Here is a 57,671-nt window from a genome sequence, read left to right as displayed (position 1 = left end):
GTGATGCCTATGACCCAGATGGCGATAGTGTGGTGTATTTATGGAGTTTAGTAAATGAACCGCAGAGTGTGGCCTATGCTCGAACAAAAAATATGTGTCTAAATGGTTATCTAGTAAATGCTCAAGGCGAATATAAAACCCCACAAGAGCTTTATGAGTATGTCATTAACTTGAAGGAATGGAGTTGTGCCAATGTTGCTATTTCACCTGCAACAGAGGGTAATTATGAGTTACAACTCATCACGACTGATGGTATGAGTGAAACTTCACCGGTTAATATCAGTTTTCCTGCGGTTTACCGAGCGAATTATCCAACGCTATTACTAGAGGATGATTATAGTAGTGAAATAAACTCTGCAGATACAACTTTATCTCAATCTGATTATTTAGATCGCCAACTCATATTTCCATATCATTTTATCCAGCTATCAAGCTTTCCAGTCTTTGATAATCAACTTGTGTTTGGTACAAGTCAAATGATTAAACGTTATCAGTTATCGGCTTTTGATCAGGATTATACGATTACTAATTTACAGGCGGTTTCTCAGGCAGAAGGCGGTTATCAAGTATCTTTTAGTGGTTTAACAGATGGCCAAGTTATTAAACAGGGTGAATCTATTTTCTTTGAGTTAATCATTACCTCACCAGATGAAAAGCCGGATGAACTTGTAATGAGTACGGATATGGGCGCTTTTACCTTAGTCACTAGAGATAATCAGGCTCAAGGCATCAGCTTTAGTTTTGAAATAGCTGAAAAAACTGGTTGGACATTTACATATGAGCCTTATATTTTTCTGGCTGATTGCCAAGGGTGTGGTGTTTTTTTTAACTGAGTTCATATAACTTTTTGAGTAAGCAACTAAAACTATTAGCCTTCAATACTTTATTTAAATAGAGTGTTGAAGGCTTTTTTATTGGCTGTCTACTCGTGCCCAAAGTTAAGATTTTTTTAATTTAACTGAAAAAAATAAGCCAGCTAATCGTTATTTAAGTTAAAGGCGTTATTAAATCACCAAAGGAATTATCCATGACATCGACTTATTCAAACGATACTATCAACTCTGAGCAAACAGCGCTGCTACGGACAAAAAAGTTGGATACATTAACCGATGCCCAACATCGAGCTTTGCATGTAATTGTGGCTAGAGCAAACCCGTTTGCCAGCCGTGAAAATTTTGCGATTTGGGTCAGTGTGCAATATCAATTTCAAAAAATGATATCCAACTTATATTCAAATCCGACACTTAAATCTTTATTACCGGATTTAGAAGATCGAAGCCGGTTAACTGCTGCCGAAGCGGATTTAAAAGATTTGGCTCACCCAATACCTGACGTGAGTTTGGTACATGTGGATGACTTTTCAACTTCAGAAGCTTTAGGCTGGTTATATGTTTCCGAAGGTTCGACTTTAGGCGCGGCAAAATTAAAGAAAAAGGCAGCGGATTTATTAGCATTATCAGATAAATTTGGTGCACGGCATTTAGCAGCGTCACCAGACGGTCGAGCTAAAAGCTGGAAACGCTTTACTGATGTGTTAAATCAATTACCTATGAGTGATACAGAAGAGCAAAAAATGGCGTTGGCAGCACAGGATGCTTTTAATTACTTTGCTCTGGCATTGCAGCAAGCATACGGTTTAGATGAATAGGCAGTATCAAACTATCATTTTATGATGCAACTACTTAGTTGCAATAGCTCCATAATATTAGAATGAGGCAGGTTTTGTTTTCATTCTAGTATTTAATTTCAGCTCGGTTTAAGCTGAAATTAAAATAAATTCGAACTGATTAAATCACCTACCTGAATGTTCTCGAGCCGCTGATTATTTTTGGTTTGGGCAAGAGCTGAATGGGCATACACCTGAGTAACTTCCACTTCGTAATGACTGACGATAAAATTAGGGCGTACTTTACCTTGTCTGTCGGTAAAACTCGCTTGATGCAGAACTTTAAATTTATCACCGGCTTTAACCCCGTTTTGGCTGCCTAAGTTAAACCGTAATTGATTGTCTGCTACATCAATTACTTTGGCATTAGCCGATTTACATCGCATAGAGGCTTCTATTTCGTTGAGTGATTTATCTAACTGGCTGTTAATTGCTGCGCCGTATTCGCTTTGCCAAAAGCGGCGGCTGTTAATATCAACAGTTTGTTTGGTGTCAAAACTCCAGCTTGCATCTGTTTGATAAGTAAACGTATTTACTTTTTCACCGCGGTAAGCATCATACAGTTCAATTTGCATATCAAAATATCTATGTGCCTGCTCACCGGTTAGCCAGTTGGTCATTTTATTATCATTATATTCTATTGATAAATCGGTTAACCTGCCGGTGAGTATATATTGAACATCACTATGCTGAGCTAAGTTATCCAGCATAGCCCGATTTAGCTGACCTGTTATATTTTGCTGTACATTGGCAAATTTCATCGGCGATTGATAATAATCCCTGACATCTAAACTGCTGGATTGATTAGTTAATGCCTGATACAGAGTTTCACTGACTTTATTGCCAAGTTGGTAGATTCCACCAATTTGAGCTTGCGCTTGATGGCTAATCACAAAAGGGATCACAGCTAACGATTTACGGTAAGCAGCGGTCATACATTGCCTCTCATCGGCAAAAATATCAGCACGGATAGTCACATTTACGCTGCTATTGCTCCAGTCTTCAGATAAAATTTCAATATCATTTACAACCCCGCTGCTGCGAACCATAAATAAATCCTGAGTTAATAAGCCGTTTCTAACTTGCTGAATACTGGAGATAGACGCACCGGAAAACAAAAGAGCTTCTTTAATGGCTTCATCCACTGCTTTTTTTCGGGCGGAGGTTTTATCTCCTTGGTGAATCTTAGCGACCCCTGTTGTTTGATACCAAGCTGCTAAACAAACACCTGGCATACTAAATAATATTAAGCTGCTTATTATCGAATTGACTAATATGGATTTTTTAATATTTAATATATTCATTGCTGGTGTCTTATCTCTATTTTAGCTAGCGTCAAAAATATAACTGTTGAGGTATATTTTTGGCTAAAGCCTGATTTATAAATGCTGATTACAGGATAAAGCGAAATTTATGCCAATCTTTTTTATCTTTAATCTAAGGAAATTTTTAGATAATAATCAATCACTAAACTAAAAAGTAAAGTGTCAAAAAATAGTTGGAATTGATTTTGCATCATTGATAACCAAAATTAGTCTAAACAGCTTACTAATAGACTTATATTCAGTATATACAGAGGTCGGTTAAATGAAAAATACGGCTAAATTTGGTGGTTTGATCACTTTAATGCTCGCTGTAATGGGTTGCACAACTCATTCTGTTAACAGTTATATGGTGCCTCAAACACCAGCAGGGCTTAATCAAAATACAAGCCAGCCAGCTCAGGTCAGTCAATTATCTATTAAAGCTTATAGCTATATGTTGGCCGATGAATTGTTGGCACCTCTTGCCGGAAAAACTTTAAATGGAAAAATTGTAGTTGCCCAGTTTGTTGAGCAAGCTTCCCGTCTAACAACTCAGGATTCATCTCAATCTTTAGCAGGAGTCGGTGGGCAATTAGCCGAAAGTTTTATTTATGAGCTGAATAAACGTGGTTATAAAGTGACTGATTTTAAATTGCGATCGTCTATTCAATTAAACCAGCAGGGTGAATCTGTATGGAGCCATCAATTAGCAGAGCTTAAACAGCAGGTGGATGCAAAGTATGTTGTGTCAGGCACATTAACCCCACATGAAAATGGCGCTGTAGTAAATGTTCGGATGATGGAAATGGCGAACGGCTCTGTATTAGCAACGGCTCAGGGCTTTTTACCCGACAATTTATTTTGGAGCAGTGAAAAAGTGACGACCCGTGACGGCATGTTAATGCACAGAGGCGAATCAAATAGAGTGGTAGGTGGAAACAATGAAACTTATTTTTAAAATATTGTGTTTAAGTGTATTGCTCACAGCATGCCAAAACTCAGCTAACTTAGTACAGCTCAATAAATATAATGAGTGGGAATACCAGTTACCGGAAGAAGATTACATAGTAACCGCAACCGGTTATGCCCCTATTGATAGCCAGTTAGGCGACGATAAGACTATAAAAATGCTCAAAGCGATTAAAGTATCTAAGCTGGATGCGTATCGCGATCTGTCAGAAAAAGTTCATGGTTATCGTTTAAATGCCGATGTAACAGTGAACGATTTAATAATGGGCGATGAAAAGTTAAGAGCTTCAGTTCAGGGTGTAATTAAAGGAGCTCGTCTGGTAAAAGCTTATCCGTTAGACGGCGTTTATATTACCGAGCTAGAACTTAATTTAAGAGATTTATATCGGGTGAGTGCATTTACAAATGGTCAGACCCGAATTATTAACTCTAAATATTTTTAGTACCAATAAGCAGAGGAAAACACAATGAAACAGCTAACGATTGCCGCGGGTGTCTTAGCCTTGACTGCATGTCAGTCAATTACTGATTGGCAAGCAAATGAAACAGAGCAACAAACTGATCAACAACTCAGTTTGCAAAATGAATTATTTAATGGCCATCAGGATGCTGCGCATCTTAACCAATGGGCGAGAAACCCTCATAGTTATATTAATCAGGTGACTGCTCATACCCGTTCAGACAGCAGTTTAAGTATTAGTGATTATGTTGAATCAATGTCGCTTAAACTGGTTAAAAATATGCGTTATGTGACAGATAAAACGCCGGTAGCGGTGACCAGCTTTGTTGCGGTTGATTCTAACTTAGAAGAGACTAATTTATTAGGTAAGCACTTAGCAGAAAGCTTTCAGCATAACATGCAAAACTTAGGTTTGTCGGTTATTGATTATAAAGCAACTGGCACTATTCGGGTAACCGAAAGCGGTGACTTTGCGTTGAGCCGAGATATTGATGAGTTACGACATAACCATCCTATAGAATATGTGTTAACCGGCACTTTTACTTATAAAGATAATGGGGTTGATATTTATGCCCGAGTGATTGGTGTAGAAAGCCGTGCGGTTGTTGCATCTGCGCAAGGTTTTATTCCAAGTGCGGTCGCCGAGCAATTAATTCCTGCTAAACAAAGAGCTGGGATAAATTTAGCCAGCCAATAAGTTATTCGTTTTCCTCTTTAAAATTGATGCGCTGTCGGTATTTTTATGGCGGCAGCTCATCAATTTCCAACACAACAAACCCAAGCATAACTGCCGGTTTTCAGTTTTAAATTAGATTGTTGCTCATTTTGAGTAGTGAAAGCATTTAAAATCGAGAAAGCAAATACCCACTTTTTTCATCTATAAATTGTGTCGTTTAGACAAGACAAGTATTTATACCGCTATTTTACAGGGTTAAAACACCAAACCATATATTTATGCGGGAAAGCTTAAGTGGAATAAAGCGAATAAAATTAGGCTTTAATACCTTTACCTAATGTTTGCGTTTTAGCCTGACCTTGCTTGTCATAAGTCATAGCATCTGCATTTTTGAGGGATAAAATTGATTGTTTTAAGCGTAAAACATTATTTAAACTTGTGCGAATAACCCGCTCATTGATTAAGCTTTGGGCTTTTACTTGCTCAAGATCTTGCTCTAGTTTAGCAACCTGCTCAACAAACTCTGGTGTTTGTTTAAGCTCAGATAAATTATCCAGTTGAGCAATTTGCTCGTCTGTTTGTTTAATTTTGTTTAACAGCTCATCTTTTTGAACCGCTATTTGATACACAAGATCCGATTTACGTTGTTTAAAAGCCTCTAATTCATCGGCTAATAATTGTAAAAACGTATTAAGTTGAGATTCTTGAGTTGCTAATAGCTGATTACCTTGATTCATGTTCAACAAACCTTAAATAAACAATTAAAGGCCGAATAACTTACCTTCGCTTGCAATAATATTATTCGCTAACTTTTCAGCGTTCACTTTATACTCACCAGAAGCCACTGCTTTTTTCAATCTATCGACTTTTTCTTGATCAAAACCAGTAGAGTTTGCAGCTTTTTTAGTTAAGTTATTTAAGTTCTGTGCTGTTTGAGTTAACGACACTGAGTCTTGTCTAGGAGCACTTGTGCTTGCTGCCTGTTGTGCAACCTGATTCGCTTGCTGATTATTAGCTTGTTGGTTTTGCTGCGTTTTTTGCGCATCAACAGCTGTTTTCCCAAGCTGATTGTTGTTTAGGTTATTTAGATTAATTGCCATATCTATACCTATTAAATGATTACCTTGTTTAATGTATCGGCTAGTCGGTCTAAAACTTTAGCCATAAAACAAAGAAGCATCATAAAAAAATCTGAACTTCGCCTACCGAGCTAACTCTGCCTTGTATTATACGGTTTGAGCTGGTGTTTCTAACACTCACGGTTTCGCCATAAGTAGCATCAGCCATAGCAACACCGGATGCTTTTACCGATAAACCGGAAGTAACTGCCTCTATTGTAACCATTTCGCCGCGACATACAAAGCAAATATTCCGGCTGATAATCGCCTGACCAGATTTTATCTGACGCTTAGCTTTGCTGCCAATAATCGTTTTTTTATCTGCGATAAACCCGCTGCGGGAACGATTTTTTTCTAACAGTTGAACTTGCACATCGGATTCACTAATGGTTTGGCCTGACTCTATATACTGGCTAGCAACTATAACGGGTGTCATTATTTTGACTTGTACCGGCACATATAAAATCCACTCACTATCCGCATTACATTTTACTTTTACTGTCATGTGACGTGAATAGGCGTTAAAATTAGGCACTTCTGCAACTAATTCGCCGTTGCAGGGGTTTATATTTAGACGCGAATCAATTTCCGATGCATAAGCTTTGAGTGTTTCATCTGCTTGTGCCGGATAAATCGATTCTACATGCTCTGCGGCAAGCTGTTCAATTTGCTTTTTAGTATACTGAGTTGCCAAACTATGGCCTGAAAATAGGGTTAAACTGGTGAATAACCAAGCAATTGTTGTTTTCATGTTTTAACCTTAATAAATATATGCGACTTTTTATATAATCGACTATGCTTACTCTAAAAAAAACGTTATAAATGAAATAAAAACAAATGTTTTCTGACGAATATCCGTGTTATTGCGCCATAAATCATGCTATTGATAAATATTAAAGCAATAATTACACCAATATTTTGCCGAAGTGACAGGTGGAGAAAAAACTATGGCTGGCGTATTAGATTCTGTTAATCAACGAACTCAGTTGGTTGGTCAAAACCGATTAGAACTTCTTTTGTTTAAATTACAGGGACGACAAAGATTCGGAATTAATGTATTTAAAGTAAGAGAAGTTTTACAGTGCCCCAAATTAACTTCTTTACCTAAACGAAACCCTTTTATTAGAGGGGTTGCGCATGTGCGTGGACAAACCATTTCTATTATTGATCTTAGTTTAGCAACTGGCGGCCCTGCCATTGCGGATATCAAAAACTGCTTTATTGTGATTACCGAATATAACCGTTCGGTGCAGGGCTTTTTAGTATCGTCGGTTGAACGTATTATTAATATCAATTGGGAGTCTATTTTACCACCACCAAAAGGGGCAGGGCGTTATAGTTATTTAACTGCGGTGACCGAGGTGGATAAAGAGTTGGTTGAGATATTAGATGTAGAAAAAATTCTTCACGAAATCACGCCAATTGATGCCACGGTGAGTGAAGAAGTTATGCAATCAGCCGTGTTTGAAAAAGACTTCTCTAATAAAATGATCCTGATTGCGGATGATTCATCAGTTGCTCGGAACCAAGTTAAACGAGCTTTGGAAGGCTTTGGTATTGATCTTCAGCTTGCTGTTAATGGTAAAGATGCTTTGAATAAATTAATTGAAGCATCTAAAGAAACTGGAGAAGTAACAGATAGAGTCGCATTGCTTATTTCAGATATAGAAATGCCAGAGATGGATGGCTACACCTTGACAGCTGAAATTAAAAATAATCCTAAACTAAAAAATTTAAAGGTAATATTACATACCTCTTTGAGTGGTGTTTTTAACCATGCAATGGTTGAGAAAGTTGGAGCAGACGACTTTATCGCTAAATTCAATCCAGATGAATTAGCCGGTGCTGTACAGAAATGGTTGAATGTTTAATCTAGGGAACATTTGTGCTTGATAAAGATATAAGCTCTGAAGATTACAAAAAGTTTTGTATTTTTTTAGAACATCAGTGCGGTATTGTTTTAGGCGATAATAAACAGTATTTAGTTAAAAGTCGTTTAACGCCGTTAATGAATAAGTTTGAGGCAGCCAGTTTATCTGAAGTGGTAAACCGGTCTATGAGCATTACTGAACGGCAACTTCGTGCCGCTGTGGTAGATGCAATGACGACCAACGAAACTCTTTGGTTTAGAGATTCTTATCCGTTTGAAGTATTAATTAAAGATATTTTTCCTCAATATGATAATAAATTTAAAACTGTAAAAATCTGGTCTGCTGCCGCTTCTTCTGGGCAAGAACCATATTCTATTGCGATGTGTTCGGCTGAACATCAACAACGAAAAATGAATGCTTGTAAAGTTCAAGTGCTGGGTACCGATATTTCTCCAAGCATGTTGGACCTATGTAAAAGCGCAACCTACGATTCATTAGCGCTTGCCAGAGGCTTATCGCCCCAGCGTAAACAACAATTTTTTGAACCTGCAGAACAAGCTGGCTATATGAAGCTCAAACCTAATGTGACTCAAATGGTTAGTTTTCGTCAAATGAATTTACTTGATAGTTATAGCTTATTAGGTAAATTTGATATTATATTTTGTCGTAATGTACTGATTTATTTTTCAGCACAAAATAAAGCTAAAATTTTAAAGCAGTTTGCACAGGCACTTAATCCAGATGGTTATCTGTTTTTAGGCGCATCAGAATCTATTTCAGGTTTAAGCGAAGATTTTGTTATGCAAAGATGTAATCCTGGCATTGTTTACCGCTTAAAAAACAAATAATTTGTTTGCCGCTTTTTAAATTAAAGCGGCAATGCTTGTCCTTTCGCTATTTTTCCTCTCATTTTTACCCTTTCTTTCTGTTTTTAACTTTCTGAAATTAAAGCCTATTTTAAATTTGTTTGTGGTGGTTTTTATTGTGGCATTCTATTTGCTTTATCCTAACTAAGTTAGTTTAGGAGACAAAATAATGGCGATTTCATTTGAAAAAGCCTTTGGTGTACATCCACAGGCACTCAAGTTAAGAACCGAGCGTTCAGAAGTATTAGCAAGCAATATTGCAAATGCAGATACGCCCGGCTACAAGGCAAGGGATTTTGATTTTAAACAAGCTTTGTCTGGTGCTAATCGGCAATACACCACGTCGCTTGAACGAACCAATGATAAACATATTGCTGTGAGTAGCCAGATGAATGACGGCTTGCAGTACAGAACACCCGATCAACCGGATACTGGCGATGGCAATACGGTTGACTTACAAGCTGAGCGAAATGAATTTTTGCAAAATCAACTGAGATTTAATGCAAGTGTTCAATTTATGTCAGACAAAATTAAAGGTCTTCAAAAAGCAATTAAAGGTGGGCAAGCATAATGAGCAGCTTATTTAATGTATTTGATATTTCAGGCTCTGCGATGAGTGCGCAGTCGGTGCGGTTAAACACAACCGCGAGTAATTTATCTAATGCGAATAGTGTCAGTTCTTCAGTTGATCAAACCTACCGCTCCCGCCAGCCGGTTTTTGCTGCTGAAATGTCTCGCGCGCAAAGCAATATGGAAAGTTCTGAAAAGGTTGGCGTAAAAGTATTAGGCATTGTTGAAAGCGACAAACCTCTACAGGTGGAATATAACCCAAATCACCCTATGGCAGATAAAAATGGTTATATCTATAAACCAAATGTAAACGTGATGGAAGAAATGGCCAATATGATTTCGGCATCACGAGCTTATCAAACCAATATTCAAATTGCCGATGCAGCCAAAAAAATGTTATCCCGCACTTTGCAAATTGGTCAGGGTCAATAAGGTAGCTTGAGATGAGTACAGTAGATACTTCTTATGTTGATTCGTTAAAGTGGAATAACAAAACTACGACAACATCGACCACCGAAACCTCGTCAGATAAAGCATTGGGACAGGAAGATTTTTTTGCATTGTTAACAACACAGTTAGCAGCTCAAGATCCAACTAATCCAACCAGTAATGACGAAATGATTTCGCAAATGACGAACTTCACCATGGCCGAAGGGATTACTGAGTTGGGAACAAAATTTGACAGTTTTACCAGTCAATTTGCTGAGTTTTTAGAAAATACCCAAGCCAGTCAAACCTCTAATAAAGCTTTACAGGCTTCCTCTATGGTGGGGCAAACTGTTTTAGTTGAAAGTAATGAAGTGCCTCTATTTCAATTTGATGAAGAATCATACGGAATGTCAGGACAGTTAATGATGGAAAATGGTATGAATGATATTCGTATCGAAGTCAAAGACAGCTCAGGTAAAGTAGTTAATACCATTGAAGTTGGCGCAGTTAGTGAAGGGCCGGCCGGTTTTTATTGGGATGGGATGGATAAAGACGGTAACCAAATGTCGGCTGGTGTTTACACTTTAAATGCAACGGGTATAGATGCAACAACAGGTAAAAGAGCTGATATATCTGTCGGTGCATATACCAGTGTTAATAGTGTTAGTTTTGGTAGTGGAAATAGCTTGTCGTTAAATTTAGCCGGACTCGGCAGTGTAACGATGGATGATATTCTTGAAGTCGCATCTTAAGCGGCAGTAACTTAAAGAGGTGAATAATTATGTCTTTTAACATTGCGCTTAGTGGTATTTCGGTTTCGCAAAAAGATTTAAATACAACCGCAAATAACATTGCAAACTCCAATACAACCGGTTTTAAAGGCTCGCGCGCAGAATTTGCTGATGTTTTTGCTAGTAGTGTATTTGGTGGTGGTAAAACTAAAGTGGGTGACGGTGGTTTAACTGCGGTTGTTGCCCAACAATTTAGTCAAGGTAGTTTAAAGTTTACAACTAACTCATTAGATTTAGCGATTACAGGTAATGGCTTTTTTGCGACAACGCCTGAGTTAACATCACGTGAGACAACTTTTACCCGTGCTGGTAATTTTAAACTGAATGATGATAATTTTGTGGTCACTAACCAAGGCGACTATTTACAGGTTTACCCAGTAAATGAAGATGGCACATCACAAGGGGTTTCGTTAAGTACAACAGAGGCGCTACGTATTCCTGATTCAGCCGGTGTACCGGTTGAATCTAGTGAAGTAGAAATGACTTTTAATGTTGACTCAACTTCAACTCCATTAGATCCTACCTTATTTAATCCAAATGATAATTCTACTTATCATGCTTCATCATCTGTTACTGTGTATGATTCTTTGGGTGAAAGTCATATCCAAACAACTTATTATGTTAAAGATGAAGCTGGTGCAACCGCTTCACCACCAGTTAACCGATGGTATGTTTTCATGTCTCTTGATGCGGATGATGCTGGAAATCCTACACCTGTTGATTTGAATGGTGTTGCGACTGGTGGCGCTGCAAATGCAGGTGGACAAGTTACTGCAGCTCCGACTGGATATCCTATTAATGGCGGTGGTGGTAAAGGTGATGGTAATTTCGTTGGTGTGCCAATTGTTTTTAATAACCAAGGTGAGGTTGAATCTATCAATGGCTATGTTCCAGGTGTTGATGCTCAACCTTTTATTCAAACACAAGTATTGGGGCCAGATGTAGCGTCAGGTCAAGCAGGGGTTTTGACCAATGGTGCAAATCCAGCTCAACAAATTATTCTTGATTTTGAAAATCCAACTCAATTTGCTTCAGCATTTGAAGTGACTTCGCTTGAGCAAGACGGTGCTACGGTTGGTCGTTTAACTGGCGTAAGCATTGGCGATGATGGTTTGGTTTCTGCAAATTATTCAAACGGTACGGTTGATTATTTAGGTCGAGTTGCATTAGTTCGGTTTGCAAATGAGCAAGGTTTACAACAAATTGGGAATACCAGTTGGAAAGAAACCATTAACTCAGGTCAGGCGCTTGCCGGTGAAGCTAATACGGGTACTTTTGGAACAATTGTTTCATCTGCACTTGAGCAATCTAATGTAGATATTACCCAAGAGTTAGTAGACTTGATTACTTCACAGAAGTCATTTCAGGCTAACTCAAGAGCCTTAGATGTTAACTCGCAGCTACAGCAAAATATTCTGCAAATTCGATAAACTAGTCGCTCATTTTTTATCAGTCAAAGCCGCAAAATTATTGCGGCTTTGTTATTTTAAACACCTTTTATTTTACCTGTGTCAAAACTTAACCTCACCCAAGATACTAAAATAATTTATTTAAATTCATTGTCTTAAAAAATATTTTTTTAGTTTTCATTTATTGGTATAAGGATTGCTTTATTTAAAGTATGTCAAATTATCAACGGTCAAGATTATGGATAAAATGTTATATGTTGCAATGAGCGGTGCTAAGCAAAATTTGCTTAATGTTTCAATGCAAGCCAACAATTTAGCCAATGTAAAAACCATAGGGTTTAAAGCCGATTTAGCACAGGCCAGAAGCATGCAAGCTTTTGGTGAAGGCTTGCCAACTAGGGTATTTTCAATGACAGAAAGACCGGCTTCTAACATGGAAGGCGGCGGCATTATTACCACAGGTCGGGATTTAGATATAGCGATTCAAGGTGATGGTTGGATGGCAGTGCAGGACGCTCAAGGCAATGAGGCATATACCCGAGAAGGTAATTTACAGATTACCCCTGAAGGGATGTTAACCACCGCCAGAGGAAACCCCGTTTTGGGTGAAGGTGGCGTCATTATTTTGCCAGTGCCGGTTGATAAAGTTGAGATTGGTGACGATGGGTCAATTGTGGTTAGACCGCAAGGCGCACCAGCCAATTTTTTAGAAGAAGTTGACCGAATTAAATTAATTAAGCCGGATGATAAATTTGCGCTTGATAAAAAGAATGATGGTTTGTTCAGACCAAAAGATCAGCAAGAATTTGCTCAATGTGGATTTTGTGAAGCCTCACCAGATGTTCGAATTCTGAAAGGCGCGCTTGAGTCCAGTAATGTCAATGCTGTTGGCGCTATGGTTGAAATGGTTTCACTACAACGACAGTTTGAAATGCAAACCAAAATGATGAAACAGGCTGAAACAATAGATCAGCAATCTGACGCATTATTACGAGTATTTTAATTGAGCTAAGGCTCAGGAGGTTTATATGCACTCAGCACTCTGGATAAGTAAAACTGGCTTAGATGCAACTCAAACCGATATTTCGGTTATTTCAAATAATTTAGCGAATGCCAGCACAATTGGCTTTAAAAAAAGCCGAGCTATTTTTGAAGACTTGTTATATCAAAACATTAACCAGCCGGGTGGGCGTTCGTCTCAAGATACTGAATTACCAAACGGTTTAATGTTGGGGGCGGGTGCTAAAGTATCAGCTACACAAAAAAGTTTTACTCAAGGCAATATGCAAACGACAGAAAACTCATTGGATGTAATGATTCAAGGGCATGGGTTTTTTGAGATATTACAGCCTGATGGCACCATTGCTTATACCCGCAACGGACAATTTACTTTAGATGAAGAAGGTCAAATGGTTACCTCGGGGGCTGGTTTTTTATTACAACCTAATATCACAGTACCAGAAAATGCTCAGTCAATTACCATTTCGCAAGATGGCGAAGTATCCGTCACTTTACCCGGCGAAGCGGATAACGCGGTAATTGGGCAGTTAACCATTTCTAACTTTATTAATCCGGCTGGTTTACAGCCAATAGGTCAAAATTTATATCGTGAAACTGCAGTCAGTGGCGCGCCGGTGCAAGGCGTTCCGGGGGTTGATGGTTTAGGTACAACGGTACAGGGTGCACTTGAAACCTCAAACGTAAATGTAACAGAAGAGCTGGTTAACTTAATTGAAAGTCAGCGCGCATTTGAGATGAACTCAAAAGTTATCTCAGCAGTTGACCAAATGTTGGGTCAGGCTGTTCAGCAGCTTTAATTAATATGATTTGGAGCAGAATAATGAAACCATTCAATTATATGTTAAGCAGTGTATTGCTTGGTTCGGCGCTGTTGTCCGGTTGTTCGTCAACCCCGTTAAACGATCCTGAACCGGATGACCCTATGTATGCACCGATTGAAGCCGCTCCGCCTATGGCGCAGATTGTGCCGGATGGTTCATTATTCAGCGAAATTGCTAATAACAATATTTATTCTGACAGTAAAGCACGCCGAATTGGCGACATTATTACAGTTATGCTGGAAGAAAGTACATCGGCATCTAAAAAAGCCAAAGCTGAATATGGCAAAGAAAACGATATTAGCATGCAGCCTTTTACCGCTTTTGGTCGTAACGTCACTTTTAAAGGCAACCCGATAGATTTGGGATTAAGTAGTGAAACCGAATTTAAAGGTGATTCAAAAGCCGACCAAAGTAATAGTTTAAGTGGACAAATTTCGGTGCATGTCACCCGCATTTTGCCGAACGGTAATTTAGTGGTACGCGGTGAAAAATGGCTCACGTTAAATACAGGCAAAGAGTATATTCGTTTGACCGGTACACTCAGACCAGAAGATGTTAGCAGTGCAAACACGGTTGCCAGTAACCGGATTGCGAATGCAAGAATTGAATACAGCGGCACAGGCTCGTTTGCTGATGCCAATAAACAAGGCTGGCTATCTCAATTTTTCTATTCGACTTGGTGGCCTTTTTAAGAGGGTTGTATGATGAAATCAGTTAATCAATGGGTGTTCAGCCTGCTCGTGTGTACTGGGCTATTATTCAGCTCTTATGCCAGCGCTCAGCGGATTAAAGATTTAGCCAGTATTCAAGGCATCCGAAATAACCAATTAGTTGGTTATGGTTTGGTGGTTGGTTTACCTGGAACGGGTGAGCAAAGTCCATTTACTGAGCAAAGTTTTCGTACCATGTTGAATAATTTTGGAATCTCAATGCCGTCAAGCGTTAAACCCAAAATTAAAAACGTAGCAGCGGTGGCGGTGAGTGCAACCTTACCTGCATTTGCTAAACCGGGTCAAACTATTGACGTAACGGTTTCTTCTATTGGTAGTGCGGGCAGTTTGAATGGTGGTACTTTATTACAAACTTTTTTAAAAGGGGTTGATGGTAAAGTTTATGCAGTTGCTCAAGGCAGTTTAGTAGTGGGCGGTTTTGGTGTGCAAGGGGATGATGGTTCCAGAATTATTGCCAATACACCAACTGTAGGTCGAATTGCTAACGGTGCTTTGGTTGAACGTGAAGTTATTACCTCTTTAGGAAATGGCGACCATTTAATCTATAACTTGCATCAACCGGATTTTACAACGGCGAAACGTTTGGCTGATGTAATTAATCAGTTAGTGGGCCCAAAAACGGCGACCGCGGTTGACGCGACTTCTATTCAAGTAATGGCACCAAGAGATATTGGTCAGCGAGTTTCGTATATTTCTACGATTGAAAATTTAGAATTTACCCCAGCAGATGCCCCTGCCAAAGTTATAGTTAATTCGCGTACAGGCACTATTGTGATCGGTAAAGAAGTAAGATTAAGACCAGCCGCAGTTACCCATGGTGGGTTAACCGTGACTATTGCGCAAAACCAACAGGTAAGCCAGCCTAATGCATTTGCCGAAGGCGAAACCGTTGTTACCAAACAGTCGATTATTGATGTGGCGCAAGATGATACCAGAATGTTTGTATTAGACACTGGCGCATCATTAGATGAATTAGTTAGAGCAATGAATGAAATTGGCGCAGCACCGGGTGATTTAATGGCAATTTTAGAAGCTTTAAAAGAAGCTGGTGCATTACAGGGTGAGTTGGTTGTTATCTAGCCAACACATTTCAGGCAAAGCGAGATGGATAAAATAGAACAAACTCAGCTTTATACCGATTTTGCAGGCTTAGACGAGCTGCGAAAAGGTGGCCTTAATAACGATAAAGCCGCATTAAAAAAAGCCGCGCAGCATTTTGAATCTATTTTTATGAAAATGATGCTCAAAAGTATGCGGCAGGCAGAGGAAGTATTGGCTGATCAAGACAGCCCTTTTAATAGCCAAACCGCTAAATTTTATCGTGATATGCATGATGACCAACTAGCCGTTAATTTATCTCAAACCGGCGCTTTAGGTTTGGCCGATTTAATTGTTGAGCAGTTAGACCCAAACTCACAAACCTATAAAAATGCAGATGTATTACGCAATAACGCCAGCTTGCAGCAAGCATTAAATAACCCAATGCAAAGCTTTAATTTAAATCAAAAGCCGGAGCGAGATGAAATAACCGATTTAGCTGACTTAATGAATGTTGAGCAGGCAAATCGTTTTCGTGCTGCAAACGCTAAATATCAGGCAAATTACGAGTTAGATGCTTTAGCTGCTATTAATCAACCACAAACAGACATTTCATTTAATTCAAAACAAGATTTTGTGGATACTCTAATGCCAGTTGCACAAAAAGTAGCTGATAAATTAGGTTTATCGCCCGTCGCTATGATAGCTCAGGCTGCGCTTGAAACTGGCTGGGGACAAAAGATGATCCAAAATGCAGATGGCTCAAACGCGCTGAATTTTTTTGGGATTAAAGCTGACAGCCGCTGGGCAGGTGATAAAACCAATGTGACCTCGTTAGAATACCGAAATGGAGTGGCGGTTAGAGAAAAATCTAACTTTAGATCATATCAGGATATAGAACAGGCGCTCCAAGACTATACTCAGTTTATTAATGATAATCCCAGATATAATCAGGCACTTTCTGTCGCGCATGATCCAAATGCTTATGTTACTGAACTACAAAATGCAGGTTATGCGACAGATCCTAATTATGCTCAAAAAATACAGACAATCTTAAAAGATTCGGTATTTGAACCTTATATAAATATGCTAAAGTTTTAGGCAAGTAAGCCGATATTTAATTAACTCAATGTCATTTTAGGTTAAAGTTTGGTCTAAAATTAAATTAATTGTGTTTGTATTTTTCATAATCAGGTAATCTCAATGAGTTCACTATTACAAATTGGTAGTTCATCTTTATTAGGTAACCAAAGCCAATTAGCAACCACTAGTAATAATATTGCTAATCTCAATACGCCTGGTTATTCACGCCAACGTACTGAATTTGCTAGTTATGTTGAGTGGGGGGTGGGTCGCTCTCAAGTAACTCGTTTGTTTGATCAATTTGCAATTGATCAATACCGCAGAGACACTTCAGAGCATGCTAAACTAAAAGCATTATCTGATAATACATCCATTTTAGACACTTTATTTTCTAATGACTCAACAAGTGTTGCCAAAGGCATTGATAGTGTTTTTGCTCGTTTACATGAAGCCGCAGATGATCCTACTTCTTTAACGCCAAGACAGTTAGTTATTTCTGATTCTCAAGCTCTCGTTGATCGTATGCAAAGTTTATCTGACCGTGTACTGGAACAGGAAAAAGTTGTAAACGAGGAGATTAAACTACAATTAAATGAGACAAATTCTTTAATTAAGTCCTTGTATGATATAAATAAAGCGGTTGTTACTTCAAAAAAAGTGGAAGTTACAGGTCAAGCTTCACCTGAGTTATTAGATGAGCGTGATGAAATTGTTCGTCAGTTATCTGAAAAACTCAATGTTCAGCCACTTGAAGATAAAAGCGGCGCTATTTTATTAAATACTCAAAATGGTCAGCCTTTAGTCACTAACGGCCATTATTTTCAGTTTAAAGCTGTCAACGGTGATCCGGATCCAACCCGCACAGAAATTGAAATTCAAGCCAGTAATGGTACATCAAAACGCAGTTTTAATACCGATGGTTTGGGTGGCGAGTTAGGTGGCTTAATTGAGTACCGAGAAAACGTATTAGACGAAACGGCTAACTCTTTAGGGCAGCTTGCAATTGCTTATGCTGACGCAATGAACGAGCAAAATAAAAAAGGGGTTACCTTAGATGGTGAATTGGGTGAAAATGTTTTTAACATTCCAACTACCACAGCCTTAGGTTATCGCGATAACAGCAGTGCAAATCATAATATTGAAGTAGGTATTGAGGCTGGAAAAGGTGGCAGTGTAACTAATTTTGATTATCAAATCACTTTTACCAGTGCAACTGAATATACAATCCAAGCGTTTCAAGGCGGCGAAGCTGTAGGCAATGTGACAGGCCCATATACTAATACAACATTACCAGATGGTAGCCAAAGTACATCACCAGAATTACCTGACGGTTTAACGCTTAATTTAGAAGCGGATGGTGCTTTTGTTGAAGGTGATAAATTTTTAGCCAGACCAACACGCTTAGCTGGTGTTCAAATTGAATTAAATATTAATCGACCAGAGCAACTTGCACTTGCTGCCCCCGTTACTGTTGAGAACCCAATTGATAATTTAGGGTCAGCAACGGCGAAATTAACTGATATAACCTCAACAGATACCAGTAATTCTCCAGTTAATATGTCAGCTTTTGACGGTGCTGGAAACTTAGATGCAGATGCGCCAGCAAAGGTAATTTATACCTTAACTGGCGAATACGAAGTTCAGGATAGTTCTGGCAATGTTATTGGTACTGTGAGCAGTGGTGATAATATTATGCAGCAGTTAAGAGATGCCGGAACATGGCCAGCCAGTTCGCACGGTGCAGATTATCCTGGGTATGAAATTAGTGTATCAGGTAAAGCAGAAGCCGGTGATGAGTTTAATATCGCTTATAATTCTGATAGCTTAGATGATAACTTTAATGCTCAAAAATTAACTGATTTACAATCAAACGATACCATGCGACGTAATGTTACAGGTTCAGAAGAAAATACCTTAACGTTTAATCAAGCCTATTCTAATTTAATTGGATTTGTAGGCGATACAGCTAATCGGGCGAATATAGATTTAGCCGCGAGTGAAAGTTTACTATTGCAATCTGAAACCAGAGTGCAAAATATGGCTGGTGTTAACTTAGATGAAGAAGCTGCCGATTTAATTAAATTTGAGCAGGCTTACAATGCATCAGCCCGAATTATTACCGTTGCGCAAACGATTTTTGACTCCTTATTATCTGCGGTGAGGGCATAATTATGCGCTTAACAACCAATATGATTTATAGCCGTAATTTAGACGGTATTTTAGAATCGCAAAAACGTTTGGTTAGAGCAAACGATGTATTGAATCAGCAAACCAATATTTTAAAACCATCGGATGACCCAACTGGCGCAACTAAAGTGGTTCGTTTTGATGAAGATTTAGCTCGCTTAGAGCAGTTTTCAAAAAATAATATTAGTGTTAAAAACAGCTTGTCTCAGCAAGAAACGATTATGACCAATATTAATGAATCACTAACTAAAGCAAATAGTTTAGTAATTCAAGCTGGGAATGGGGCATTGGGGTATGCTGATAGAAAAGCGATCGCGACAGAAATTAGTTTAATTAAAGACGAAGTGCTAGATTTAATGAATAGCAAAAATGCGCAAGGTGAGTATATTTTTGCTGGAGCTAAATCTGATCAGCCTCCGTTTGTTTTAAACTCTGCCGGAGAATTTGTTTATCAGGGTGATGAAAACGTTAAAAAAGTACAGGTATCAGAAACATTAAAATTAGATGTGGGTGTACCTGGTTCTGGATTAGCTATTTTTGAAGATACTTCTGCCCGCAGCAGTGTTAGTTTGAACGCATCATCAACAGCCTCTGGCGATTACCGATTAGCTGATGGTGATAGTTTTGATAAATTCCATAAACAAAACTATGTGCAAATTCCGCCGCATCCAGCCGGTTCTAACGACTATCGAGTGATTTTAGGCGCGGGAACTTATCAGGTTGAGGATAGCTCAGGCACAGTTTTACAGTCTGGTGATTATGCTGACGGCGATAAAATTAATTTTAAAGGGCTTGAGTTTGATATATCTGGTACTGCGGGTCAAAGTATTGATTTTACTTTAGATTCACCAAACAAAAAGAATATATTGAATGCTCTGACAGAGATGGTCAATATGATTCAAAACTCTGAGACAGTAGGTGATGCATATTCTGATAAAATTCAGCAGACTTTATATTCTTTGGAGCAGGCTCAAGGTAATTTAGGGGAAGCTCGTTCAGAAATTGGTGGCCGAGTTAATGTATTAGATAGTGTTAAATTGTCTAATACTGATCAGGAAATTAATATCAAAGAAGCAAAAGCTAATGTATCTGAAGCCGATTTAGCTGAGGCAATTACTGAACTTCAAAAACAGGAAGTCGCTTATCAAGTATCTAGTCAAACATTTACTAAACTATCCGGTTTGAGTTTGTTTAATTTCTTATAATTAACAGACTATTTTTGGCTATAGGCGTTAAAGTTCAATATGCTTGAAAAGATGATTTATGGGCTATGATTTTCTGCCAAATAAATCATCTTTTTTGATATTTAAACGCTAATTGTTAAATTCCACAACTTAAATAACTTCAGTTCACATTACCTCTATACTACCTCAGGGTTATTTAATCCAAACCTGTTTTGCGTTAACAAATTCTTTTATCCCATGTGGCCCAAGTTCGCGGCCGTAGCCTGATTGTTTGATTCCACCGCTGGGTAATCTTGGATCCGTTTTTACAATGCCATTGATAGCTACTTGGCCAGAGTTAATTTGCAGCGCTAGTTGTTCAGCCAAAGCTGTATTTTTACTCCATACTGCTGCACCTAAGCCATAATCGGTTTGATTGGCCAGCTCTAACGCGTGATGTTGATCTGTGGCTTTTATGACTAGCATAACTGGGCCAAATGTTTCTTCTTTAAATGCGGTCATTTCTGGTGATGCATCTACTAGTAAAGTGGCAGGATAAAAGAAGCCGTCACTATTTGGCAGTTCGCCACCGAGCAGACATTTAGCGCCACTGCTAATTGTTTCACAGACTTGGCGATGTAAGTTTTTTTGTAAGTCTTTGCGAGCCAACGGGCCTATTTGGGTGGATTCTTCAAGCGGGTTACCTAAGGTTAGGTGACTTAATTTATTTTTCACTAATGCAATAAAATCATCATAAACCGCATCTTCAACAATGATTCGTTTAGCTGCAATACAAGACTGACCTGCATTTATAATACGAGACAAAACGGCAATGCTGGCGGCTTGTTCTAAATCGGCATCTGCCAATACTATACATGGATCTGAGCCACCCAGTTCGAGCACTGCTGGTTTAAGTTCTGAAGCAGCAATAGCTGCTACTTTTTTACCAGCGGCACTTGAGCCAGTAAACGAAATTGCCGCAATTCTAGGATCTCTAATTGCCATTTCCACATCAGCGGTTTGAACAGGTAAGTTAACCATTACGCCTTGTGGAACACCTGCTTTATTAAAAATATCAGCTAATGCTTGGGCACAGCCGGGCACATTTGGGTCGTGTTTCATCACACAGGTATTACCCGCCATTAGCGCTGGCGCTAAATATCTAAATGCGATCCAGAGTGGGGCATTCCAGGGCAAAATGCCTAATAAAGTACCAAGCGGCTGATAACAAACATAGCTTTTTCCAGCATCCGACTCTAGCACTTCATTAGCTAAATAATCGTTAGCATAGGTTGCATAATGCTCAGCGCACCAAGCGGATTTATCTACCTCGGCTAAACCTTCTTTTACCGGTTTACCCATTTCTTCCGCCATTAAGACGGCCAGCTCATTTCGGTGTGCTTTTAGCTCTGCGGCGACTTTATTTAATACAATTGCCCGTTCAGCAATACTGGTATTTTTCCAGTCGCCAAATGCTTCAGCGGCATCACCAATGCAGTCTGCGATTTGTCTTACATTCAAGCTTGGATATTCAGCTATTTTTTTCCCTGTGTAAGGATTTGTAGCAATTAACATTATAATCTCCTTAGGGTTATTTAACTTCAGCTAATTTAGTCGGCTTTTTGTTTAGCGTTTTCTCATTTTCAGTTTGAGTGGCTTTTGGTTTTTTTGCATTATTTTTAACCGTAAAGTCTTGCGGCAGAGTGAAAAAAGATTCGCAACCTTTATCTGTGATATAAATAGTGTCTGAAATACCACAGGTTTTATTACCATCGACCCCCCACATCCAAGGGATAATATGAAAAGTCATGCCTTCTTCTAAAATGGCAGATTCGCCTTGTTTTAAACTAATAATATAGCCTTCATCCCAACTGGGTGGAAAAGCGATACCAATAGAATAACCGGAGCGGGTAATTAAACGCGCACCAACGTCATTTTCAGTAATAATATTGCGAATTAAATTATCCACGTCAGATACTGTCATGCCGGGCTGAACATACGCATGTAAGGAGGTCAGTGCCTGCTTCATTCGTTCCTGCGCTTTGTACATTGAATCGGTTAATTTGCCCAGAATAACGGTGCGCATCATTGCGGTATGGTAGCGGCGATAGCAGCCGCCCACTTCTAAAAATACATGTTCATTTTCGCCAACAACTCTGCCTTCCCATGTGGCGTGACCTATCATACTGCGTGGGCCTGATGTGACATAAGGCATGACTGCAGGTGGTTCTCCGCCTGCACTAAACATAGCCGCACTAATCGCGGCCCCAATTTCATTTTCAGTCACTCCAACTTGAGCGGTTTCAATACCGGCTTTCATTCCGGCTTCTGTAGCCAGTGCTGCTTTGCGCATTAATTCAATTTCTGCCGGCGATTTTTTAATTCTGCCTTGTTCTACAATGCCAAAACAATCTAATAACTTGCCATCGTTTAAGGTGGTATGAATGCAATCCTGATGATAAGCCGGAAAAAAATAACTATTGCGTTCATAACCAATGCGTTTATTGGCTAAGCCAAATTCACGTAAGGCATCTACTAGCATTTGAATCGCATCGCCAGTGTCTGGGTAAGGTCTTGTTTTTTCAACCCAAGTTCGGGCAATTACATTTGATTCTTCCATTGCTCGGGTGATCATAAAAGGTTCATCCTCAAGCGGGACAACCAAAGCCTGAAAAAATGAATAACCTGTAGTCTGATAATCGGTTAAATACATAATATTTTCAGGATCGCTAATCACAACCGCATCAAGGTTGCGCTGCGCAATGCGGGTTCTTAAATCACTAATCCGTTTTTCATACTCTTCAAACGCAAAAGTCATATCATCTCTTTGTCTCATGCTGCCTCCAATGCTGCTTTAGTTGCTTGAGTTAAAATATCCAAACCGGCTAATAAATCTTTTTCAGGAATAGTGAGTGGCGGGATTAATTTAACCACTCGTCCGCCAGTACCACAAGATGCGATTAATAATCCTTGCTCAAAACAATGATCGACAATAGCTCTGGCGGTTGTTCCATCACCCACATCTAAACCCACTATCATGCCTTTGCCACGTACATCAACTTGCTGATAAGTTTGCGCAAGCTGTTGCATTTTTTGCTGAATCAACTCTGCTTTGGCTTTTACAGCCTGCATTAAATTATCATTATCAAAGTATTTGAGTGCTTCTGTTCCTGCGACAAAAGATAGGTTTTGTCCTCTGAATGTACCTGTGTGCTCACCCGGAGACCAATGTTGATCCACTTCGGGTTTAACTAAATTAAGTGCCATTGGGGTGCCCATGCCGCCAATGCCTTTAGCCAAACAAATAATGTCGGGATCTAATTCCATTTCATCAAAACTAAAGAATGAACCTGTGCGTCCACAGCCAACTTGAATATCATCAATAATGAGTAAAGCGCCGGTTTTTTTAGCCAGCTTAGCTAAAGCTTGTAACCAGTTTTTACTGGCTACATTCACACCGCCTTCGGCTTGGATTGCTTCAACCATAAATGCCGCTGGTGGGCTGATACCGCTTGAGCTATCGGCATAAAGCGCTTCTAATTCCTCTAAATGCGCTAAACTGGTTTGATCATTTGTATCAAAAACATGATGGCTCACATGATTAAGTGGTACACCGGCTGCGCCTCTGAAATACTGATTTGCCGTACAGGCGAGGGCTCCTAGTGTCATACCATGAAAACCGTGCGAAAAAGCTACAATTTCTTGACGGCCAGTTGCCCTGCGGGCAATTTTTAAGGCTGCTTCAACGGCATTTGTGCCGGTAGGCCCCATAAACTGTAACTTATGGGGCATGTTTCTGGGTTCTAAAATGGTTTTGACAAACTTATTAATAAAGTCTCTTTTGGCTGTGGTGTGCATATCTAAGCTATGAGTGACACCATTTTGCTCAATGTAATTAATCACAGCTTTTTTCATGTATGGATTGTTATGGCCAAAATTTAATACGCCAGCACCGGCAAAAAAGTCGATATATTCTTTACCATCTTCATCTGTTTGCCTTGCGTTATCGGCTGTTTTAAAAACTACAGGATAAACCCGACAATATGCTCTGATATCTGATTCTCTTTGTTCAAATATGCTCATTTCAGCCTCCATTTGGATTAAAAGTTTGTTTTACATCTTTGATTTACCGGTTAAAAATTTTATTGAGTTAAACCCGCTAAGCTAGCATAGAGTTGGCATACTTTAGCAATGAGTTTGTCATTAAAATCGTATTCTGGGCTGTGGCAGGGAATATGATGCCCGTTGCCATCATCAGAGCCGATTAAAGCAAAAGCGCCCGGAATTTCACGTAAATAATAGCTAAAATCTTCAGATGCCATTATTGGCGCTGAAACATTTGCCAAACTGCTGTCGCCAAATAATTGCCGCCATTGAAAACGCATATTCTGTGCTTGCTGAGTATGATTTATCGTCGCACTGTAGCGGGGAAAATGTGTAATATTTGCCCGACAAGCATAAGCCTTTGCAGTATGTTGACTAATTTCATCGATCAACTGATTTATCTGGTTTTTTATTGAATCATTTGGGACACGGATGCTACCGCTTAATTGAGCGGTTTGCGGAATTACGGTTGCACTGCTGTCAGCAGTAATTGAAGTCACACTAACTACAGCACTTTGCTGTGGCGCAATTTTACGGCTAATAATTTGTTGTAAAGCTAAATGAATAGCGCTGGCCGCTAAAACCGGATCAGCACATAATTCTGGTTGGCTAGCATGGCCGCCTTTACCTTCTACTAATATTTCGAACGTGCCGTTACCACACATCACGATATTATCAGGGCAGAGCATTTGTCCGAATGAGATTGCTGGCCAATTGTGCCAGCCATATATTTCATCCACACCGTCTAGCGCTCCATCAGCAATCATTTCGCGGGCACCGTGGCCGCCTTCTTCAGCGGGTTGGAATATCAAAACAATTCTGTTGGAGAGTTTTGCTTCATTTTGTTTGAGCCACTGTGCACTGGCTAATAAAGTGGCGCAATGGCCATCATGACCACAAGCATGCATACAGCCTTGGTTATTTGACTGCCATTCAGTATTGGTGTTTTCGTTAATTGGCAACGCGTCGATATCGCCTCTGAGTGCAATCGTTTTTGAATCGGGAACTGAATTATCAAAATTGATAAAAGCCAATGTGCCGGTTTTAGCACATTCGCGCCAGCGAATATTTAATTTATCTAATTGTTGGCGGATAAACTGAGCTGTATTAACTTCTTGCCAGCTAAGTTCCGGATTCTGATGTAAAAAGCGGCGTGTTTGAATTGCCGAATCTATTATTGCTTGCCAATTGGTAGACATGACCCTCCCATTTCGCTCTGGCTTTAAATTTTATAGACAACAATTTGAGCTTAATGTTTTGAGTTTAGATTTTAGAGTATAAAAAATGAGCACTTGCTCACATTGATTCAGCGAAAATTAAAATACGGCGCTGGATAAGAAACTTTAGTTAATGACCTAAAGATATTTGATGAGACTTAACTTTGCCTCTAAATTCAATTTAGTTGTAATTGATTAACTATGCCAGTCTAAATATTAAAGTTTTTAGAATGATTCGGCGGGAGTATAGATTAGAAATTTATATAAAAACGCTCCAACGCAACAAAGCGGAATAAAAAATCATAAAGTTAAACATACAAGTAGCACACAAGAAAAACAAAAACGGGAACCTAAGTTCCCGTTAATTATTTATTTGTTCGGTTACCTGTTACTGAAATTCTGATAAATACATTTCTTCAGTTAACTGCTTACACCAAGCTTTTACACGATCATCTGTTAATTCAGGCTGTCTGTCTTCATCAATCCCTAAACCCACAAAATGATTATCATCAACTAAACCTTTAGAGGCTTCAAATTCATAACCATCAGTTGACCAGTGACCAACAATAGTTGCACCTTTACGCTCAATAATATCGCGAACCATGCCCATAGCATCCAGAAAATACTCAGCGTAATCTTCTTGGTCACCACAACCAAAAATGGCTGCTACTTTGTCGGTAAAATCTAACTCTTCTAAATCTGGGAAAAAGTCATCCCAATCACATTGAGCTTCGCCATAATACCAAGTCGGAATGCCGAATAATAAAAAGTCGTATTTTGCAATATCATCTTTACTTGATTTTGCTATATCGTAAACGTCAACCAGATCTTTACCCAGCTCTTTCTGGATCATTTTGGCGACAGCCTCAGTATTACCTGTGTCGCTTCCGAAAAATAAGCCCACTACTGCCATAATAATAACTCGCTATAAAATGTTTTAAAAAAATACTTGGATAAGACCTTTTGCTAAAAAGCCAGCGCAGCCTAAAAAAAGCACCAGCCATACCATCACTTTTCCATATTTAGGAATGTCACCTTGGCTTAAAATATCTTTAATCGCTAATGCAATTAATAGGAATAAGCCACTGATACCTAAATAAAAACTAAGGGTTTCAAATTGTTCAAAGGTCATGTTTGAAGCCTATATTTCACGTCAAACTCAAATTCAGGTCGCAAACTATATCATAAATTCACGAATGAGAATCATTTTTGTATAAAATCTAAGATAACTTTATTGAATATTTTAGATTTTTCTGCATGTATCCAATGGCCCGCCCCTTGAATAATCTTGGCGGTCACATTTGGAAATAAAGCTTTGATTATGCTCTGGTGTTGAGCTTGAATATAATCAGAGTCACCCCCTTTAACAAACAACACTGGATTAGAAAAAGTGCTGTTTTCTGGGGGCGTAAAATCACAAATATTTGAATATTGTTCAACAATGGCCGGTAAGTTCATTTTCCATTGCCAGCCTTGTTCTGAACGGCTTAAATTGGTTAATAAAAAGCGTCTTATGCCAATATCTGCTACATATTGTTGTAAGCTTGCATCGGCTTGTTGGCGATTATTTAGCTTGGTTAAATCTATTGCTTGCAAACCATCAAAAATGGCTTTGTGACGCTCAGGATAAGTGACCGGTGCAATATCTTCAACGATTAGCTTTTGCACTCTGTCTGGATAGCTTAGTGCAATTTGCATAGCGGTTTTACCGCCCATAGAGTGACCAAATAAAACAAACTGGTTTATCTTTAATTCATCCAGTGTTGCAATAACATCTTCAGCCATCAATTGATAATTATGTTCTGAATCATGTCCAGAAGCGCCATGATTTCGTAAATCTAAATTAATCACAGTGTAATGCTCGGCCAAACATTTAGCGACAGTAGCTAAGTTTTGGTGGCTACCCAGTAAACCATGCAATAAAACAACCGTAGACCCCTGACCGGATAAGCTATAATTTAAAATCATTAATTATCAAAGCATTTAAAAATTTAAGTGGGTCTATTGTACCATTTTAATTGGCATGATTTGAGAGATGAAAAAGATAATTCTAGCCAGTTAGGCTATCTGACTATAAAATTAGTGTGATTTATTTGTGATTTTTTATCAAAAAAATGAATCTTTAGTTTACTATCAAGTTACACTAACAAAATAATTAATTTAAGGTGTTGATATGTTTGCCAAAGCGCAAGGTCCAGCAGGGGTTGCAGAAAATTATTTAATTGAATCTATTTGGAATGGTAAATATCCGGCGGGTTCAATTTTACCGGCAGAGCGGGAGCTGGCCGATGTAATTGGGGTAACCAGAACCACCCTCAGGGAAGTATTGCAAAGATTAGCCAGAGATGGTTGGCTAACAATTCAACATGGCAAACCAACTAAAGTGAATGATATTTGGCACTCGTGTGGATTAAATATTTTATCTACACTGGTGAAGCTCGATCAGCACAACTCAGAGCAAATTATCGATAATCTATTATCTGCCAGAACAAATGTTGCCATTATTTATGCAAGAGCTGCGGTTAAAAATAACCCGCAGGCAGTTGCTGCGGCGCTTGCTGGTTACACTGAACTTGCTGAAACCGGAGAAGCTTACAGCGAGTTTGATTATCAACTCCATCACGCTTTAGCTATGGCGTCTAATAATTCTATCTACGCTCTTATTTTAAATGGTTTTAAAGCTTTATATGATCAGCTTGGCAGCTATTACTTTTCTCATCAAGAAGCCAGAACTTTAGCAAAAGCGCATTATCAGGCGTTTTTAGCCTGTGCAGCAAAATCAGACTTTGAGCAAGTACCTGAATTATTAAGAGACTATGGTATTCGCTCAGGTGAAATTTTTCATAAATACAGTGACAATTTACCAGAACTGGATTAATTGTATTAGCAAACCGAATACTAGGGCTTAGCTAAATTTAAACTAATCCAGTGCTACTGTTTTTTGGGTGCTGGGGCAAGTGTCAATTAAGCTGATACTACCGTCTTCATTTTCTGTTTCCAGTTTTACATCAAACTGCCATAACCGGTAGAGATGTTTTAATACTTCTTCATAATTGGCCGATAGCGGAATTCTGTTATGTGGAATATAGCGTAACGTTAATGAGCGATCGCCATTTATATCCACATTTTGCACTTGTATATTTGGCTCTAAATTACTCAAATTATATTGCTGAGATAATGCTTCTCGAATGTTTCGATAACCTTGTTCGTTATGAATGGCACTAATTTCAATATAATCTTTTTTATCATCGTCTGTGATTTCAAATAATTTAAGATCACGTATTAATTTAGGCGATAAAAACTGGCTGATAAAACTTTCATCTTTAAAATTTTGCATTGCAAAATGTAAAGTATCTAGCCAGTTTGAACCAGCAATATCAGGAAACCAATATTTATCTTCTTCGGTTGGATGCTCACAAATACGTCTTAAATCAACAAACATATTAAAACCAAGCGCATACGGGTTAATACCTGAATAATACTGGCTATTGTATGGCGGTTGATAAATGACATTTGTATGGCTATTTAAAAACTCAAGCATAAAAGCATCGGTTAGCCAGCCCTCATCATATAAATGATTTAAGATCGTATAGTGCCAAAAAGTTGCCCAGCCTTCGTTCATCACTTGCGTTTGTTTTTGAGGATAAAAATATTGCGAAATTTTACGCACAATACGTACTAACTCGCGTTGCCATGGTTCAAGCATGGGCGCGTTTTTCTCAATAAAATATAAAATATTCTCTTGTGGATCTTTCGGAAAATGCTGTTTTTGCTGTTCATCTGGCTTAGATTTTTTGGGCACAGTGCGCCACAAATCATTTACCTGAGTTTGCAGGTATTTGGCTCTTTCTTGCTGGCGTCTTTGCTCTTCATGAATCGATATTTTTTGCGGACGTTTATATCTATCAACACCATAGTTCATTAACGCATGGCAAGAATCTAAAGTTGCTTCTACTTCTTCAATACCGTATTTTTCCTCACAATGAGCAATATAATTTTTGGCAAATAGCAGATAATCAATAATAGATCCAGCATCCGTCCAAGTGGTGAATAAATAATTATTTTTAAAAAAAGAGTTATGTCCATAACAGGCATGAGCCATCACCAAAGCTTGCATAGTTATGGTGTTTTCTTCCATTAAATAGGAAATACACGGGCTGGAATTAATCACAATTTCATACGCTAGCCCCATGTGGCCTCGTTTGTAATTTTGTTCTGTTTGGATAAACTTTTTACCATAAGACCAATGCGAGTAACCAATTGGCATGCCAATACTAGAATAGGCATCCATCATTTGTTCGGCTGTAATAATTTCAATTTGATTAGGGTAGGTATCTAACCGGTAAAACTCGGCAACACGTTTAATTTCGCTGTGATATTGCTCAAGTAACTCAAAACTCCAATCTGGCCCGTCACTTAATGGTTTTTCTGGTCTTGTCATAAGCTCAGCCTCACTTGATCTGCTTTTTAAATAGCTCACGAAATACTGGATAAATATCTGAGACTTGGGTGATATGTTGTAATGCAAAGTGTGAATGAACAGTGCTCAGTTTTTCATATTCATGCCAAAGCGACTGATGATTTCGGGTCGTGATTTCGATATAAGCATAATAACGAATCAGAGGTAAAATGTGTTTATTTAAAATATCTACACATAAAGGTGAGTCATCGGCCCAGTTATCACCGTCTGATGCTTGTGCAGCATAAATATTCCATTCACTTTCTGGGTAGCGGTCTTTAACTATATCAGCCATTAATTTGAGCGCGCTCGACACAATTGTCCCGCCAGTTTCCTGAGAATAAAAAAATTCTTGTTCGTCGACTTCTTTTGCTTGAGTATGGTGGCGGATATAAACTACCTCAACGTTTTTATAAGTTCGGGTCAAAAATAAATACAACAAAATATAAAAACGTTTTGCCATATCTTTAGTCGCCTGATCCATTGAACCGGAAACATCCATTAAACAAAACATAACGGCTTTGCTTGTTGGTAAAGGCAGCTTGTCGTAATTTTTATATCTAAGATCAAACTCATCGATAAAAGGCACTTTGCTGATTTGCTTTTTTAGCGCCTCAATTTCTGCTTCTAAAATTTGAATATCAGCTTTATTTAAAATGGGATCTTTTTGTTGTTCAGTTAATTGAGACTCAGCCTGTTTAAGCTGTTTTTTATATTTGCCAGCCAGTGCAGTGCGGCGGGATAATGAGTTTTTTAACGAGCGTACAATATCTATACTACTTGGGTTACCATTAGATTTAAAACCGGCTCTAACGGTTTTAAATTGAGTAACCTGCGCAATTTGATTTTTTTTAAGGTTTGGTAGCTCTAAATCTTCAAATAAAATATCTAAATATTCTTCTTTAGATATTTGAAATACAAAATTATCTTCGCCTTCGCCATCAGGGCTGGCTTCACCTTCACCACTGCCGCCACCTTGCTCAGACGAGGGACGTTTTATTTTATCACCTTGTGCAAACTGGTCATTACCCGGATGAACTCTGTCACGATAACCTCCTTGGCCTTGATGAAAAGTGGGTTCGGATACATCGCGTTTTGGAATGCTAATGCTTTCGCCAGAATCTAAATCTGTGACACTACGGTTATTAATTGCATCCGATACCGCTTTTTTAATTTGTTGGTTATAGCGGCGCAAAAAGCGGCGGCGGTTAACCGCACTTTTATTTTTGGCATTTAAGCGTCTATCAATAAAATTCGTCATCTCAACTCCTGAACTTGCCAGCGCACAAAATGGTGCGCCTTTGCAAGGTTTGTAGATTGCGGGTGCAATTTAAGACGATTTTCTAACTCTCAAATACCATTCACACAACAGTCGAACTTGTTTTTTGGTATAGCCTTTTTCCATCATTCGGGCGACAAAATCATCATGTTTTTTCTGATCTTCGTTCGAGGTTTTGGCATTAAACGAAATCACAGGTAATAGCTCTTCAGTATTTGAGAACATTTTTTTCTCAATGACTGTTTTGAGTTTTTCATAACCTGTCCAACTTGGATTTTTACCGCCATTATTGGCGCGTGCGCGCAATACAAAATTGACAATCTCGTTGCGGAAATCTTTGGGATTACTGATACCAGCAGGTTTTTCTATTTTCTCAAGCTCATTATTTAATGCCGCGCGGTCAAATAGTTGACCAGTTTCGGGATCTCGATATTCCTGATCTTGAATCCAAAAATCAGCATAACTTACATACCGGTCAAAAATATTCTGACCATATTCAGAATAAGACTCTAAATATGAGGTTTGAATTTCTTTACCAATAAACTCAACATATTTAGGAATTAAATATCCTTTTAAATGTTCTAAATACTGCTCTGATACGTCAGACGAAAACTGTTCACGTTCAATTTGCTGCTCAAGCACATAAAATAAATGAACCGGATTAGCTGCAACTTCTGCATGATCAAAATTAAATACTCGGGATAAAATTTTAAATGCAAAGCGGGTGGAAAGCCCTGTCATACCTTCATCAACCCCAGCAAAATCACGATACTCCTGATACGATTTTGCTTTTGGATCGGTATCTTTTAAACTTTCGCCGTTATAAACCCGCATTTTTGAATAAATGCTGGAATTTTCAGGTGTTTTTAAACGGGATAAAACTGAAAACTGAGCCAAAGTTTCTAGTGTGCCCGGGGCGCACTGAGCTTTATTTAATTCACTGTTTTCAATTAATTTCTTGTATATTTTTATTTCTTCTGAGGTGCGTAAACAATAAGGCACTTTAACAATATAAACCCGGTCTAAAAATGCTTCATTATTTTTATTATTTTTAAACGCCTGCCATTCCGATTCGTTTGAATGGGCTAAAATCATCCCGTCAAAAGGTAAAGCCGACATGCCTTCTGTTGGGTTGTAATTGCCCTCTTGAGTTGCGGTTAATAGTGGATGCAATACTTTAATTGGGGCTTTAAACATTTCAACAAATTCCATCACCCCTTGATTAGCACGGCATAATGCACCTGAGTAACTATAAGCATCCGGGTCGTGCTGAGCATATTCATCAAGCCGTCGAATATCTACTTTACCAACCAACGCAGAAATGTCCTGATTGTTATCATCACCGGGTTCAGTTTTGGCAATAGCCACCTGATCCAACACCGAAGGATACACTTTAACTACTTTAAATTGTGTTATATCCCCATTAAATTCATGCAGACGTTTACGAGCCCAAGGCGACATAATGGTTTTTAAATATCTGCCGGGGATCTTGTATTCAGACTCTAAAATTTTTCCGTCCTGATTAATATCAAATAAACACAATGGATGATCATTTACCGGTGAACCTTTTAGAACATAGATAGGGCAGGCTTCAACTAAACTTTTTATTTTTTCAGCCAGTGAGCTTTTACCGCCGCCAACCGGACCTAATAAATAAAGAATTTGTTTTTTCTCTTCTAAGCCTTGCGCTGCATGTTTTAAGTAAGAAACTATTTGTTCGATGGCATCTTCCATGCCATAAAATTCTGAAAAAGCAGGGTAGCGGGCGATAACCCGATTTGAAAACAGGCGACTTAACCTTGGTTCCTGAGCTGTATCTATCATTTGAGGTTCACCAATGGCCATCAGTAAACGCTCTGCTGCGTTAGCAAAAACAGATTTATCTGTTTTACACAGCTCTAAAAATTCTTGAATTGTATACTCTTCTTCCTGTTTAGATTCGTATCTTTGTTGATAATGCTCAAATATACCCATACAGGCCTCCTAGCGGCGCTAGCTCAGATTCGAAAACAATGTAGCAGAGAATAACTTTAAGCGAGTTACAGCATGCTCAAAGAGAATTTTTGCTTACTTTAATCTTAGACCTAGGAAGGAGTTAACTACAAGGAAATAAAATGATTTTTTTAGAAATTTTAAAAATTACAAGCCAATTTTTTAGTATAAAAAAGCCAGCATACAAACTATGCTGGCTTTTGAAAAGTTGTTTTTAAACTTAGATTATTTAGCTAAGTTAGCAGCAACAAATTCCCAGTTAACTAACGCCCAGAAACCTTCTAAATAGTTAGGACGAACGTTACGGTAATCGATGTAATAAGCGTGTTCCCATAAATCAACAGTTAATAAAGGTGTAACACCTTCATCTGTTAATGGCGTTGCTGCGTTAGATGTATTAACAATATCTAAAGAACCGTCAGCTTTTTTCACTAACCAAGTCCAGCTAGAGCCAAAGTTGTTTACAGCTTTGTCATTAAATTGAGCTTTAAACTCAGCAAATGAGCCAAATGCTGCATTGATTGCATCAGCAACTGCACCAGTTGGTTCACCACCGCCATTTGGGCTTAAACAGTTCCAGTAAAAAGTGTGGTTCCAAACTTGAGCTGCATTGTTGAAAATACCACCAGTAGAAGTTTTAACGATCTCTTCTAAAGATTTGTTTGCTAAATCAGTACCTTCAACTAAACCGTTTAATTTAGTTACGTAAGTTTGATGATGTTTGCCATAGTGATATTCAAGCGTTTCTGCTGAAATATGAGGTTCTAAAGCATTTTTTTCATAAGGTAATGCTGGTAATTCGAATGCCATGTTTTTGTCTCCGTTGGCTAGTTGTATTAATCACTTCTATCTTAATACGGAAATCGTAAATAAAAAACCTGATAAATCGAGGGATTTCGCATTAAAATTGATTGCTCAACCATACAATAGTGCCGGGACAGATAATTCTCAACCCCTAACCTTAAACAGATTGGTTATTTTCGATATTATTTATATTCATTTAGCGCTAACTCAGTTGATGCAGCAAGATTTTTTACAAAGTTAATCCTTTGTTGGAGGTTTTTCTGAAACAGGGGCTTGGGTGAGTTTAGATAATAATTTACAATAGCACTAAATATTATGTTTTAAGGTGTACTTTATGGAAACGTTAGACAAAATCAAACAACAGATAACTGAAAACCCAATTTTAATTTATATGAAAGGTAGTCCTAAATTACCTAGTTGTGGTTTTTCTGCACAGGCAGGTCAGGCGTTAATGAGCTGTGGCGAACCATTTGCGTATGTTGATATTTTGCAAAACCCAGATATTCGTGCTGAGTTACCTAAATTTGCCAACTGGCCAACTTTTCCTCAATTATGGGTTGAAGGCGAACTCGTTGGTGGTTGTGACATCATTTTGGAAATGTTCCAAAAAGGTGAATTACAAACTTTAGTTAAAGAAACTGCCGCTAAGCACAAACCTGCTGATGCAGACAGTGAATAATTATCTTTTAATTTAAGATAGAAATATAAGCCGGTTTATTCATTAAACTGGCTTTTTTTATGCTCTGACCTTGTTGCCGAGTATAAAAAATATTAATATTCATTTTGTGAATTAACTTGCCACGGTTGATAATACAAATGAATATATCAAAAATTGATTTAAACCTGCTTATATACCTTGATGTTTTGCTCAGGGAACAAAATGTAACCCGCGCTGCACAGCAGTTAGGTATCACTCAACCAGCAATGAGTAATGGCTTAAAACGCCTCAGAGAGTTATTAAACGATCCGGTTTTGGTTCGTACTTCCGACGGTATGTCTCCCACTGAAAAAGCTCGTAAATTACAGCCGACAGTGCGTCGTATCTTATTAGATTTAGAAGAAGCACTGCAACCAACCGATCCGTTTCAGGCGGAAACCAGTAAACGGGTATTTCGCATTATGGCCAGCGATTATGCGGCTTCTACTTTATTACCGGCTTTACTTTCCCGCTTACAGGAACTTGCCCCAAATGTTACTTTGGATGTGATGACACCAAGTGATGTTACTTTCCACGATGTGGAAGAGGGTAAAATTGATATGGCAATCAACCGGTTTGATGATTTGCCGCTATCATTCCACCAAAAAGTGATTTGGACTGATAAATTTGTGTGTTTAACCCATAAAGAAAACCCAGTAATTGAAAACTGGGGGTTAGATGCTTATTGTCAAACTCAGCACGTTTGGGTGAGTAAAACAGGTTTTGGGGTCGGTTTAGGGATGGATCCTACGGATATTTCTAAATTAGGTTGGGTTGACGAAAAATTAGAATCACTTGGCCGCAGCCGTGAAATCAGAGTATTTACCCGTAATTATCATGTTGCGATTCAATTAGCGATGGCGAAAAAGTTGATGGTGACTGTACCTAAACGTTCAACCGCTAATTATTTGCATGATCCAAATATTGTGATGCTGGAGCCGCCATTTGATTTACCGCAAATTAAACTGGATATGATCTGGAGCCCGTTATTGCATCATGATGCGAGCCATATCTGGTTAAGACGATTAATTGCTGAAGTCGCTGCGGAATAATCTTTGATTCAATTTTGAAGTAGCGCGGAAATAAATAACTAGAGCAGAAAACGGTGGTTATTATTAACCACCGTTTTTTATTGGGTTGTTATACTTTAAACTTATCAACCGACTGATGAAGCTCAGTTAAACTCATATTAATCGATTGGCTAATTCGAGTATTGGTTTCTGACATTTTATATATTTCGTCCGATATATCTCGGATTCTGACTACATTTTGGTTTACTTCTTCAGTTACAACATTTTGTTCTTCTACAGCGGTCGCAATCATAGTGCTCATATCTGAGATCGAGTTTATCTCGTTTTGAATTTGATTAAGCATCTGGTTAGCTTGCATCGCTTGTTCTACAGAAGTTTCACCATTTGCCAGACAAGTCTGAATTAAATTAACAATAGCGGTCGAACGATTTTGTAGCTGAGTAATTGTTGATTCTATTTGTTTGGTAGATTCTTGCGTGCGCATTGCTAAATTGCGTACCTCGTCGGCAACAACCGCAAAGCCACGGCCTTGTTCACCAGCTCTGGCAGATTCAATTGCCGCATTTAAAGCTAACAAATTGGTTTGTTCTGCAATCGATTGAATTACACCAATAATGCTGCCAATGGTTCGGCTGTCATCTTCAAGCCGGTTAATTTCGGCACTGGCGTTATTTAAATGATCCGCTAACGAGCTAATCACATCAACTGTTTTATCAACTTGTTGTTTACCCTGTAAGGTTAACTGGGCTGTATTAGCCGCATTACTGGCCGCCGCCTCAGTATTTTTAGCAATGTCTGCTACCGTAGTTTGCATTTCGGTTGCTGCGGTTGCAGCCATATCGGCCTGAGTATGCTGCTCCTGCATATAATTACGGGTATCTGCGGTCATTTTGGCCAGTTGTGCCATGGTTTTATCTAATTCAGCGGTCGTTGCATTGATATAACCAATAGCGGCGGCAAAATCAGCTTGTAGTTGGTTGAAAGTTTTACTTAAAAAGCTGATTTCATTATTACCGGATTCATCCAAACGTATAGTTAAGTCATTTGACGCTCGAATTTGATTGATAGTTTTACATAATTCATCAAGAGGTTTAGTTAAGCTACGTGCTAAATAATATGCAGCTATGACTAAAATAATAATCACAATAGTCAAAGAGATTAAGCCGTTTAAGATGATACTTTTATACTCGCTATCAATTGCTGCATTTGTGTGAGCCAATAGTTCAGCCAAACTTTCTTCTGTTTGGTATACTGTTTCGCGCATTTGTCCATTTAGGCCGGTTGAAGCTGTTAAGCCCTGTTGTTTGTAAGCATTAGCAAAGGCATTAAAATCATGCTGATATTGTTTTAATGCTGCTTGGATTTGTTCAATCGAAGTTGGATTAATATCTGCATCTGCGAGATCTAATTTAAACTGTTGTACTAAAGCATCAAACTTATCTAAATATTTTTGATCTAACCTGAGCATAAAATCTTTTTCAGCCCGGCGTAGCTGAAGCATTTCTACTAATAATGCGTCATTATTTTGTTCGTTAATTAACGACTCAATATGGTGGACAGCATCTCGTAAACTGCCGTAATAACCAGATATATGGTCTAAGCCTATTATTTGTTGGGTTTGCACTATTTGATGGAAAATTTTCTGATATTTTATGACTTTGTCTTCAAAATTTTGCAGAGATGTAGATTGGATATTTTTATTGGCAAAACTGACTTTCAACTGACTAACCTGCTCAATAATGTCATCCGACTTTATTTCAAATTGTTCCACATAAGCTAAATCTTTTCTTGCAAAAAAATCCTTTTCTGCGCGTCTCAGTTGTAATACGCTGGACTCTAACTCACTGATTTTAAGTTTATCCTGATTAAGTGCATTTAATTGATCAAATTCAATAATGATTAACCCTGTAACGGTTAACATACCCAAGCACGAGATAGCGATGTTTAGGTAACTACGCTGTTTAATTGTAAATTTAGTAAATAAATTCATCTAAGGTACCATCCTAGATTAATAGGCGTTAAATGTATAAATTAGTCTGGCAATTTATAAATGCCACTTAATCGCTTTACAGAGGAAAAATATGCACTGCTGTGACACTCAAGGGTTACTTCCCGTTGAAACTGCGCTTAGTTATATGCGCGAGCAAATTCAACCCAGTTTAAGGTTTGAACTTTTATCTGTTTCTCAGGCACATAACCGAATTTTAGCACAAGACATTGTTTCACCACTAGATGTTCCGCCTTATGACAATTCAGCTATGGATGGCTATGCGCTCTCTGTTTTGGCAAATTGCACACAATATAAAGTAGTAGGTAAAGCATTTGCAGGTCAACCTTTCCAAGGGGCTATTAAAGCAGGTGAGTGTGTCCGTATTATGACAGGCGCAGTAGTGCCTAATGGTGCGAATTCAGTTGTGATGCAGGAAAATACCCAAATAAATGGCGACTTTATTGAATTAACAGAGCCTGCACAACTGGCTCAAAATATTCGCCTTAAAGGGGATGATATTTATCAAGGCCAAGTTATTTTAAATCGGGGGCAGGTTTTAAAGCCCGCAGAAATTGGTTTGTTAGCTTCGTTAGGGTTAGAGCAAGTTAAGGTTTATCAAAAAATAAAAGTGGGCTTATTCACCACAGGTGATGAATTAAAACAAGCTGGCGAAGCATTAATGCCGGGGCAAATTTATGACAGTAACCGGCCGATGTTAAAAGCAATGCTGGATAATGCGTACATAGACATTATTGATTTAGGGGTAATCGCCGATACGTTTGCAGATATTAAACAGGCTTTTATCCGTTTATCAACAAGCTGTGATGCTATTATTTCATCCGGTGGTGTATCGGTGGGCGAAGCGGATTATACCAAACAGGTGATAGATCAAATCGGTAAAATTAACTTTTGGAAATTAGCGATTAAGCCGGGTAAGCCTTTTGCCTTTGGCACTTTAGGTGAAGCTATATTTTTTGGTTTACCGGGCAATCCGGTTTCCAGTTATGTGACTTTTGAGCAATTAGTTAAACCGAATCTGGCCTATTTAGCTGGTGCAGATAATGTTTCACCTAACTTAATATTAGACTTGCCTTTAATTGGTCAAATAAAAAAACGTGCCGGCCGTAAAGATTTTCAACGTGGTAAATTAGTGTGTCAAAACGGCAAAATTATCGGTGTAGAGCCTACTCCAAAACAAAGTTCGGGTGTGCTTTCATCTGTCTCTAAAGCGGATTGTTATATTATTTTAGAAGCTGAAAGTTGTGATTTTAAAGAGGGCGATTCCGTAAAAGTGCAGCCATTTTAACGTTATTTTTTCCGTTTTTTTAAAGATGAAATTGTTTATTAATTAGACTTAATTTGTTCATCTTGGTGTCATTTTTTGCAGCTATGGTTGATCCCCAAAATTAATAATAAGTGGAATCAGCCTCATGCAAATATCTAACAAGGTTCAAAAAGCGATATTAATCGGGATTGCCAGTACAGCACTTTTCGGCTGTTTTGATGATGACGATGATGATAAAAAAACACCTGACGATAATAGTGTTATTGCGGTATCAGGGAAAGCATCAAAAGGGATTATAAAACAAGGGATTGTATCAGTTTATAAACTCAATAGTGACGGTTCTACCGGTGAGCAACTTGCAACAACACCGGCAGATGTATTTACTCAAGATGATGGTAGTTATGCTGCTGAACTGGCAGACGATTACGAAGGCGCAATTAAAATTGTGATTAGCGCGGGTAGCAATACCACAATGTTGTGTGATGTTGTGGATGATTGTGGCGAAACAGCGTTTGGCTCAGATTTTGTTTTAAACTCAAATTTTGAATTGTCGGCAGTTGCTAACGCAACCAAAGGCGATGAAGAAACCACCCAACTGACCACCAATGTTACACCGTTAACTAACGTTGCAGCCATGCTATTGAGCCAAACATTAGCTGGTTCAAACAATATCAACTTAGAAAATGCAATTTTTGCGGTAAATACCCAAATAGCAGAGTTATTTAATTTTGGCGCTGGTGTCGATGTCTCTAAAATTGAAGTGGTTGATATCACCAGCCATAGTGCATTGCAAAATGTTTCAGCTCAAGCTTTTCAGGCCGCCGCGATTGCCTCTGCGATAGCAGCTAAAGCGACTCAGTCTAACGATTTTGTTAATTTTTTAATGTTGTCAGCGCAAGATATTGCAAGCAATCAAGGGACGATTAAAGTTGCAGAAGCTGGCTCAGGCGAAGCGGTTCTTTCACTTGCGGATACATTAGCCGAAATTAAAAATTTGAATGCCAAACTGCAAAGTAAAATTATTGAATCTATTCAAAATTCAGATTTATCTGAAACGGATAAAGCCGCAGCCATTACGGCTGCTAATGACACCTTTCAAGGTAATACAGGGATTAGCTCAGCCATTACCGATATGATTTTAGAAACTCAGCAGGATATTGATGACGCTGGTGATAGCGACAGAGCTGGTGATGAGTTTGATCAAAATGATATTACAGATATTCCAACTGGCGCTAGCGTGACGGGCAAATTAGTTGCCGATGAGCGCGAAGTCTCTGAAAACGGTGAAATTGTAATTGATGTGCTGGCAAATGACACGCTGGCGATTATTAACGATTCAAGTGCTCAAATTAGCTTAACCTCAGTGTCTGAGCCGATGCACGGTAGCGCTAGTATTGTTGATGGTAAAATTAATTATATTCCAGATCCTGACTACAACGGTGAAGATGAGTTTACTTATACCGTTACCGCTTTAGAGTTAACTTTTACCGCTAAAGTTAGAGTGATGGTAACCGCACAGGATGATGTACTTGGCGGTGACTTTGAATTATTTGAAGATGAAAGCCGTACTGAATCGGCTATCGGTCCATTAGATGCAGGCAATGTTGCAAGTATCGAAATTATAACTGCCCCTCAAAATGGTACTGCTGAAATTGAAGGCACTAATATTAAATATACGCCTAATGCTGATTTTAACGGAACCGATACTCTGGCTTATCAAGTTAACCTGACAGACGGTAATACAGAGCAAAGCAGCTTTAATTACACCATCACCCCAGTGACTGATGCGATTAATGATGAACTTAATATTGCGCAATATCAAACCGGCAGCGTTAACGTGTTGGATAACGATAAGTTTTCTGGAACTATTCAAAGCGTTAAGTTATTAAATGAGTCGGTTGAAGCAGATACTTTAACCACTGAAAAAGGCGAAATTAGCATTACCGCAGATGGTGTTTTAACTTATCAGCCAATTGGTGATGCAGTTGGCTCTGATAGCTTTAGTTATCAGGTAACCACTGATTCCGGCATTATTGAAAATGCGATGGTGAATGTTGAGGTTGGCACCAATGAACCAACCGGCAAAGCCATGTTAATGGTGCAGGATTTACGCAACTGGGGTGCTTATTTATTCCCAGATGATTTTGAAGGCGCGGGCACTTTAGTCGAAGATACCCAAGCCATGCTGAAAGTGGTTGAAACCGCAGCACCTATTTTTGAGCAAAACCTAACTAGCGCAACTATTGTCGCGGATGTCGCTGTTGTGGTTGAGCAGATTATGGCGGATATAAATAACGGCGAGACTGATGCAACTGAGTTTAACAGTGCAGATTATGATGCCAGTTTAAGTGGGATGATTACGGTTCAGCAGGTGGTTAATCATAAAGCTATGATTATTGCCGATGTTATGCAAGGTGAAGATAAACTAAATTTAAATGCTGAATTTACTGTACCTGCTCCAGAAGATGAAACCAGTGAAGTTATTGAAAAACAAGTTAAAGCTGTGATTAATCAAGGCATGCTTGAAGCCGGTGGGTTAAGTGTATCATTTGCAGAAAATTCGTTAATTGATGTTGTGATTGCAGGTCGAGCAAATACAGACGAAGCACAAGACACAGTGTTAGAAATTCTGTTTGATTTAACGGTTAATTTAAAACAACAAGCTCAAGACGAATTAGCTCAAATGGTTGAGTTTGACGGCGGATTAACTTTCTCCCTAACCAAAGGCGAAATGGTCGAAGTGAGAATGACAGACGCAGACGATAACTCTGAGCAAGTCAGTGAGATGAATTTATATTTACCAACCGATGTGACTGCTAAAGGTAAATTTACCACTAATGAAACCAATACATTTGAAGCTATTTTTGGTTTAAGTATTAGTAATGCAAAACTGCATACGTTACCAAATGGCGTTGATATTGAATATTCGGATAGTGGTTTTTATGCGGATTTTGATATTGAAGATCAAGATAACTGGTTAAATGCAGCTGCGAGTTTGGCTTTTTATGCAAATCCTAAAGTTGAGTCGCAAGGCAAAATTACGCTGACATTGATGCGAACCGGTTATGAGCAAGCACAAGTCAAAATTGAATTAGAAGATGCAAACAGTGCTTTAGTGGTGACTCATGATACTGAAAATCAGGATCAAGTGACGATTAAAAATAATGATAGTTTGGTGGTTCATTATAATGAGCAGGGCCTGAGTGAAGCAAATGACAAAACCATTATTGCTGAGATCCGCACAGATGATGAGGCTAATACCTTGCTAGCAACTTTTGAGCAAACCGAAGACGGTTTGGTTGAAGTGCACTACACAGGTACAAATAGATTTGAAACTTTTTATTAAGTTTTAAATTTATATTGAGCTATCCGTTTGAGCGCAATCAAAAGTCATTAAACAGGAATAAAAGAGGGCATTTAAGCCCTCTTTTTCCTGTTATTTATTCTCCGTTTGTTTTAAGCATGTACCTTGAATTCAGGCATAACCTTTTCGCTAGAGTTTTATTTTAATGAAAACAACAATAATAAATCCGTTAACCGCACTGAGTTTGGCTTTTATCGCGCCAAATTTATTGGCCCAAACAGAACAACATACTCAGCCACAGCATAAAAAAACATATCAACTTGAATTTATATTAGATTCATTTAGTTACAGTGAAGTCATGCCGGTAATCGAAACATTTGGTGGGGTGATTCCGGTTGCCAGAATAGGGCGGGAATCGAGCTATTCTGACGAACCAGAAGCAGGGCGGCAGGCATTAACCCATAACCGAGCGCATTTAAGAGCCGGCTGGCAAAATTGGTTTTTCCAGCTATCAGCCAGATATGATTACAATATCGAATTTACCCCAGATGCAGCGCAGTTATTCTTTTTGGATAGAAACGAAAGACCAGTCGATAAAAATGATTATCAACTTAAATTTTCTGCCAATCATGTGAGAGCTAACGGGATAGGGTTAGGGTATCGCTGGCAATATCAGGATTTAACGCTCACTGTTTCGGCTAATTATTGGGATGTTGAGCACATGGAAAATGGAAATATTAATGGGGTTTTTCATGCAAATCAGCAAGATGACAGTTTTGAAGTAACTGGCGATATTGATTACAACTATTTTAAAGATGCTTTGCTTGATCGCGCCAATTGTGAAGTGAGCGATCCGCCAGTTGCCGGATGTTATGGCCGTTGGCAAACCGATGGTCATGGTTTTAATTTGGATATGCAGTTTAGCTATCAAATTTCAGATAGCTGGCGGTTTGACGCGAATATTTATGATGTGTACAGCCGGTTTAATTACCAAAAAGTGGGCAAAACGATTGGCCGCTTGAATACTCAAAACGAGCAATTTAATCCAGATGGCTCTTTTACCATTAACCCTAGTTTTAGTGGTGAATATGCCGATGGTAAATTTAGCCAAAGTGTTTCTACACAGGCTCAATTGCGTTTATCTGCGGAGCTGTTAGTGCCAGTTTGGGCTGAAGTGTATGCTGCAAATGATACGAATTACCCGTCAATAGGGATTGGTCAAACTTGGTTTAATACCCGTTTTGAGTTGGGCTATCAGGCTAAAACTGAGGCGTTTATGTTTAGAGCTAAACATGATTATATTAATTTTGCGTTAGCATCTGAAACAACCAATTTTGAGCAGGCTAAAGCATTAGTATTTAGTTTAGGCATAAATTACGCATGGTAATGCTTTAGCTAACTGCTTATCCAGAGTTGAGGCTAGAGTTGAGGTTAAACAACGCATAAAAAGTTAAGCTGAGTTGCATCTTAAAGCTCAGCTTAACCGGCAAATTAAACATCGCGGCTACGTTTATAAAGATATAAACAAACCAAAAAGAATGCGATAAGCCCTGTCCATTCTGCAAATTCAATGGTTTTGGGCAGAGGCATGATAAAGCCGGCAAAAACAGCTAGCCCAACGCCCATTAAAGCCTCACCGGTAATTAAACCAGATGCTAATAATAATGCATTTTGATTTTGTTGAGCTTGCTCCTGATCCGATTTAAATCTAACTTTTCTGTCTATCCATAACTTTAATAAGCCGCCAATAAATAAACTGACCGCGAGTGCCAAAGGTAAGTAAATGCCAATCGCAACTGCCAACACATGCAACCTAAAGTTTGAGTTTATTTTTTTCAAAATTAAATCTAAAACAATAATCACAATGGCAATTAAAGCGCCTAATTTAATGAGCAACCAGTCAATGCTTTGCTCAAAAATACCTGTGGTGAGTGCTTGCATTAAAGCTGCTTGCGGCGCAGCTAAAAAATCCCCGTGTGGGTTAGCTAAGCTCGGACGGCCAATGCCGTAACTATTGTCGAGTAAAATTAAAATAAATGGCAAAACAATTGCCGCTACCAATACTCCGAGCATTTGAAAAACTTGCTGTTTCCACGGGCTCGCACCAAGAATATGACCACATTTTAAATCTTGTAAATTATCGCCGGAAATGGCCGCAGCAGAGCAAATAACCGAGGCCAGAAACATCACAATTAAACCACCTAATTGCTGGCTGAGCGGGCTGTCTGCTAATAAATAAAACCAGATAAGCGCACTAATTAATACTGTTGCAATAGTTACCCCTGAAATAGGATTATTTGAACTGCCGACCACACCAGCCATATAAGCTGCAACAGAGGAAAAAACAAATGCAAAAATTAATAACAACCCAACCCAAATCACACTATACAAAAGGGCGTGTTCGGTTTGATTTAACAACGGATAAATTAAATAAATGAGCGGCAAAACTAGCAGTGGAATTGCACATAATAAAATGGGTAAAGGCAGATCTTTATCATTTTGAGGACTGTTTTGCGCATTAAATTGTTTAAATGAAACCAGGTTCATTTTAAGGCTATAAAAAACGGGTTTGATAATTTGTACTAAAGACCAAATTCCACCCACTAGCATAGCGCCAACCCCTAATTTTCGGTTGTCTTGCCAGATTAATTGGCTGAGTTGCTGCCAGTCTTGCGGTTGCAACTGAGTCAACTGTGGCTGGGAGGGCGCAATTTGATTTAGCCAAAAATCAGTTTGCAAATGCCAACTTAATGGAATGCCAATCAAGCTGCCAATTAAACCGCCAATAAATACCAAAGCTGCAATATTAAAACCAACAATATAGCCAACACCTAAAATGGCTGGGCTAAATTGAATACTAAAATTGGTTAATAGTTTGCCGGATAAAGCAGGAACAACCCAACTGCTACCAGATGCAAAAATACCGAACCCAGTGCCTATTAATTTAAATAACGCACTAACTCCGGTTGCTTGTAATAAGTGGCGAACCCCTAATAAACTTTTGGGATTATTGTCTTGCTGTGATAATTCAAAACCGGCTTTTAACACCTCAGAGGTTGCAACCCCTTCAGGAAATGCCAGAGGCTGGTCAATAATAAGTGCGCGTCGTAGCGGAATAGTAAAAATAACCCCTAATAAACCTCCACTCAAAGCCAGAATTAAAATAGGGAAAAAAGCATAGTTTTGCCATGCCTGCATTAATACCAGTGCCGGAACCGTAAAGATAACCCCTGCAGCCAGCGCTTCACCGGCTGAAGCCGATGTTTGCACCATATTATTTTGTAAAATACTGCTGTTTTTAAGCCAGCTCATTATTGCCATGCTCAGCGCAGCAGCCGGAATAGAGGCTGACACTGTCATACCAACTAATAACCCAATATAAGCGTTAGCGGCGGTTAATATTATGGCTAAAATAATAGCCAGCGTGATGGTTTGAAAATTAAACTCGCTGGGTGGTTTAATGTTTAACGCTGTTTTGTATTTATTATCCATAATTAAACCTGCTACTGGGTTAACGCTTATTCTGTTAAGTCGCTGGTGGTTTCATCATCACTATCTGAGTCTGTTTGGTCTTTAACGGCTTCTAACTGCGCTTTGGCATATAAACTTTGGTTATTTTGGACAAAAGTATCAATCGATTCACTTTGTTTAAATAAAAATTGATTAGGCAAGATAGTGCCGGAATAGGCTGGTACAGCGCTAAAATCCCGGTTTTTAGCGTAATAGCTTAAACCAACTAAAGAGAATAAAAAGCAGGTGAGTGAAAAACTCAGCCATAACTGGCGACTATCCATTTTTTGGTTAAACAGATATAAGCTAAAACGAAAACAGGCAAATACAATAATAAATTCGGCTGCTAGTTGAATACCTAAGCCTAAATCTGCACTGGTATTATACCCAATAAAAGTGCTTAAACCTGTGATCAGCTCACTGCATAGCAAGGTGAGAATTAAGGTTGCGCAATGTGCCCAAAACCTGGCTTCGTGCTTAAAAAATCGGGACAATAAACTCCAGAAAATAGGCCAGATAGATAAAGCCACAACTAGACCGATTAATGGAGTAAATAATTGTTTTAGCTGGAATTCACCAAAAAAGGTTAGATATTGTTGTAAGCCAAATAACCCTAATAAAGCGGCAACAAGCAAGATGTTTAAACGTTTGCTGGAAAATAGCTCGGCAGTTGCTTCACTTTTTGTTAGCGCAATCGTTGAGGCCACAGGGTGATCTGGCGTGAGTATTTTTAATCTAAGTTTTCCTAAATAAAATTCATCTCCGCTGTTAATCAGGGTTTTGCCTTCAAGCTGATTTTTATTGTGATCATATAAATGGTTAAGCGAGTTTAAATCTTCAATTTGAATTTCGCCTGCTTCATTGAAGCTTAATCTGGCATGATGCTCACTGACATGAATATCTTCTAAAATGACCTGATTATCATAAGCTCGGCCGATATTGATTTGATTTGCATTGATTTTATGCTGAGCATCTACTTTACCTGAGCGGGATAACACCTGAATAATTAATTCCATTGAACCGCTCCTAAAAACTTCTCACTAAATGCTTGTGCGTTTTCCTGACTGACACCAGATAAAGTAAAATGGCTCATTAATGCTTTTTGATTATCATGCACAGAAACAGCCATTAATAAAACATCGTACAAGCTCGGATATTTTTTATAATTACGGACACAGTAAGTTGTTTTAAAGCTGGCATTAGGGTTATTTGGTTGAGTAAAAGATTGATTACAATGGTAATTGGTGACATGTTTTTTAGTTGCCGCATTACCCGGACCTGCATGTGAAAATGAGGCTTCTAATAACTGGCTAAACTGAATTGCATTGAGTTTTTCTTTATCCAACCAGCTAAATTGAATTTCAATATTACCACTTTGAAAATTATGACTTAAATAAAGCTTTTCTTTACTGGCACAATTAATTTCACTCACACTAAACTGAGCTTTTTCGTTTTCTGCATTGGATTGTCCCCAGCAAGGAATAAATGGCGCAATTTCGTTTAAAACAACGGCTTGGCCGAGTTTAGCAGCCGGCCAGTCTTTATTGAGCAAAGTCTCGTATAAATTTTGCTGGCTGGTATAAATTTGCTGATTATATAACTCAGGCTGAATTGCTGTAGATGTTTTGTCCAGTAAATCCGTTAGCTTAACTAAAGGCACTAAAAATCCTAATTGATTACCGGCGGTTGCGACATTTACCCCTATAATTTCGCCTTGGCGATTCAACACAGGGCCGCCACTCATCCCCGGATTAATTGAACCGGTGAAATTGATACGCTGATAAAAACTATGGGCTGTAATTCCATTGTATGTGCCGGGTGAGACTATCATGCCAAAATCATGAGGGTTACCAATCGAGAAGATATCTTCCCCTTGATTTGGATGACTATTGGCAAGGCTTAATTTGATCGGGGAATGTAACTCAGCTTTTAAAATAGCCAGATCGTTAATAACATCAAAATTAATTAACTGAGCAGGAATGTTTTGGCTGTCCTGAGTTAATAACTCAATCCGGTATTGATCAGGGCTATGAATAAAAGCAGAAACAACATGATAATTTGTGATGATCTGGCCTTGTTGAATGACAAAACCTGAGCCAATAGCTGATTTTTTATTACTGTTTTTTTCTATGAGTTGAACTTGAAATACTGCTTTTTCGTATTCCTGAAACAGGGTGTCGGCATTGTTCTGAGCAAAACTGTATTTGCTTAATAAAACGAAACATAACCCATAAAAAAAGGATAAGTGTTTAAATTTCATAAAATGATAACTTCTTGTTGTTATAAATTAACCGTAGGGCTGGTTAACAGTGTATCGTTTGTTAAAACAATAGCTTATGTCAAACTTGAGATTGTAAACTGCCAAATAAGTTCAAGCTTGAAGATAACAAATCGAACAGAATAAATATAGAGGAAAAAAGTAAAGGATAAAAAGAAAGGTGTAAAAATATTAAACCCAAACCAAACGGTGATTTGAAATTAAAGCAGGCTCAGTTAAGTTAACTGAGCCTTATGGTGCTTATTTTTTTAGTTCAGGCGTTAAAAACGGCTGAATTTCTTTTAGGGTAATGGCTAAAAGTTTTGGGTTAGCAGCTACCATATTGCCAGATTGGAAATAGTTATGACCACCGACTAAATCGGTCACCATGCCGCCAGCTTCACGTACTAATAACTCGCCTGCTGCGGTATCCCAAGGTTTTAAACCGAACTCCCAGAATACATCGTAACGGCCAGCAGCCACATAAGCTAAATCTAAAGCGGCAGCACCAGCGCGGCGAATATCACCACCAATTTTAAATAATGCGCCAAAAGTACCAATGTAAGCATCGTAATGATGTTTTTGTTTGAAAGGAAAACCAGTCGCTAAAATAGTGCCAGCCATTTCTTTTTTCTTAGCAACACGGATTTTAAACTCGTTTAATTGTGCACCACGGCCACGAACTGCGCTGAATAATTCATCACGGATAGGGTCATAAACGACCGCAACTTCAGTTTTGCCTTTTACTCTAAGTGCAATCGAAACACAAAAATGTGGGATGCCACGTGAAAAGTTAGAGGTGCCGTCGAGTGGATCAATTACCCAAACATATTCCTGGTTTGAACCTGTTTGATGACCACCTTCTTCGCCGATAAAGCTATGATCAGGGTAAGATTGTTGAATTGTTGAGATAATCGCTTGTTCAGCTTCTTTATCTATATTGGTTACAAAATCATTTTCAGTTTTGTTTTCGACCGTTACTCGGTCTAATTCAGAAAAGCCACGAGATATAATATGGCCCGCTTTGCGCGCAGCGCGCACAGCAATGGTTAGCATTGGATGCATTTGTCTTACCCTGTCATGTAAAAGAACTAAAAAAATCGGTGCGCATTATAAGGTAAATTAACTAAATTCGCTAGGCTTTCGGTTAACAATAAGCATGGCTGTGATAGAATAGCGGCTCAAATTTAGAGGACACTTGTATATGCTTGAAAAGATTCGCATTATTTTAGTTAATACTTCTCACACTGGTAATATAGGCTCAACTGCACGAGCAATGAAAACCATGGGGTTATCTAATTTATGGTTGGTTGACCCGGTTTCTAAACCAGATAGCCATTCATCAGCGTTAGCTGCTGGTGCAACAGATGTATTAGGTAATGCGAAAATTGTAGAAACATTAGATGAAGCAATTGCGGGTTGTCGTTTAGTGATTGCGACCAGTGCCCGTAGCCGTACTTTGTCGTGGCCAGAGTTAAGCCCGAGAGAGTCGGGAATTAAATTGATTCAAGAAGCTCAGCACGATGAAGGCGAAGTTGCACTTATCTTTGGTCGTGAAAATAATGGTCTTAATAATGAAGAGCTACAAAAAGCAAATTTTCATGCCATTATTCCGGCTAATCCAGATTATAGTTCTTTAAATTTAGCTGCGGCAGTGCAAACCTTGTGTTATGAAGTTCGCATGGCTTATTTACAGCAGCAAGAGTTTGAAAAGCAGGAAACCCCTTATCCATTGGTTGACGACATGGAACGTTTTTATCTTCACTTAGAACAAACTTTGGTTGGGACAGATTTTATTGTTAAAAATCATCCAGGGCAGGTGATGGCTAAGTTAAAACGTTTATTTAACCGGGCAAGACCAGAAGCTCAGGAGTTAAATATTTTACGTGGTATTTTAGCTTCAGTTGATAAACTCACTAAAAAATAAGGTATTGCACTATGTTTGAGAGACTAAAAGAAGATATTCAATCTGTCTTTCATCGAGATCCGGCAGCCCGTAATTTTTTTGATGTATTAACTAATTATCCGGGAATGCATGCGATTTGGTGGCATAGACTGAGTCATCCTTTATATAAAAGAAACTGGAAATGGCTAGCCCGTTTTATTTCAAATTTAGCCAGATGGTTAACCGGCATTGAAATTCATCCGGGAGCGACTATTGGTCGCCGCTTTTTTATTGATCACGGCATGGGAGTCGTGATTGGCGAAACCGCTGAAATCGGAGATGATTGTACTTTATATCATGGTGTTACTTTAGGTGGCACCAGTTGGAATCAGGGTAAACGCCATCCAACGCTGGCAAACGGGGTTGTGGTTGGCGCTGGAGCCAAAGTATTAGGTCCAATTTATATTGGTGAGAATGCCAAAATTGGTTCTAACTCTGTGGTTGTCAAAGATGTGCCGGTTGATGCAACTTGTATTGGCATACCCGGGCGAATCGTTGTGCCTAAATCACAACGCAAAACAGATGACGTGCGTAGCGCTATTGCTAAAAAATATGGATTTGATGCCTATGCCGTTAGCGACGATAATCCAGATCCGGTTGCTAATCATATCGGTAAAATTTTAGATCACATGCACATGATGGATAACAAAGTGATAGAGCTTTGCCGCGAAGTTAAAAAACTTGGTGGGGACGTTTGTGATAAAGCCATTCCAGGATTAACCATAGATGATGATGATATTGTGAAAGCGGAGCAAAATGCTGCGCGAGACAGAACTCATCGTCATGAAGCGTTTGATCCACAAATTTAATTCTTCTACTCTTTAAACAAATTCAGGCGTTGCGCTGTTTAATGTGCAGCGCTGCTGTTTTTAATACTTCTCTAGCTTCTAAAAGCCACTATGTTGTACTGATGTGGAAGACAAGACCAAATAGTTTTTATATCTATTTAGATTAAAGGTAATCAGTAATTTAAATTACTTAAATCGACTTAATAAAAGAATTTTATTTACAGATTAAGATTCTTACTTCTAAAAATCTATCCTTATGAGCCGAAAATAGCTGTCATTCTAATACAGATAACCACTTATTAGCACAGAGGTAGCACAGAGTTATTTTAGTTAGTGGTTGTTTACTTGGGAATGCCTATGAAATGGTGGCCCCTCCCAGACTTGAACTGGGGACCTAACGATTATGAGTATGAAATCAATCACTTACCTTTACTTACTTTCTGATATAACTATTTACTAATTTTAGTATTTATATCATAGGGTTATTGAACAACCTCGGCCTCTAGTGCATAAATCTTCATATATTTCAGAACGTTAAAAAATGCGCTCAAAGTAGCACAGAGGTAGCACCAATGTCAGACAATAAATTCCGTTTTACTGAACTTATACTGGAAAAGATCGATACTAAAAAACAACGAACCCGCTATTTTGATAGCCTTCTATCAGGATTAGTTTTAGACGTTACTATAGCAGGTAAAAAGTCATTTAGAGTTTATAAAAAAATACCTGGGCGCACGACTCCAATTAACGTCACTCTTGGCTATTTTCCGTCAATTACGCTGGATGATGCTAGGCGTCTGGCTAGAAAAGTAATGGCCGACATTGCAGAAGGCATCAATCCAAATGATACAAAACGCCAGTTCAGAGCCGCATCAGTTACTCTAAATGATGCTTTTAATTCTTACCTCCAATCCAGAGAGCTAAAAGCCGTTACTGTAAGGGGCTATGAGCAAACCATGAATTGCTATTTAACTGATTGGCATACCAAGCGTTTAGCCGATATCAGCCAGATGATGATCTTAAAACGCCACCGTGATATTTCACTACGAAGCCTTGGCCAAGCCAATTTAACTATGCGCATGATGCGGGCATTATTTAATTTTGCCAAAGCTGAATACAAATCATCTGAAGGTCGCTCACTATTTCCGGAAAATCCAGTACACGTATTATCAGAAAAGCGAGCCTGGAATAAGGTTAAACGCAAAACAACTCGTTTACGCCGCTCGCAGTTAAAACCATTTCTTGAGGCACTGAATAATCTGCGTGAAGACGCGATTAAATATCGTCAGAACGAGCGTGTCGCGTTTTGTGATTACATTGAGTTTGTAACCTATACTGGCCTGAGAAAAATGGAATTGCTGCAACTCCCTTGGTCTCAGGTATTTTTGGAGGATAAGCTGTACTTGTTAAAAGATACCAAAAATGGTGAAGACGTTGAGTTTCCGATGACACCAAAGCTTGTGGAAATTTTTAAACGGAGAAAAGAATATCAGGTATCACCGTTTGTATTTGGCAAAGAAACCGGCAAAGGCTGGTTAACTGAGCCTAAGAAAACACTTGCGAAAATATGCGAAGAAGCAGACGTTCAAATAACGTTGCATGACTTACGCCGAACATTTGCATCCATTGCCGAAAGTAATGGCATATCCGGTTACCGCCTGAAACGCCTTTTAAACCATTTAACGGATCAAAGTGATGTAACTGCTGGATATACGATTTTAACGGCTGAGGAACTCCGAGATCCCGCTGAAAAAGTCGCGAACAAAATATCTGAATATGCAGGCCTTATTGAGCAAGAGCCAAAAAATCAAATAACAGAAATGAAAAGCTTGCTAGCAAGCCTCACTAAGGAACAAAAGGTTGAGTTGATGAGTACTTTGCTGAGTTAATACAGTTAAATAATTTTTTAATTCGTCTGCCAGGTTTGATTGTTTTAGTTTAATCAAACCTGATAGTCAGTTGGAATCATAATTGAGTCTTAATGCAACATCCGTTTCACAAATCAAATCAATCAGAAATTTAAACTGTGTCCCTAGATAAGTACACTAAATACATGCTTTATCTATTTTAGGCTCAGAAGGCGAATATCGACACGGCTACTACTCAACACTAGCTTATGCTTCAATAAGTTCAGAATCACTTCTAGCAAACGCAGCATAACTATCCTTGAGGTCGTTCCTCAATGATTCTATTTCGGATCTCTTCAACGTTTGGGGCTTTCTTGAGGTGTCCTGCTTCACCTTGCGTGAGTTTATCCACACCAAAGCCAACTTCTTTTCTCCACCACTCATCGAGTTCATCTCCATGCTTATCACGTATATTTTTAAGCATCGCTTCTTTAATATTAAGTAAAGCAGCGCCTTCGTGTCCGGTCAAGGCAACCGCTAATATAACATTACCGCCTTTGTTTTCAATATAGCCTCTTAAGGAAGCAAAAGTCCCACCCATCGATAATGTGTCATCCAATATAACATAATCCGCTCCTGGCTGTACATCCCCATCAAAAAATGGATATTGAGATAAACGATAGAATGCACCTTTATCTGTTCTTTGAGGTTTATTTGCTTGTACTATATCACCGCAGAATTTAAGTTCTAACTTTACAGACAAGTAGTAGGCTAAGGCCGCTGGAATTTTATTGGTTCCAAATTCTTCAATAGCATGTACAGGGAGAATCAAAGCAGTCGAACTCCCTAGTCTCTCTTTTAAGTCCTTTAATTTATTTTTCGGAACAATATCTTTTACTAATCGTAGAGCCGCAGAGTTATCTCCATTTTTTTTAGCATCATCGTAATCAGAATGATTTTTAGCGGTCCCTAATGGGCTTAAAATAAAGACAGGAGGAAAATCGTTCCAAGCTACACGGGTTTCTATTTTTTGTAATCTTTCCCGATACTCGGCGAGAGAAACGATTTTAGCAGACATTTACAAACAACTTCTTATTAATTTTGAATATGATACATAAAATTAAGGCTGATTTTAACGGTCAACCAATTTAGATTCCGTTTTAGACGCGTCTCGCAACCTATTTTCTTTGGTATAAATTAAACCCGATAGTTGCCTTCTATGAAAAAGCTAATAATTTCAGCATATGAATATCGATGCAGATGTAGGTTCAGAAAATGGAGAGTCAGCCGGAACTAGGTTTCAACTATCCCACAAAAATTATTTATCTTTGCTTTGCTCTATTCTAAATCTAATGTAATTGTGTAGCATGCTGACACCAATACCTAAATAGATAGCTGGTACTGCATATATCCACATACCGAAAGCCCTTAATAGATCAGTTTTAAGCTCCAACTCCTGATCTGATTTGTGTGTAACAGCAGTAAGTTGTGAGTAAGAGTCCGAGAAGTAATCAAAACAAATGCAAGCCCAAACAATGAACGCAACGCCAAATAAAATTTGACTGAACCTAGGAAATATTTTTCTGGTGGAAACAATAAGAATGATAATAAGTGGGGCAAGCGTCACCAAAAGCGCTACTCCATTCGAAACATAATATAAAAAAGAATTCATATTTAATCCCTAATAAAACATAACTTTAATAATAAGGTTACTTATAATAATTAAAAAGTTTTAATACCTGATATTAAAACTTAACCTTAATACTTGAATGGAAAATATATCCCAATATCTTGCAAAAAACTAAGTGGCAAATCCCTTCGTAGCGTTAATAAAATGTATTAATATGCTGTATGTAGGTAGCTTAAGCAATTAATCACACCTATTTTATATTTCGTATATTCATTTTTTCACACACTAAGTTTATATTTTTGTTTAATTAATTGTTTAGTAAAATTAGCCCGTTACAAACGGCTCAATAACAATAAAAACGTGCTTCGTAGAGAATAAAACGAATTAAAGGTACGAAAATCAAAATTTAAAGGTACGATATCATTTTATCAAAAGCACGATATTATCCAACGTTAAAAGTACGATAGTCCTAAGATTCTATTTTGATATTAACCTTATATCGTAAGCAGCCAGTTGTTTTCGACCGTGTTCTGAATCAAAAAAAATGAGCAAATTGTCTGATTCAACTCTGAGCCTATAATCTAAAATTCTCTTCGTTTTTATTAGCCGAGCTTTTAGGGCTGGAATTGAGAGCCTAATGCCAATTCTCTTTTTTAAATTGTCTAATTTAATTTCATGCTTAGGTTGCTTACCACAACGTTTACGACATACTTCATATAACCTGCGCTCAAACGGATTTTTAAGTAAAAAATAGTCTGGATGTAACGTTAAGACTTCATTATCATCAATTACCTCAATTAGCCATTCTGGTAATGTTATCTGCCAGCCATTTAAACCGTGGTTATCAAATAATTTAAAATTTTCAATAAGCCCCATGCTTTCCGGAATCTTGCGACCATTAAATTGATAATCAGTAGTAATTAATGTCCCCGCAAGACGGTATAAGGCCTTTTCAATTAGTTTGTATTCTTTACCTGATGTTCCCCTTCCTGTGGCTTTGAGTATCTCATAAGTAGTAAAATAAACTGTATTACTGGGAGGTATTCCAGCATTTTTCATTGCCATTATATGACTTAAACAATAAACAAGTATTTCTTTATCTTTAACTGTCGCACGCCCCATAACACTCGGTACAATTTTGATTGACACACCTTTATATTCAAAATCCAAAGCGTCTTTAGACTTCCCATCTAAGGCAAAAACTGGCCACACCATGGAAAACATATCTGACTTTAAACTCACTTTTGTCGTTGAGCATTTCATATCGGTAATCACTTAAAACGTGGTTGTGATTCTAACCATTCATGAAATTCATCAACCGGAAACAACAAGCGAGAGCCGATTTTAATATATGGAGGCAACTGGTAATTACCCATGCCTTGTTTATTTTTAGATATTTGATTAAACAACGCTTGCTTGCTGATAAAAAGTAAATCTGCAACTTCTTCAGAACGATAAAACATTTTTTCCATACAAATGAACCTCAACTTATAGTTTTGCTGAGCTTAGCGATTAGTTAAACACAGCATTTATTAACTGAAAGAACATTGTAATTAGTTACAAACAGAAAAATCTTCGAAAAACTAGGATGAAATGAAAAGGGTTTTTTAGCCCTTTAAAAATGGGAGAGTGGGAAGTTATAGGTTTAGATTTTACGCAAAATTAGGAGGGAAAATATGGTTTTAATTTGGTATGCCAAATTTATTGTGTAGAAACAAAATTTAATGCTTTTTATTTATTTTTTTAGTCTTAAAGTGAAATAGCAATGCAAAGAACATCACTACTCCTAAAATTAAAGTGCAACCGGCAAAGACAGCAGCCATTATTAAATTTTACCTTCTTTAATCGCTTGAAAAAGCTGGTGTTTAAATTTGTAGTAGTGCCGGGTAACTCGGATAGCTAACACAATAAATACCCACATTTGAAACCATTCGTATAAAGTCATAATTGATATCTCGGTTAATGCTTTGCACTTGAGTATAAAAAAGTTCCTTCCCAATTACACAAAGTAATAATCCACTCACTAATATTTTGTAGCTTCTGAGCATTACAGCCTATGAAAGGGAAGGTAATTTTTTTGCTTCGAGATTTGAAGTGAGAGAAAGGCTCTAATCTAATATCCCAAACCTCACCCATTTCATTTGTCACTTCGAAAGCCAGTGCTTTTTGAGAAATTAAAGCAAAAAACATTTCTTGCTCTGATTGCACTTCTTTCTCAAATAGCAGGCCTAATGGTTCACATTCGTCCTCTATACCAGCTAAGCGGCTTTGAAACTCACCTACTACAGGGATGAATGGCCTTAGCTCAACTTTTTTGTATAGGTCTAAAAGTAGCATTACATTACTCCTTGAAATTAGGCATGCCTAATTTTGCTCATTAGCCTATTCTTTAAATGATTAGTAATAGGTGTCATAAAGTTCACCACGTGATTGTGCATCCTCAGCTTCTTCAAGAGTCATATGCTCGCCATCTGCGATAATATTTCCCATACCATCATCAAGTTTATCGAGTTGTTCATTTGCTTTGGATGACTGATCATCAGCGGTAAATATACTAATCAACAAGTAGAGAATCCCTACAGACACACATACAAAAGTTTCTAACATAGTCATTTCCTCGAAAATAATTAGGCATGCCTAATTTTATTGCTAAGTATTCCTTAGTATCCAGATTCAATTAAAGCTAAGAAAATCTTAGTTTTCAAGTCACAAAATAAAAATAATTGAAAATTAATGATAATTCACCGTTTCCTAAACGGCTCAAACAAGCAAGGTTAAAAGAAGGTCTATCTCAAAAGCAGTTAGGAATATTGGCTGGGATGGATAAATTTGTTGCATCTGCTCGGATGAACCAATACGAACGGGGCGTTCATACACCGGATTTTAAAACAGTAATTGCGCTGTCGATTGTTTTAAATGTCCCAACTGCATTTCTTTATTGTATTGAAGATGAACTGGCTGATAAAATTCTAGCTTGGACAGTGTAGGATGACTCAATTTGGCATGCAAAATTGAGTTACGAATAGCTTACTCTTTCCCGCTCTTAGCAATCCAGTATAATCCAATCGCAATCACTAAAACCGTAGAAGTTAATAAACCAAGTGTAATCCATTGATATAAATTCATTTGAACCTCTAATAAACTAATTTTATTAACTGACACATTAACATAAATTTGAGAATCATTCGTACCAATTTCCACGATAAAAAGTATTACAAACTGCTAGGTATAAATAGTAGGCTAAAATTTCAAAATGAGCGATAAGCAGATCTTAGTTCGCTTTTTATTGAACGTTGGCTCTCAGACTAAAAACAGACAACGGATTTACTATTAGAAGATTTAAGACTTCAGTACGCCAGA

At 38.3% G+C, this 57,671-nt stretch carries 54 protein-coding genes (1 of these 54 running past the window's edge); 28 read left to right on the top strand and 26 right to left on the bottom strand.

Going from position 1 to position 57,671, the window contains the following annotated elements; all coding sequences use genetic code 11:
* On the top strand, window positions 1-833 hold part of the coding region annotated (locus N7931_RS12490) for a PKD domain-containing protein (protein ID WP_262794504.1) (this coding region is incomplete at its 5' end). The annotated region extends 1,084 nt beyond the left edge of the window; 833 of 1,917 annotated nt are visible.
* Between the two features lie 194 nt (window positions 834-1,027).
* The gene (locus tag N7931_RS12485; protein ID WP_262794502.1) at window positions 1,028-1,648 is read left to right on the top strand and encodes a biliverdin-producing heme oxygenase; all 621 of its coding nucleotides are present in this window, start codon (window positions 1,028-1,030) and stop codon (window positions 1,646-1,648) included.
* Window positions 1,649-1,767: 119 nt separating this feature from the next.
* Here N7931_RS12485 and N7931_RS12480 read toward each other — a convergent pair whose 3' ends face one another.
* Window positions 1,768-2,901 (bottom strand): flagella assembly protein FlgT, encoded by a 1,134-nt coding sequence (locus N7931_RS12480; RefSeq protein WP_262794501.1) that lies wholly within the window; start codon window positions 2,899-2,901, stop codon window positions 1,768-1,770.
* 352 nt (window positions 2,902-3,253) lie between these two features.
* Here N7931_RS12480 and N7931_RS12475 point away from each other — a divergent pair, with 352 nt between their 5' ends.
* The 3 genes from N7931_RS12475 to N7931_RS12465 are packed head-to-tail and all read left to right on the top strand — an operon-like array spanning window position 3,254 to window position 5,096.
* The gene (locus tag N7931_RS12475) at window positions 3,254-3,928 is read left to right on the top strand and encodes a FlgO family outer membrane protein (RefSeq protein WP_262794500.1); all 675 of its coding nucleotides are present in this window, start codon (window positions 3,254-3,256) and stop codon (window positions 3,926-3,928) included.
* Window positions 3,912-4,382, top strand: a complete 471-nt coding sequence (locus tag N7931_RS12470) for an LPP20 family lipoprotein (protein WP_262794499.1) — start codon at window positions 3,912-3,914, stop codon at window positions 4,380-4,382. The genes N7931_RS12475 and N7931_RS12470 overlap by 17 nt, the downstream gene beginning before the upstream one ends.
* A gap of 24 nt (window positions 4,383-4,406) precedes the next feature.
* Window positions 4,407-5,096 carry a FlgO family outer membrane protein gene (locus N7931_RS12465; protein ID WP_262794498.1) on the top strand — a complete coding sequence of 230 codons (690 nt, stop codon included), beginning with the start codon at window positions 4,407-4,409 and terminating at the stop codon, window positions 5,094-5,096.
* Between the two features lie 293 nt (window positions 5,097-5,389).
* On the opposite strand, the gene N7931_RS12460 is transcribed toward N7931_RS12465, so the two are convergent.
* The 3 genes from N7931_RS12460 to flgA all read right to left on the bottom strand — a co-directional run bounded on the left by N7931_RS12460 (window position 5,390) and on the right by flgA (window position 6,944).
* Window positions 5,390-5,812, bottom strand: a complete 423-nt coding sequence (locus tag N7931_RS12460) for a flagellar protein FlgN (protein WP_262794496.1) — start codon at window positions 5,810-5,812, stop codon at window positions 5,390-5,392.
* A 24-nt stretch (window positions 5,813-5,836) separates the two neighbouring features.
* A complete protein-coding gene (gene flgM, locus N7931_RS12455; protein WP_262794506.1) occupies window positions 5,837-6,169 on the bottom strand; it encodes a flagellar biosynthesis anti-sigma factor FlgM in 333 nt (110 codons plus the stop codon).
* Between the two features lie 85 nt (window positions 6,170-6,254).
* The gene (gene flgA / locus N7931_RS12450; RefSeq protein WP_262794494.1) at window positions 6,255-6,944 is read right to left on the bottom strand and encodes a flagellar basal body P-ring formation chaperone FlgA; all 690 of its coding nucleotides are present in this window, start codon (window positions 6,942-6,944) and stop codon (window positions 6,255-6,257) included.
* A 196-nt stretch (window positions 6,945-7,140) separates the two neighbouring features.
* Between flgA and N7931_RS12445 the strand changes: the two genes are divergently transcribed.
* The 13 genes from N7931_RS12445 to flgL all read left to right on the top strand — a co-directional run bounded on the left by N7931_RS12445 (window position 7,141) and on the right by flgL (window position 20,214).
* The gene (locus N7931_RS12445; protein WP_262794493.1) at window positions 7,141-8,064 is read left to right on the top strand and encodes a chemotaxis protein CheV; all 924 of its coding nucleotides are present in this window, start codon (window positions 7,141-7,143) and stop codon (window positions 8,062-8,064) included.
* Window positions 8,065-8,078: 14 nt separating this feature from the next.
* Entirely contained in the window at window positions 8,079-8,912 is an 834-nt protein-coding gene (locus N7931_RS12440) for a CheR family methyltransferase (RefSeq protein WP_262794491.1), read from the top strand.
* A 187-nt stretch (window positions 8,913-9,099) separates the two neighbouring features.
* Window positions 9,100-9,501 carry a flagellar basal body rod protein FlgB gene (gene flgB, locus N7931_RS12435; RefSeq protein WP_262794489.1) on the top strand — a complete coding sequence of 134 codons (402 nt, stop codon included), beginning with the start codon at window positions 9,100-9,102 and terminating at the stop codon, window positions 9,499-9,501.
* Window positions 9,501-9,932, top strand: coding sequence for a flagellar basal body rod protein FlgC (gene flgC, locus N7931_RS12430; RefSeq protein ID WP_262794487.1), 432 nt, complete (start codon window positions 9,501-9,503; stop codon window positions 9,930-9,932). The genes flgB and flgC overlap by 1 nt, the downstream gene beginning before the upstream one ends.
* Window positions 9,933-9,943: 11 nt before the next feature.
* Entirely contained in the window at window positions 9,944-10,681 is a 738-nt protein-coding gene (locus tag N7931_RS12425; protein ID WP_262794485.1) for a flagellar hook assembly protein FlgD, read from the top strand.
* A gap of 29 nt (window positions 10,682-10,710) precedes the next feature.
* Window positions 10,711-12,150 (top strand): flagellar hook protein FlgE, encoded by a 1,440-nt coding sequence (gene flgE, locus N7931_RS12420; RefSeq protein WP_262794483.1) that lies wholly within the window; start codon window positions 10,711-10,713, stop codon window positions 12,148-12,150.
* A gap of 217 nt (window positions 12,151-12,367) precedes the next feature.
* Window positions 12,368-13,132 carry a flagellar basal body rod protein FlgF gene (locus tag N7931_RS12415; protein ID WP_262794481.1) on the top strand — a complete coding sequence of 255 codons (765 nt, stop codon included), beginning with the start codon at window positions 12,368-12,370 and terminating at the stop codon, window positions 13,130-13,132.
* 25 nt (window positions 13,133-13,157) lie between these two features.
* Complete coding sequence (gene flgG / locus N7931_RS12410; RefSeq protein WP_262794479.1) at window positions 13,158-13,946, top strand: flagellar basal-body rod protein FlgG; 789 nt, start codon at window positions 13,158-13,160, stop codon at window positions 13,944-13,946.
* Window positions 13,947-13,969: 23 nt separating this feature from the next.
* Entirely contained in the window at window positions 13,970-14,662 is a 693-nt protein-coding gene (gene flgH, locus N7931_RS12405) for a flagellar basal body L-ring protein FlgH (RefSeq protein WP_262794477.1), read from the top strand.
* Window positions 14,663-14,671: 9 nt separating this feature from the next.
* A complete protein-coding gene (locus N7931_RS12400; RefSeq protein WP_262794475.1) occupies window positions 14,672-15,781 on the top strand; it encodes a flagellar basal body P-ring protein FlgI in 1,110 nt (369 codons plus the stop codon).
* Window positions 15,782-15,805: 24 nt separating this feature from the next.
* Entirely contained in the window at window positions 15,806-16,840 is a 1,035-nt protein-coding gene (gene flgJ / locus N7931_RS12395) for a flagellar assembly peptidoglycan hydrolase FlgJ (RefSeq protein WP_262794473.1), read from the top strand.
* A 102-nt stretch (window positions 16,841-16,942) separates the two neighbouring features.
* Entirely contained in the window at window positions 16,943-18,991 is a 2,049-nt protein-coding gene (gene flgK / locus N7931_RS12390) for a flagellar hook-associated protein FlgK (RefSeq protein WP_262794471.1), read from the top strand.
* A gap of 2 nt (window positions 18,992-18,993) precedes the next feature.
* On the top strand, window positions 18,994-20,214 hold the full coding sequence (flgL, locus tag N7931_RS12385) for a flagellar hook-associated protein FlgL (RefSeq protein ID WP_262794469.1): 1,221 nt from the start codon (window positions 18,994-18,996) through the stop codon (window positions 20,212-20,214).
* Between the two features lie 171 nt (window positions 20,215-20,385).
* On the opposite strand, the gene N7931_RS12380 is transcribed toward flgL, so the two are convergent.
* The 7 genes from N7931_RS12380 to N7931_RS12350 all read right to left on the bottom strand — a co-directional run bounded on the left by N7931_RS12380 (window position 20,386) and on the right by N7931_RS12350 (window position 27,461).
* Window positions 20,386-21,747, bottom strand: a complete 1,362-nt coding sequence (locus N7931_RS12380; RefSeq protein WP_262794468.1) for an NAD-dependent succinate-semialdehyde dehydrogenase — start codon at window positions 21,745-21,747, stop codon at window positions 20,386-20,388.
* Window positions 21,748-21,763: 16 nt separating this feature from the next.
* Window positions 21,764-23,008, bottom strand: coding sequence for an ectoine hydrolase (doeA, locus tag N7931_RS12375; protein WP_262794467.1), 1,245 nt, complete (start codon window positions 23,006-23,008; stop codon window positions 21,764-21,766).
* On the bottom strand, window positions 23,005-24,255 hold the full coding sequence (ectB, locus tag N7931_RS12370; RefSeq protein WP_262794466.1) for a diaminobutyrate--2-oxoglutarate transaminase: 1,251 nt from the start codon (window positions 24,253-24,255) through the stop codon (window positions 23,005-23,007). Before ectB ends, doeA begins: the two co-directional genes overlap by 4 nt.
* A 59-nt stretch (window positions 24,256-24,314) precedes the next feature.
* On the bottom strand, window positions 24,315-25,475 hold the full coding sequence (doeB2, locus tag N7931_RS12365) for a N(2)-acetyl-L-2,4-diaminobutanoate deacetylase DoeB2 (RefSeq protein ID WP_262794464.1): 1,161 nt from the start codon (window positions 25,473-25,475) through the stop codon (window positions 24,315-24,317).
* Between the two features lie 406 nt (window positions 25,476-25,881).
* Window positions 25,882-26,406 carry a flavodoxin FldA gene (gene fldA / locus N7931_RS12360; RefSeq protein ID WP_262794462.1) on the bottom strand — a complete coding sequence of 175 codons (525 nt, stop codon included), beginning with the start codon at window positions 26,404-26,406 and terminating at the stop codon, window positions 25,882-25,884.
* A gap of 24 nt (window positions 26,407-26,430) precedes the next feature.
* Window positions 26,431-26,625, bottom strand: a complete 195-nt coding sequence (locus tag N7931_RS12355; protein WP_262794460.1) for a DUF2788 domain-containing protein — start codon at window positions 26,623-26,625, stop codon at window positions 26,431-26,433.
* A 71-nt stretch (window positions 26,626-26,696) separates the two neighbouring features.
* The gene (locus N7931_RS12350; RefSeq protein WP_262794458.1) at window positions 26,697-27,461 is read right to left on the bottom strand and encodes an alpha/beta fold hydrolase; all 765 of its coding nucleotides are present in this window, start codon (window positions 27,459-27,461) and stop codon (window positions 26,697-26,699) included.
* 205 nt (window positions 27,462-27,666) lie between these two features.
* Between N7931_RS12350 and fadR the strand changes: the two genes are divergently transcribed.
* Window positions 27,667-28,371, top strand: a complete 705-nt coding sequence (gene fadR, locus N7931_RS12345) for a fatty acid metabolism transcriptional regulator FadR (protein WP_262794456.1) — start codon at window positions 27,667-27,669, stop codon at window positions 28,369-28,371.
* A 42-nt stretch (window positions 28,372-28,413) separates the two neighbouring features.
* Here the strand turns inward: fadR and N7931_RS12340 are convergent, their stop codons facing one another.
* From N7931_RS12340 to sodB, 4 genes are all read right to left on the bottom strand, one after another.
* Complete coding sequence (locus N7931_RS12340) at window positions 28,414-29,934, bottom strand: SpoVR family protein (RefSeq protein WP_262794454.1); 1,521 nt, start codon at window positions 29,932-29,934, stop codon at window positions 28,414-28,416.
* Between the two features lie 10 nt (window positions 29,935-29,944).
* Window positions 29,945-31,213: a YeaH/YhbH family protein gene (locus N7931_RS12335; protein ID WP_262794453.1), complete on the bottom strand. Its 1,269-nt coding sequence runs from the start codon at window positions 31,211-31,213 to the stop codon at window positions 29,945-29,947.
* A gap of 69 nt (window positions 31,214-31,282) precedes the next feature.
* Window positions 31,283-33,205 carry a PrkA family serine protein kinase gene (locus N7931_RS12330; protein ID WP_262794451.1) on the bottom strand — a complete coding sequence of 641 codons (1,923 nt, stop codon included), beginning with the start codon at window positions 33,203-33,205 and terminating at the stop codon, window positions 31,283-31,285.
* 243 nt (window positions 33,206-33,448) lie between these two features.
* Entirely contained in the window at window positions 33,449-34,033 is a 585-nt protein-coding gene (gene sodB / locus N7931_RS12325) for a superoxide dismutase [Fe] (RefSeq protein WP_262794449.1), read from the bottom strand.
* Window positions 34,034-34,361: 328 nt separating this feature from the next.
* Here sodB and N7931_RS12320 point away from each other — a divergent pair, with 328 nt between their 5' ends.
* Both N7931_RS12320 and N7931_RS12315 read left to right on the top strand, forming a co-directional pair.
* Entirely contained in the window at window positions 34,362-34,706 is a 345-nt protein-coding gene (locus tag N7931_RS12320) for a Grx4 family monothiol glutaredoxin (protein WP_262794447.1), read from the top strand.
* A gap of 137 nt (window positions 34,707-34,843) precedes the next feature.
* Window positions 34,844-35,776 (top strand): LysR family transcriptional regulator, encoded by a 933-nt coding sequence (locus N7931_RS12315; protein ID WP_262794445.1) that lies wholly within the window; start codon window positions 34,844-34,846, stop codon window positions 35,774-35,776.
* A gap of 88 nt (window positions 35,777-35,864) precedes the next feature.
* On the opposite strand, the gene N7931_RS12310 is transcribed toward N7931_RS12315, so the two are convergent.
* A complete protein-coding gene (locus N7931_RS12310; RefSeq protein ID WP_262794443.1) occupies window positions 35,865-37,745 on the bottom strand; it encodes a methyl-accepting chemotaxis protein in 1,881 nt (626 codons plus the stop codon).
* Between the two features lie 91 nt (window positions 37,746-37,836).
* Between N7931_RS12310 and glp the strand changes: the two genes are divergently transcribed.
* The 3 genes from glp (at window position 37,837) to N7931_RS12295 (ending at window position 43,721) form a co-directional block, all read left to right on the top strand.
* Complete coding sequence (gene glp, locus N7931_RS12305; protein ID WP_262794441.1) at window positions 37,837-39,051, top strand: gephyrin-like molybdotransferase Glp; 1,215 nt, start codon at window positions 37,837-37,839, stop codon at window positions 39,049-39,051.
* A gap of 124 nt (window positions 39,052-39,175) precedes the next feature.
* Window positions 39,176-42,376 carry an Ig-like domain-containing protein gene (locus tag N7931_RS12300; RefSeq protein WP_262794439.1) on the top strand — a complete coding sequence of 1,067 codons (3,201 nt, stop codon included), beginning with the start codon at window positions 39,176-39,178 and terminating at the stop codon, window positions 42,374-42,376.
* A gap of 163 nt (window positions 42,377-42,539) precedes the next feature.
* Complete coding sequence (locus N7931_RS12295) at window positions 42,540-43,721, top strand: hypothetical protein (protein WP_262794438.1); 1,182 nt, start codon at window positions 42,540-42,542, stop codon at window positions 43,719-43,721.
* Between the two features lie 104 nt (window positions 43,722-43,825).
* Here N7931_RS12295 and N7931_RS12290 read toward each other — a convergent pair whose 3' ends face one another.
* The 4 genes from N7931_RS12290 to suhB all read right to left on the bottom strand — a co-directional run bounded on the left by N7931_RS12290 (window position 43,826) and on the right by suhB (window position 49,166).
* Window positions 43,826-45,826, bottom strand: a complete 2,001-nt coding sequence (locus N7931_RS12290; RefSeq protein ID WP_262794437.1) for an OPT family oligopeptide transporter — start codon at window positions 45,824-45,826, stop codon at window positions 43,826-43,828.
* 26 nt (window positions 45,827-45,852) lie between these two features.
* On the bottom strand, window positions 45,853-46,860 hold the full coding sequence (locus tag N7931_RS12285; protein ID WP_262794434.1) for an FHA domain-containing protein: 1,008 nt from the start codon (window positions 46,858-46,860) through the stop codon (window positions 45,853-45,855).
* Window positions 46,851-48,104 carry a S1C family serine protease gene (locus N7931_RS12280; RefSeq protein WP_262794433.1) on the bottom strand — a complete coding sequence of 418 codons (1,254 nt, stop codon included), beginning with the start codon at window positions 48,102-48,104 and terminating at the stop codon, window positions 46,851-46,853. The genes N7931_RS12285 and N7931_RS12280 overlap by 10 nt, the downstream gene beginning before the upstream one ends.
* A 258-nt stretch (window positions 48,105-48,362) precedes the next feature.
* A complete protein-coding gene (suhB, locus tag N7931_RS12275) occupies window positions 48,363-49,166 on the bottom strand; it encodes an inositol-1-monophosphatase (RefSeq protein WP_262794432.1) in 804 nt (267 codons plus the stop codon).
* Window positions 49,167-49,305: 139 nt separating this feature from the next.
* Between suhB and trmJ the strand changes: the two genes are divergently transcribed.
* The 3 genes from trmJ to N7931_RS12260 all read left to right on the top strand — a co-directional run bounded on the left by trmJ (window position 49,306) and on the right by N7931_RS12260 (window position 52,723).
* Complete coding sequence (gene trmJ, locus N7931_RS12270) at window positions 49,306-50,028, top strand: tRNA (cytosine(32)/uridine(32)-2'-O)-methyltransferase TrmJ (protein WP_262794431.1); 723 nt, start codon at window positions 49,306-49,308, stop codon at window positions 50,026-50,028.
* 11 nt (window positions 50,029-50,039) lie between these two features.
* Window positions 50,040-50,855: a serine O-acetyltransferase gene (gene cysE / locus N7931_RS12265; RefSeq protein ID WP_262794429.1), complete on the top strand. Its 816-nt coding sequence runs from the start codon at window positions 50,040-50,042 to the stop codon at window positions 50,853-50,855.
* Between the two features lie 551 nt (window positions 50,856-51,406).
* On the top strand, window positions 51,407-52,723 hold the full coding sequence (locus N7931_RS12260) for a tyrosine-type recombinase/integrase (protein ID WP_262794427.1): 1,317 nt from the start codon (window positions 51,407-51,409) through the stop codon (window positions 52,721-52,723).
* 271 nt (window positions 52,724-52,994) lie between these two features.
* Here N7931_RS12260 and N7931_RS12255 read toward each other — a convergent pair whose 3' ends face one another.
* From N7931_RS12255 to N7931_RS12230, 6 genes are all read right to left on the bottom strand, one after another.
* A complete protein-coding gene (locus N7931_RS12255; RefSeq protein ID WP_262794426.1) occupies window positions 52,995-53,759 on the bottom strand; it encodes a phosphoribosyltransferase in 765 nt (254 codons plus the stop codon).
* Window positions 53,760-53,999: 240 nt separating this feature from the next.
* Window positions 54,000-54,353, bottom strand: a complete 354-nt coding sequence (locus N7931_RS12250) for a hypothetical protein (RefSeq protein ID WP_262794424.1) — start codon at window positions 54,351-54,353, stop codon at window positions 54,000-54,002.
* 435 nt (window positions 54,354-54,788) lie between these two features.
* Window positions 54,789-55,574 carry a replication initiator protein A gene (locus N7931_RS12245; RefSeq protein ID WP_262794423.1) on the bottom strand — a complete coding sequence of 262 codons (786 nt, stop codon included), beginning with the start codon at window positions 55,572-55,574 and terminating at the stop codon, window positions 54,789-54,791.
* 8 nt (window positions 55,575-55,582) lie between these two features.
* Window positions 55,583-55,783 (bottom strand): helix-turn-helix transcriptional regulator, encoded by a 201-nt coding sequence (locus tag N7931_RS12240; RefSeq protein WP_262794422.1) that lies wholly within the window; start codon window positions 55,781-55,783, stop codon window positions 55,583-55,585.
* 487 nt (window positions 55,784-56,270) lie between these two features.
* A complete protein-coding gene (locus tag N7931_RS12235) occupies window positions 56,271-56,648 on the bottom strand; it encodes a hypothetical protein (protein WP_262794420.1) in 378 nt (125 codons plus the stop codon).
* 60 nt (window positions 56,649-56,708) lie between these two features.
* Window positions 56,709-56,918 (bottom strand): hypothetical protein, encoded by a 210-nt coding sequence (locus N7931_RS12230; RefSeq protein WP_262794419.1) that lies wholly within the window; start codon window positions 56,916-56,918, stop codon window positions 56,709-56,711.
* Between the two features lie 116 nt (window positions 56,919-57,034).
* Between N7931_RS12230 and N7931_RS12225 the strand changes: the two genes are divergently transcribed.
* Window positions 57,035-57,298, top strand: coding sequence for a helix-turn-helix domain-containing protein (locus N7931_RS12225; RefSeq protein WP_262794417.1), 264 nt, complete (start codon window positions 57,035-57,037; stop codon window positions 57,296-57,298).
* Window positions 57,299-57,671: the final 373 nt, after the last annotated feature.

Origin of the sequence: Catenovulum sp. 2E275 (genome assembly GCF_025515275.1) — a bacterium.
Lineage (GTDB): Bacteria > Pseudomonadota > Gammaproteobacteria > Enterobacterales > Alteromonadaceae > Catenovulum.
Note: the sequence above shows the minus strand (reverse complement) of the source record. Positions and strands in the feature narration are given on the sequence as shown.

Bases quoted from the DNA above. Each gene is read 5' to 3' on its own strand.
- suhB (WP_262794432.1), bottom strand. From the start codon at position 49,166: ATGCATCCAATGCTAACCATTGCTGTGCGCGCTGCGCGCAAAGCGGGC.
- trmJ (WP_262794431.1), top strand. From the start codon at position 49,306: ATGCTTGAAAAGATTCGCATTATTTTAGTTAATACTTCTCACACTGGT.
- N7931_RS12320 (WP_262794447.1), top strand. From the start codon at position 34,362: ATGGAAACGTTAGACAAAATCAAACAACAGATAACTGAAAACCCAATT.
- N7931_RS12255 (WP_262794426.1), bottom strand. From the start codon at position 53,759: ATGTCTGCTAAAATCGTTTCTCTCGCCGAGTATCGGGAAAGATTACAA.
- N7931_RS12290 (WP_262794437.1), bottom strand. From the start codon at position 45,826: ATGGATAATAAATACAAAACAGCGTTAAACATTAAACCACCCAGCGAG.
- N7931_RS12315 (WP_262794445.1), top strand. From the start codon at position 34,844: ATGAATATATCAAAAATTGATTTAAACCTGCTTATATACCTTGATGTT.
- glp (WP_262794441.1), top strand. From the start codon at position 37,837: ATGCACTGCTGTGACACTCAAGGGTTACTTCCCGTTGAAACTGCGCTT.
- N7931_RS12485 (WP_262794502.1), top strand. From the start codon at position 1,028: ATGACATCGACTTATTCAAACGATACTATCAACTCTGAGCAAACAGCG.
- flgJ (WP_262794473.1), top strand. From the start codon at position 15,806: ATGGATAAAATAGAACAAACTCAGCTTTATACCGATTTTGCAGGCTTA.
- N7931_RS12250 (WP_262794424.1), bottom strand. From the start codon at position 54,353: ATGAATTCTTTTTTATATTATGTTTCGAATGGAGTAGCGCTTTTGGTG.
- fadR (WP_262794456.1), top strand. From the start codon at position 27,667: ATGTTTGCCAAAGCGCAAGGTCCAGCAGGGGTTGCAGAAAATTATTTA.
- flgH (WP_262794477.1), top strand. From the start codon at position 13,970: ATGAAACCATTCAATTATATGTTAAGCAGTGTATTGCTTGGTTCGGCG.
- N7931_RS12280 (WP_262794433.1), bottom strand. From the start codon at position 48,104: ATGAAATTTAAACACTTATCCTTTTTTTATGGGTTATGTTTCGTTTTA.
- N7931_RS12245 (WP_262794423.1), bottom strand. From the start codon at position 55,574: ATGAAATGCTCAACGACAAAAGTGAGTTTAAAGTCAGATATGTTTTCC.
- N7931_RS12340 (WP_262794454.1), bottom strand. From the start codon at position 29,934: ATGACAAGACCAGAAAAACCATTAAGTGACGGGCCAGATTGGAGTTTT.
- N7931_RS12230 (WP_262794419.1), bottom strand. From the start codon at position 56,918: ATGTTAGAAACTTTTGTATGTGTGTCTGTAGGGATTCTCTACTTGTTG.
- doeA (WP_262794467.1), bottom strand. From the start codon at position 23,008: ATGAGACAAAGAGATGATATGACTTTTGCGTTTGAAGAGTATGAAAAA.
- N7931_RS12350 (WP_262794458.1), bottom strand. From the start codon at position 27,461: ATGATTTTAAATTATAGCTTATCCGGTCAGGGGTCTACGGTTGTTTTA.
- N7931_RS12310 (WP_262794443.1), bottom strand. From the start codon at position 37,745: ATGAATTTATTTACTAAATTTACAATTAAACAGCGTAGTTACCTAAAC.
- flgL (WP_262794469.1), top strand. From the start codon at position 18,994: ATGCGCTTAACAACCAATATGATTTATAGCCGTAATTTAGACGGTATT.
- N7931_RS12480 (WP_262794501.1), bottom strand. From the start codon at position 2,901: ATGCCAGGTGTTTGTTTAGCAGCTTGGTATCAAACAACAGGGGTCGCT.
- flgE (WP_262794483.1), top strand. From the start codon at position 10,711: ATGTCTTTTAACATTGCGCTTAGTGGTATTTCGGTTTCGCAAAAAGAT.
- N7931_RS12260 (WP_262794427.1), top strand. From the start codon at position 51,407: ATGTCAGACAATAAATTCCGTTTTACTGAACTTATACTGGAAAAGATC.
- flgC (WP_262794487.1), top strand. From the start codon at position 9,501: ATGAGCAGCTTATTTAATGTATTTGATATTTCAGGCTCTGCGATGAGT.
- flgB (WP_262794489.1), top strand. From the start codon at position 9,100: ATGGCGATTTCATTTGAAAAAGCCTTTGGTGTACATCCACAGGCACTC.
- N7931_RS12295 (WP_262794438.1), top strand. From the start codon at position 42,540: ATGAAAACAACAATAATAAATCCGTTAACCGCACTGAGTTTGGCTTTT.
- N7931_RS12380 (WP_262794468.1), bottom strand. From the start codon at position 21,747: ATGTTAATTGCTACAAATCCTTACACAGGGAAAAAAATAGCTGAATAT.
- flgA (WP_262794494.1), bottom strand. From the start codon at position 6,944: ATGAAAACAACAATTGCTTGGTTATTCACCAGTTTAACCCTATTTTCA.
- N7931_RS12235 (WP_262794420.1), bottom strand. From the start codon at position 56,648: ATGCTACTTTTAGACCTATACAAAAAAGTTGAGCTAAGGCCATTCATC.
- N7931_RS12300 (WP_262794439.1), top strand. From the start codon at position 39,176: ATGCAAATATCTAACAAGGTTCAAAAAGCGATATTAATCGGGATTGCC.
- flgG (WP_262794479.1), top strand. From the start codon at position 13,158: ATGCACTCAGCACTCTGGATAAGTAAAACTGGCTTAGATGCAACTCAA.
- N7931_RS12285 (WP_262794434.1), bottom strand. From the start codon at position 46,860: ATGGAATTAATTATTCAGGTGTTATCCCGCTCAGGTAAAGTAGATGCT.
- N7931_RS12330 (WP_262794451.1), bottom strand. From the start codon at position 33,205: ATGGGTATATTTGAGCATTATCAACAAAGATACGAATCTAAACAGGAA.
- N7931_RS12475 (WP_262794500.1), top strand. From the start codon at position 3,254: ATGAAAAATACGGCTAAATTTGGTGGTTTGATCACTTTAATGCTCGCT.
- N7931_RS12470 (WP_262794499.1), top strand. From the start codon at position 3,912: ATGAAACTTATTTTTAAAATATTGTGTTTAAGTGTATTGCTCACAGCA.
- fldA (WP_262794462.1), bottom strand. From the start codon at position 26,406: ATGGCAGTAGTGGGCTTATTTTTCGGAAGCGACACAGGTAATACTGAG.
- N7931_RS12415 (WP_262794481.1), top strand. From the start codon at position 12,368: ATGGATAAAATGTTATATGTTGCAATGAGCGGTGCTAAGCAAAATTTG.
- N7931_RS12400 (WP_262794475.1), top strand. From the start codon at position 14,672: ATGATGAAATCAGTTAATCAATGGGTGTTCAGCCTGCTCGTGTGTACT.
- N7931_RS12355 (WP_262794460.1), bottom strand. From the start codon at position 26,625: ATGACCTTTGAACAATTTGAAACCCTTAGTTTTTATTTAGGTATCAGT.
- doeB2 (WP_262794464.1), bottom strand. From the start codon at position 25,475: ATGTCTACCAATTGGCAAGCAATAATAGATTCGGCAATTCAAACACGC.
- N7931_RS12425 (WP_262794485.1), top strand. From the start codon at position 9,944: ATGAGTACAGTAGATACTTCTTATGTTGATTCGTTAAAGTGGAATAAC.
- cysE (WP_262794429.1), top strand. From the start codon at position 50,040: ATGTTTGAGAGACTAAAAGAAGATATTCAATCTGTCTTTCATCGAGAT.
- flgK (WP_262794471.1), top strand. From the start codon at position 16,943: ATGAGTTCACTATTACAAATTGGTAGTTCATCTTTATTAGGTAACCAA.
- N7931_RS12465 (WP_262794498.1), top strand. From the start codon at position 4,407: ATGAAACAGCTAACGATTGCCGCGGGTGTCTTAGCCTTGACTGCATGT.
- N7931_RS12335 (WP_262794453.1), bottom strand. From the start codon at position 31,213: ATGACGAATTTTATTGATAGACGCTTAAATGCCAAAAATAAAAGTGCG.
- N7931_RS12460 (WP_262794496.1), bottom strand. From the start codon at position 5,812: ATGAATCAAGGTAATCAGCTATTAGCAACTCAAGAATCTCAACTTAAT.
- N7931_RS12240 (WP_262794422.1), bottom strand. From the start codon at position 55,783: ATGGAAAAAATGTTTTATCGTTCTGAAGAAGTTGCAGATTTACTTTTT.
- N7931_RS12445 (WP_262794493.1), top strand. From the start codon at position 7,141: ATGGCTGGCGTATTAGATTCTGTTAATCAACGAACTCAGTTGGTTGGT.
- sodB (WP_262794449.1), bottom strand. From the start codon at position 34,033: ATGGCATTCGAATTACCAGCATTACCTTATGAAAAAAATGCTTTAGAA.
- ectB (WP_262794466.1), bottom strand. From the start codon at position 24,255: ATGAGCATATTTGAACAAAGAGAATCAGATATCAGAGCATATTGTCGG.